Here is a 57,671-nt window from a genome sequence, read left to right on the forward strand (position 1 = left end):
CGAATGGGTACACAGAATATTCGATAAGAGGACTACCTACGGATTCCAGCCGAAATGAGGTGACCATAATGGCAGCAGATATTTTCTCTAAATTTAAGAAGTCAATGGAAGTCAAGTTCACACAGGAATTTGGTTCAAACCAGCAGTCCACCACGGACATCACCGGCAAGACCGAGAAGTTCCTGAGACTTGGGCCTGAGCAGGACGCAAGAAAGGCCGAAATGATTAAGGCCGGAAAGGAGATCGCAGAGAAGAGAGGCATTGCATTCTACAACCCGATGATGCACACAGGTGCACCCCTCGGTCAGCGTGCAATTACCCCTTACGTCATTTCTGGAACTGACATTGTTGCAGAACCAGACGACCTGCACTACGTGAACAACGCTGCAATGCAGCAGATGTGGGACGACATCAGGAGAACCTGTATTGTCGGTCTTGACATGGCTCACGAGACCCTCGAGAAGAGGCTGGGTAAGGAAGTTACCCCTGAAACCATCAACCACTACCTTGAGACCCTCAACCACGCAATGCCCGGTGCAGCAGTGGTTCAGGAAATGATGGTCGAAACCCACCCCGCTCTTGTCGACGACTGCTACGTCAAAATCTTTACAGGTGACGACGAGCTTGCAGATGAAATCGACAAGCAGTTCCTCATTAACATCAACAAGATGTTCACTGAGGAACAGGCAGCCCAGCTTAAAGCCTCCATCGGCAAGACTACCTGGCAGGCAATTCACATCCCAACAATTGTCTCAAGGACAACTGACGGTGCCCAGACCTCCAGGTGGGCTGCAATGCAGATCGGTATGTCCTTCATCTCCGCATACGCAATGTGTGCCGGTGAAGCAGCAGTCGCTGACCTGTCTTTCGCTGCAAAGCACGCAGCTCTGGTCTCCATGGGTGAAATGCTCCCCGCAAGGCGTGCACGTGGACCCAACGAGCCCGGTGGACTTTCCTTCGGTCACCTCTCTGACATCGTCCAGACAAGCCGCACAGTAACTGACGATCCCGCAAAGGTCGCCCTTGAAGTCGTAGGTGCAGGCTGCATGCTTTACGACCAGATCTGGCTCGGATCCTACATGTCCGGTGGTGTCGGGTTCACACAGTATGCAACAGCTGCATACACTGATGACATCCTCGACAACAACGTGTACTATGACGTAGACTACATCAACGACAAGTACAACGGTGCTGCAAACATCGGCAAGGACAACAAGATAAAGGCAACTCTCGAAGTCGTAAAGGACATCGCAACTGAGTCCACACTCTACGGTATCGAGACATACGAGAAGTTCCCGACTGCCCTTGAAGACCACTTCGGTGGGTCCCAGAGAGCAACCGTGCTCGCAGCTGCAGCTGGTGTTGCATGCTCCCTCGGAACTGCAAACGCAAACGCTGGTCTGTCCGGCTGGTACCTCTCCATGTACCTGCACAAGGAAGCATGGGGCCGTCTCGGCTTCTTCGGATACGACCTGCAGGACCAGTGCGGTGCCACAAACGTTCTGTCCTACCAGGGCGACGAAGGTCTCCCAGACGAACTCCGTGGTCCAAACTACCCCAACTATGCAATGAACGTCGGTCACCAGGGTGGATACGCAGGTATCGCTCAGGCAGCTCACGCAGGCCGCGGCGACGCATTCACCGTCAACCCGCTCATCAAGCTCTGCTTCGCTGACGATCTCATGCCGTTCAACTTTGCAGAACCCAGGAGAGAGTTCGGCCGCGGTGCCATCAGAGAGTTCGTGCCTGCTGGTGAGAGATCCCTCATCATCCCGGCAAAATAAACTCTATAAATTAAACACTTTAAAACAGAGTAGGCCTTCTGGCCTGCTTTTTTCTCTTTTTCCCGAATTGCGCCTCGCCCGAATTGCGCCTCGCCCGAATTGCGCCTCGCCCGAATTGCGCCTCGCCCGAATTGCGCCTCGCCCGAATTGCGCCTCGGGAGTACGCGGTCCTTTTCGCTTCGCTCAAGAGGACTAATTTTACGTGAAATTGCTTCTTTTCGCTCATTCAAAAAATGTAGATGTGTTAACAGTATTCCTTCCATTCCAAATTTATATAATTTCCTTCAAATCACGACAACTTTTTTGCCTAGTTTGTCTGCGGCTTCTACAAATTCTGTTGTATCTACACCAGGAAATGTATCTATAATACAAATGTCAAATTTTTCATCTAAACAATTCGTTAATTCTCTTATATCCATATTATAAACTTCAAATTTGCCTCCAGATGCTATTAATTCTTCTTTACTGCCTGGAAGTTTGACTGGAAATCCATTAGTTTCTAAATTAAGCAAAGTAGTTTCTATTGCAGGATTCCATATATCATTAAAAACAACTTTTTGCGCGCCGGCTTTAAGGCATGCGATTCCTAAAGTCCCAGGACCACACGTACAATCAAGAACAGTAGGCTCATCATTATCTTTTAAAGCTTTTTCAAGTATCTCTATTTTCGGCGATTTCACCGTCGGAAACTCTATATGAATTTCATGCTGATATTTGTATATTCCTAAAGCACCGTAAGGAGTCTGTATAATATCACATCTCGAATCGCATCCAGCAAGAAGTTCATATACGTGAGGATTAGAATCGGAATCTTTTATACCCACAGTTTTTCTTATATCTCCCTTTAAAACCCCTTTAACTTCCTCAACTTCCTTTACAATGGTCTCAGCACATTTTTTATCCACTTCATCAGATAATATTACTAAAGAATCTTCAGGCAAATAGGGAACAGAATTAGCTGGATAGCCAGGAGTCACAAGAGGAACACACGCATTCCTTAAATTAGCTTTTTTATCTTTTATTCCTTCATCCATCATTATTTTTAGCACGTGAGATATTACAGTATCAAGTTGTCTCTTACCACATTTACAACTTCCAAAATGGCTATCTATTTCATCTAAGTTAATCTGTTCTGCTAGAGGAGAGAATTTTTTTATTTTTTCTGTTTTGCAATCGTTGCAAGGTTTGTAGAATAATTCAATGTCTTTTAGTGCTTCTGAAACAGGCCTTATGCACGTATTTCCACACCTACATCTTATTTCCATGAACTTAAATATGGATATTCCCTGTAAAAGTACTATTCCATTTTTTATTATTCCTGAACTTTGGTTCAGATTCATTTAGAATATAGATAATTTCTTTGACTTATTGGAGGTTAATTCAAAAAAGAAAATACTGAAAATTTGAGGATCCTTCTGATGATCAGTTATCAAAATTAAGTGAACTACTCCTCCCTTTCGCTTACGCTCCGAGAAAGGAGTCATCTCGCTTTATCGAGATAGAACCCGTATTCAGTCTGCATCTAATCTGCTTAGAAATTTAGATTTTAGTTTCAACTTATTCTTCTGAAACTTCCTCAATTTTTGCTCCAAGGTTGCGCATATCTTTAAAAAAATCAGGATAAGATATCGATACCGATTCAGTGGTGTCAATTGTCGTGTTTCCTGCAACCATCCCTGCTATTGAAAGAGCCATAACAATCCTGTGGTCATCCCAGCCGTGGACTTCGGCTCCTTTAAGGGTTCCTCCGGTAATTGTCAGGCTGTCCTTTTCTTCTTTGAGGCAAACTCCCAGTTTCGGAAGTTCGGTTGCAAGGGCTCGAAGCCGGTCAGTTTCCTTGTAGCGCACATGTTCGGCATTTTCTATCCTGCTAGTTCCTTCGGCAACAGCTGCCAGGACGGCAACAGTCGGGACAAGGTCAGGAGTTGCTCCGGCATCAAACGTAATGGCTTTTAATTTTCTTCCTCCTCTGACGGTCACAGTACCGGCTTCTCTGTTCCATATGATGTCTGCTCCCATTTGTTTCAGAGTTTCAATAATTGCCCTATCTCCCTGTTTTGAGGGGAAAAGGTTTTTAACCGTTATTTCGGCTCCTTCGAGCATGGCTGCAGCTGCAAGCAGGTAAGATGCAGACGAGAAGTCTCCTGGAATGGTATATTCTTTAAGGTCATATTTCTGTTTTCCAGGAATGATGAACTTGGTGCCATTTTTATCGTCCGTATGTATTTTGACTCCTGCCAGTTCAAGCATCTCAATGGTTACATCCACGTAAGGTCTTGATTTCAGTTTTCCTATAATGGAGAGCGTGGTGCTGTTTTCTGCAAGAGGGCAGGCTATAAGGAGAGCAGAAATAAACTGAGAACTGATTGAGCCATTAATTTCTACTTCAGATCCTTCAAGCCCGCCTTTGACAACAATAGGAGCTTTTTCGTTTCCTCGTGTAGAGCAGGCTTTTACTCCCAGTCTGTTGAGGGCTTCAAGAAGAGGCCCGTTTGGCCGCGTTCGAAGGGAAGCGTCTCCTGTAAGCACCGTGATTCCGTCAGTGAGAGCTGCAATTGCTGTCATGAAGCGGAGAGTTGTCCCTGAGTTTGCGGCATCAATTACATCGTCCGGAACACCGGGTTTTCCATTCATACCGTGGATGATGAGATTCTCTTCCTCTCTTTTAACCGAGGCTCCGAACATCTCAGAAGCTCTGATTGTAGCAAAGGTATCGGCAGAGAGCAGGGGACGGCGAACGATCGATTCTTTTGAGAGAGCTGCCAGGGTTATAGCCCGGTGGGTGTAACTCTTTGAAGGGGGGGCAAAAACTTCCCCTGTAACTGAGGATTTGCTGATAGAGATGCGCATGTGTATCAGAGCTCTTCGATTTTTTATTCCTGACTTTTTCCTGAGATTCAACTGCTTGCTTTTGGCTTTCTGAATACGGTTATTCTGAATACGGTTATTCTGAGTTTGATTAAAAACTCTCAGTTTATGCCTTTCACGATATTTTCTACCATATCCCAGTCGTGGTCGTAAACATGGGCTGAAATGCTGACCGTAGTAATTGTTCCCGGTTCGACTCCTACCCTTTCGGCAACATATTCAAGTAACCTGGAGAGCCCGTAAAGGTTTGCAGGGTAGGCTCCTCCGAAATCGTGGCTCCTGAATAGAGTAGTAAGGTGGACCTTCCCATTCCTGATTTTGAAGTCATCGAGTATCATGCAGGGAACTTCATTGACTTTAGTATCCACAGGCGGTATCCAGGTAACAGCTGTAGCTCGTCTGGAAGTGGGGCTCTCCTGCAGCTTTTCGATTACATATTCGATCTGATCCACTTCTCCATTCCAGTTCCTGAGGCGCTGACCGTAGGTGTATTCAAAGTCCTGCACGTTTTCGCCCGAGATCAGCTGTTTTGCATATTCTTCGAGCCGTTCTTCATTCCAGGCAGTATCTTCGGGAATTCTATCCGTATAGGGGTCTTCGATTACCACCATCAAGTCCATGAATTCCCTGATCTGGCTCCCCCTTTCGTCGGTAATCACCTGCCCGTGATTCCAGATGATATTAAGCCCGCGGTACCATGCATCAGAGATGTTCTTTGCCCTGATAATCCTGCCAATCTCAAACTTGTCTTCCATAGAAAATTCCCCATTCAGGTTAAGGTAGGGTGTGGATAATCAACGTAATAATTTATTATTGAGAAAGTGCTTTTCAGCCCGATTTATTAATTTGCCTTTTCGAACGTTTTCTACAAATGGTAAGTAAAAACTCTAAATAAGAGCCAGTAAATATGCTGTTTTGGCGGGCTGGGTTCTTACCTTCTTGTCAGTAAGTTCGTCATAAACTGATTCGTTTACTGACTTTTATTGTCTTTTATTAACAATTTGTCCTTCCTATTTTATCTATCACTTTCTTTTATAAGTGTTTTTTCTCCTGCAAAGTCCGGTATTTCTCTATGCAATTTGATAACATATAACATGCAAAATTTAAAAGAATACCGGATAAACTTTCAGAGAGAAAGTAAAGCGAGAGAAATGAGTACAATCGTTGCGGAGAATGAAAATAATCGTGAAACGTTAAAGAAGTAAAGAAAAAAACGAAAAACAGAGAACAAATACATCAGTAAATAAAGGTTGAAAATAAGAATAAAAAGAAAAAAATACAAAAAGGAAAGTTAAAATTAAAGGAAAAAATGTTTTTTCAGAGAGCTTTAGAATCTCATTGCTCTCAGGCGCTTTACACGTTCATCGGTTACAGGGTGAGTCCTGAAAAGGGACTGAATAGTTCCGCCTTTGAGAGGGTTGACGATAAACATGTGGGCTGTGGTCTCTTTTGCCTGTACGTCCCTGATGCTTGGCTGGAAGTGGGAGTTTCCATATTCCAGTTTTTCCAGGGCATTTGCAAGTGCCCAGGGCTTTTTGCACATCCTGGCGCCTTCGTAATCCGCAGCGAACTCCCTTGAACGGGAGATTGCGAGCTGGATAAGGGTTGCAGCCAGCGGGGCAAGCACAGCCATTACGATAAAGCCTACGATTCCACCGTTATCATCGTCCCTGCCACCAAAGCCGCCAAAGATTGCAGCCCAGCGGGCCCAGGTAGCCAGCATGGTGATAACACCTGCAATGGTTGCAGCCACCGCACTGATAAGGGTATCACGGTTTTTGACATGAGCCAGCTCGTGTGCCAGCACCCCTTCGATCTCCTCACTCGAAAGCAGGTTGAGAATCCCGGTTGTAACCGCTACAGCTGCATGTTTTGGGTTCCTGCCTGTTGCAAACGCATTTGGCATCCCGGACTCAACAATATAAACTTTAGGTTTCGGAAGTCCTCCTTTCATTGCAAGGTCACTCACGATCCTGTGCAGGTTCGGAGACTCTGCCGGGGTAACTTCCCTTGCTCTGTACATTTTCAGCACGAGCTTATCGCTGTACCAGTAACTCCCAAAGTTTAGGATGACCGCAAATAAGAATGCGATTATCATTCCGCCCGTCCCACCGAAGTAGTTTCCGATAAGGACCAGAAGCCCTGTAAGGGAAGCGAGTAGAATTGTGGTTTTAAACATGTTCTTCATGACTTCTCACATGACATCCTCCCAGGCTAACGTCTGGGTTTTCAGTCTTTGATTTCTATATTCTGGACTTATTTTATTAAGTTCAATCAAGTAGAATCAATAATAAGTATTCTGATTACAGATATATATTTCTTATCTAGCATAAGGTGGACTTTCCGTTTTGTGTCATTTTTGTTTCCCTGATTATCCAAATAATACTCTCAAATTCTATAAAATGGAGAGTTTATTCCCCAAACCGGAAATTTCAATTTTTACACAAAAAGTTCTATCCTGTCTTCTGCTGCAATCCTCAGATTTTAAATTCACAGCATTCATTAAAATATCGGTTTAGATATATTTATATTTAATATGTCTTTGGATGCCGACATTAGTTTGATTTCAAACTATTATATGGGGACTTCAAGTATATATTTTTTATTGAAAGAAGGCTTTTGTGGGATTTCCAATTCTCAAACTACCTCTTCTTCAAAATAATCCGTATCCATTTTTTTAACATCGTAAGATTTTACTTTTGAAACTCCCACTCCATACTCGATCATCAGCCTTGCAAGCATTTCCCCATCGACCAGGACAATGTTCCCTGTAAGATCGGCATATTCAATAGCCTCTTTTGAAAAGACAGAAGTTGTTATGAAAACGCCCTTTTTCGCTTTTTTCCCGATCAGGGCTCCGGCAAACTTCTGGATTTCAGGTCTTGTGACCGTGCCTTCCCATCTTTTTGCCTGTATGTAGATGACATCAAGCCCTAGCCTGTCTTCCTTTATGATGCCGTCAATACCTCCGTCATGACTTTTGCCAACTGCTTTTCCGGCATCGGCTCTTGAACCTCCATAACCCATTTTTGTCAGGACATCAACAACCAACGACTCGAAAAAACCGGCTGAGCATTTCTTTATGATAGAAAGAACTTCGGAAACGAGTTCGTTATGGAGTTTCTGATACGCGATCTCAAGGAACTCTTCGGGATCGAGGGCTTTTGTTCCTTCTATTTCAGGAATATCTGGTTTATCGATTAAAGTCGGTTTGTCCTTATTGTAAAACTCATTAAATTCTTTATATTGTTTCAAAAAATTGACATCAATGGAGGCAGGTTTTTCTTTAATGACATCCGATCCTCTTTGGGTGATGGAAAAATATCCTTTTTTTCTGGAATCCAGTAATCCGGCTTTTTTCAGGTAAGTACACGCCCATCCAGCCCGGTTATTAAAAATAGCCTGCCGCCCGCTCGGTAACAGCTCTTTTCTTTCTTCTTCACTTAGCCTGAATTCTTCGGCTAGTTCTTCTACTGCACCGCGGATGTGGTGCTCTTTGCCATCTCTTGCATATTTTAACAAAGGGAGCATTACAGATTGATAATCTGGAATTACCATTGGATCACTCGAAAGCTGGATTAATTTTGTTAAGAACTTTGAGCGATCTTCTTTTTATGGTTTGCTATTTTTTCTTATGTCACCCTCTAATTATATACTCCAACCTTACCAACCCACTCTTATATCTCTCTGTATTAATTATCCTGAGCCTAATTTCTTTACCGATCCGGTCAAATAATGGGATTCCACTCCCTAAAATGATCGGAACCACAAAAACAATCATATCGTCCACAAGGTTTTCTTCGAGAAATACCTTAATTAACTGTGAGCCGCCTACGAGCCAGATATCCTCATCAGTATTTTCCTTCAGCCGGCGCACAAATTCCCCGATGTCCCCTGAAACAAATTCTACGTTTTTTTCGTGGCGCAGGGGCTCTTTTTGTCTTGTAAAAACGTATGACTTTTTCTCTCCGTAAGGCCAGTCTCCGAAACCCAGGACCTGCTCGTAGGTTTTCCTGCCCATGAGGACTGTACCTATTGATTCATAGAATTCGGAATAGCCGTAGTCGGTTTCGGGATTGTTTTCGTATTTGGTTAACCAGTCTATGCTGCCGTCTTCTCGAGCTATGAAGCCATCGAGGCTGCAGGCGATATAGAGTTTTATTCTGGGATTGTTTTCTTTCATTACTCCTTCTCCTTTTAGTGATTATTATCTGATTTTATGTATTTTGCTTCTTATTTATTGTTTCATTTCAGCTGTTTTATGGTTCAGACCGCATCGCTTCGAGAGCGGACAAGACAGACTGGGATAGACTATTCACGCAGCTTGGGTGAAGTATTTCTTTGTTTTTTTCTTTGTTTTTTTCTCTGTTTTTTTCTGTTTTTTTGCTTGCCTTTTACCAGGTTAAGCCGTTAAATACAGGATCCTTCTAATAATGGTCTTGTATAGAAGACCAGAATGTGATAAAACTGGTCTTCTATACAAGACCAAATTTTAAGTAAAATGGTCTCTTATAGAAGACCATGGAAAAAAAGGAGCTTTTCAAATACCTCATAAAGGAGTTCCACGAAAGGAAGCTTCCTGAAATTTATCCCCGTGCCCTTGAAATTCCGGAGACCAGGAAGATTGTAAGTCTGATAGGAGCGAGGCGGATAGGGAAGACTTCTTACTTTTTCCAGATGATAGGGGAGCTTGAAGCGAGTGTTGGAAGAGAACGGATTCTTTACATCAACTTCGAGGACGAGAGGATCCTGCCGCTAGATGTTAAGGATCTGAACTCAATCCTTGAGGCGTATTATGAACTCTACCCTGAAAACGTGGACCGGGAGCTGTATCTCTTTTTTGATGAGGTGCAGAATGTTCCGGGCTGGGAAGTCTATGTGCGCAGGCTCTATGATAGGGGGGATTTGAAGCTCTTTCTTACGGGGTCGAGTTCGAAGATGCTCTCAAAGGAGCTTGCAACAAGCCTTAGAGGCCGGACTCTTTCTTTTTACCTCTATCCCCTGAATTTTCGGGAGTACCTTGCTTTCCGGGGAGTTGAGCCTGTTCGAGATTTCGAGTATTCGAAGCAGCGGTTTGAACTCAAGAAGCTTTTTGAGGAATATCTCTATGAAGGGGGCTTTCCCGAAGTCGTGCTCGAAGCTCCGGAGCTCCGGAAGAAGATTCTTCAGGATTACTTTGAAATGATGATCTACAGGGATCTTGTGGAACGTTTCTCCATCCGGAATACCACCCTGCTCAAAGCTCTCACAAAATACCTGGTCACAAACATCGGGAATCCTTTCAGTGTAACCTCCTACTACAAAACGATAAAGCAGGATCAGGAGGTCTCAAAAAGTACTCTCCTGGAATACCTCTCTTACCTTGAGGACATCTCTCTTGTCTATTTCCTATCACTCTTCAGCTATTCTTTAAAGGCACAGGCAATAAATCCGAAAAAGGTTTATTGTCTCGATAACGGACTTCGGAATGCCGTATCTTTCATCTTCTCAAAAGACGAAGGCAGGCTTGCCGAAAACCTGGTTTTCCTCGAACTTATGCGCCGGGAAAAAGAGGTCTATTACTGGAAAAATGGGGGTGAAGTTGATTTCATAGTGAAGGAAGAGAACAATTCGCTGACTGCAATCAATGTCACGTACAGCAACAGTATCGCTGAAAGAGAGGTTAGTGCCCTCAAGAAGTTCTCTGAAGAGGAGGAATTTGCTTCTCGCATAAAAGAACTCATCCTGCTGACAAAAGACACTGAAAAGACAGAAAACGGGATCACATACATTCCGCTCTGGAAGTGGATGCTTGAGAAGTAAAATAGGCATTTGAGAGGCAAACATAACCTTTTTACCTTTTCTTCCCAAAAACTCCTCTATGTCTCCCCTGAATTCCGGTGTCCCCCTCAAAACAGAACATTCCTCCAGAGATCGCCTTTACTGGAACTTCTTCAACACGATCCCCTTCCTCATCGGCTCCATAGCAATTGCCAGGGATTCGCTCAAATGGGTTGCAGTTTACATCGGAATATCTCTCTTTTTCTTTTTGGTAATCGAATTCCGGTTTGCCTGCACTCACTGCTTTTACTACATCAGGAGCAAGGGTTGCGTAAAGTGCATGATGCTTTCGGGAGTGCCAAAGATTTTCAAAGCCCGTCCTGGTTCTCACAGCCCTTTTGAAAAGGTGATGACTGTGCTTGGAGCCCTACCCATGTTTTTCTTTCCGGTTTACTGGTTGGTCAGGGACCCTCTGCTGCTGGGAGCCTATATCGTTGCCTGGACGCTTTTCTTTTTGACCGCCAGGCGGTACGAATGCGTAAGGTGCCTTAACTTCGAGTGCCCTATGAACCGGGTTCCTGCAGGTGTCAAAAACGAATTTGAGAAAATGGATGACCTTTCCGAGAATATTAAGCTTTCAGGAGAGGAACTTCGGATATCAGGTTCAGGCAGCTGTGCTTCCCTTAAATTGGAGCATGAATTTGAGGATTTTCTTTACTAGAACTTCGTAACCCTGATTATTCTATTTTCGGCTGGGCTTGTCATTGGCATCAGTTCAACCGGGTGGCTGCTTGCCTATATTTTCACAGTCTTTTTCCACTTTAATATTCTGGAGCAGCATTTTTTCTGTACTCACTGCCCCTATTATCCCACGGAAGGAAAAAAATTGAGGTGCATGATGAACTGGGGCTGGCCGAAGCATTTCAGGCCCAGGCCGTGCCTCCCGGGCAAATTCGATCTTGCCATTACATCTCTGGGATTCATAATCGTGAATCTCTTTCCGCTTCCTTGGCTTTTAAAAGTGCCATTTCTGCTAGGGGCTTATCTGGTCTCTATATTGATTTTTTTACTGACAATATGGCGGTATGAGTGTTCCCGTTGTGTTTATTTTGGGTGCCCTTTTAACAGAGTACTGGCTGAAGTGAAGAAAGATTATCTGAAATGATTTCAATTCCCGGCTGAGCTTTAGGATTTATCCTTCACATTCCCTATTCATTACATCCCTCGCGATCGATCCTGACAGTTGCGGCTTCGCTGCGTCTGACTATGGGCTGTCTATAAGTTTTATTCTTAATTTTTATGTCATAATACTTTTGTTGATTGAGCGTTTTCCCATAAATGAAAAACGCTATTGATGTCGATTACTTTTCCATTCTTATACTGGATTTGAGCTTTTTTCCATAGAGCTGATCCCAAAACTCAAAATTCGAGATTCAGAGAATCAATTTTGAGTTTTGGGATCAGCTCATAATGTAAGGCAATCTATAATCTTTCTCCTATCTTGTAGAAACTTATTTATAGAATAACTAGGAAATAGGTTACCGTATTCCGGCAAATGTTGTCAAAACCCAAAAAACAATCATTTAATGCGTCAATTCACTGAAAACCATCGGTATGCTGTAAAAACGCAAAAAGCCTTTAAAAAACGTGTTCTTCTTCGTTTTCCATTCTCTTAAAGAATGGAATATATTTTTATATCATTATGTTTATTCGAACATAACCATTAAGCCATCAAAAGTCTGTAGGGATTTCTATGCGTGGAAAAATAGGTACAATATTGATACTCTCTCTGTTGGTTCTGGCTGTTGCATCCTGCGGCTGTGCAGAAACTACGAACTCGCAGGCTGTGCAGAACTCAAGCACTGTTCAGATCACCGACATGCTGGGCAGGCAGCTAACTGTGCCGGCGGAAGTCTCCTCGATAGTAGCCACTTCTCCCCCGTCCACTATTCTCGTTTATATGCTTGCGCCGGACAAACTTGCAGGCTGGAATTTCAAAAATAATTTTACACAACCTTTCATGAATGAAAATTACACAAATCTGCCCGTAATAGGAGGCTGGTTCGGGGCACAGACCGGGAACTATGAAACTATAATCAGCATGGACCCTGACATTGTAATTGAAGGGTACACCACGGATGGAGAAATCAATGAAGCCATAGAACGCAGGCAGGAAAGTTTCGGCAGCATTCCGGTGGTTGCCGTTGATGATTCCATTATCTTTGTGACGCAATCTGATCCTACTATCGAATACGTGGGTAAGCTGCTTGATTGTGAAGACCAGGCTGAAAAACTGATTGAGTTCCGCAGTTCAATCCTCAATGAGATCAACAATACTGTAAAAGACATTCCTGAAGATGAAAAAGTACTTGTTTACTATGCCGAAGGTCCAAAAGGACTGATGACCGACCCTTCAGGTTCTCAGCACTCCCAGGTCATTGATATCTGCGGCGGCGTCAACGTTGCGGACTGCCAGCTTACGCCAGGGAACGGCATGACGCAGGTTTCAATAGAACAGGTCATGGACTGGAACCCCGAAGTAATTATCACGTCAAATCCTCAGTTCTACGCAACCGTATACTCTGATTCACTCTGGGCAAGCGTAGATGCTGTTCAGAACAAACGGGTATATCTTGCTCCTCAGAATCCTTTCTGCTGGATTGACAGACCCCAGGGCCCTCACCTTATCATAGGGACTGCCTGGACTGCAAAAATGCTATATCCGGACCTTTTCACAAATATGGATCTCCCCCAGTTGACCCGTGAGTTCTACTCGGAATTTTTCCACTATGAGCTCACTGATGAAGAACTGAATACGCTACTTAACCCTTCAGCAGAGGCTTGAACGTGAGCGAGAAGGGCAAATCTCCGGGTTTCCCCTATATTGCCGAGCACATCTTTGCTCCCATCTACCCTGTAATAGCGGCTCATATCGTCGAACAAAGCGGGATAAAACAGGGCATATGCCTGGACATGGGATGCGGTATAGCGTCCCTAGGGATCGCTGTTGCGGAAATTACGGAGATGCATGTCTATGGTGTTGATTTTTCAACGGATATGTGCAGGCTTTCAAAGGACAAAGCTCACCACCACTGCCTCTCAGGTAAAGTTGTTCCTGTGCAGGCTGATGTGCATCTGCTCCCCTTCAGGGATAACTGTGCAGACCTGATAGTAAGCCGCGGCTCCGTATTTTTCTGGAAAGACCTGCCTGTGGCTTTCACGGAAATTTCCCGCGTCCTTACTCCGGGCGGGCAGGCCTGGATAGGGGGCGGTTTTGGTACAAAGGAATTGAAAGCTCAGATCTCTGAAAAAATGGTCGAAATAGACCCGGACTGGCATGCCGCCTCAAAAAAACGTCTCAGTCCGGAAAACCTTCAGGCTATGCAGGAAGCCGGGAAGCAGACCGAAATTTCCTGCCGTGTAGTTCAGGATGATTCGGGCTTCTGGGTGGTATTAAGTAAGGGAGGTTAAAAAAATGCAGTGCAATGTGTGCGAATTCGGGTGTGAAATCAATGAATACAGCAGGGGCAGGTGCGGGACTTATGTCTGTACTGGCGGTACCATAGTCCAGGACCCTGGTCTGGGATACATGGGAGCATATCCTGTTTCCATAGAAACGATTCCTTTGCTTCATTATCATCCCTCAGGTAAGTTCCTCCAGGTCTTCGGTACGGGCTGCAATTTCCGGTGTTCCGGGTGCGTAGCTCGATTAGTGGCATCGGGCCAACCTCTTTCCCGCTCCACTTTAACTTCCTCTCAGGTAGTGGAGAGAGCCCTGCAGCAGGATTGTCTTGGTGTGGTTTCTACCCTGAATGAGCCTGCTGCAAATTATTATCTGTTCAGGGACCTTGCAGTGCAGGCAAAAGAAAAGGGTTTACTTGCAGGTTGTTCCACCAACTGCTATTTCACAGGTGAGACTTTAGAAGAGCTTGGGCAGCTTGTGGATTTCATGAATGTTGGAATTAAAGGTTATTCTGACCGGAGTTACATAAGTTGCGGAGTTCCTTCATCGGCTCCTGTTTTCCGCAATATTTCCCGACTTTTTGATATGGGGGTGCATGTTGAAACTTCAGTTGTTTATTCCAGGGGAAATGAAGAAGACGTGATAAAGGTTGCAGAAGCAGTGTCTGATATCTCCCCAACCATTCCGGTTCAGGTCATGAGATTCATTCCCTTCGGGGACACACCGATTGAGCTTGAACCTTCTGCAGGAGAGGCGGAGAGCCTGTGTACCTCTCTGCGCAAGTACGTAGATTATGTCTATCTCTTCAATTCTCCGGGTACGGAATTATTGAATACGTACTGTCCTGAATGCGGGAGTCTCCTGACAGAGCGGGAGTTCTACGGGCCCATGGGTTCCAGGCCTGTAAAACCCTGGATAAGTTACGCCTGTGATTGCGGGAAGACTGTGCCCGTTAAAGGGAAAACTGCAACCGAAAGCTTCAATGAAGAAGGTTTCATGGGCGGGTACAGGATAAGCCGGGCTTTCGGGATGGTCCATGCAGTGCTTACGTGTCTGGGAATACTGGACGATTCCAGGTTAATAGACATCTGGAGGAAGGTCTCCGATTCCGGGACCCTTATGCAGGTGCACCATATGATACAGCAGCCGTACGCTTATCTTGAGTTTGTCAGGATAATTGCTGAAAAGGCAAATGTACCGGAAAAGGGAGAAGAACTTATTTCCTTTATCCGTACACGCCTGGAGCTTGTCCATTCCCTTGCAGCAGAAAATAGCGGTCATAAGGTGTATTACTGCATGGGCTCTCCTCTCTTTGCCCTGAACGGCGGGAGAATGGAAAACAACCTTGTAACATTTTCCGGGGGCGTGAGCATAAATAAGCAGCTTCAAAAAGAAGGCAAACCGGGTGTAAATATTTCTCCTTCCTTTATCAATGAACATAATCCGGAGACTATTTTCATTTCCGGTTTCCTTTCTCGTCCCCTCGATGAGTTCTATGCCCTGTGCCGGCAATACGACATACATGCGGATGCTGTAAAACAGCAGCGGATTTATGCAGTCCCACCTTCCTGGGATTTCGGAAGCCCTCGCTGGATACTGGGGCTAATGTACATAGCAGATAGGCTGCATCCCGGAAACTCCGGAATTGACCTGAAAAAGGAAGCAGATGAGTTCTACCTGCAGTTTTATGGTATGCCGTTTGAGGAAGCCACGCCTAACAGGTCTTTTCACAGGCCCTCCTCAGGGATCTGGCCCAGGCATGTGATGAGGTATAACGATGCCTGATTACAGGTATTCCCGCACTGCTCTGGTGTACCTGTTGCCCGTCGCATTACTCATAGGCTCCCTTTTTGTTGGGAGATATCAGACTCCTGTATCGGCGGTTGTGGACGAGAGTATGAAAGCTTTTTCATCTCTCTTTTTTGGTACTCCTGCCTCGGTTTCCACTCAACACACGGTCCTATTCAATGTAAGGCTGCCCAGGATACTTGCAGCTTTGCTGGTAGGAGCGGCTCTTTCTACAGCCGGGGTCTCTTTTCAGGGGATCTTTCGCAATCCTCTCGTTTCTCCCTATATCCTGGGAGTGGGCGCAGGTGCGGGTTTCGGAGCATGCCTGGCAATACTTCTGTGGGATAGTTATCTGCTTATACAGCTGATGGCTTTTGCTTTCGGATTGCTGGCGATGTTTGCTGCCATAAGTATGGGTAAAGCCAGTAAAGGCGCGGGAACTCTGGTATTCGTGCTTTCCGGAATAATTGTGAGCTCTATGTTTACAGCTCTCACATCACTGGTAAAATATATTGCAGATCCTTATGATGAACTTCCCGCGATAGTATTCTGGCTCATGGGAAGCCTTGCTACTGTCAGGTACGGTGATCTGTTCTACATAGCATTGCCCATGTTTATTGGGGCTCTGGTGCTTTTTCTTCTCAGGTGGCGTATCAACATCCTTTCACTGGGAGATGAGGAAGCTAAAGCCCTGGGGATGAACGTAGAAAAAATGCGCCTGATTATCATTGTTTGTGCAACTCTTATGACTTCAGCAGCAGTCAGCGTCAGCGGTGTGATTGGTTGGGTCGGGCTGGTCGTGCCTCATATCTCAAGGATGATTGTTGGTCCCAACTACAGCCGCTTGCTGCCCATGAGTATGGTTATCGGAGCCTCGTTCATGCTGCTTGTAGATGATCTCTCAAGGACTATTGCCGCTACGGAGATCCCTCTGGGAATCCTCACTTCCCTGGTAGGCGCTCCTTTGTTTGCATATCTTATTCGAAGGGGGCGTATGGGATGGAATTGATGCTGGAAGTGAACTCACTTGCCTTCTCCTATGGAAACGGGCCGGTCTTTGAGAACATTTCTTTCTCGCTAAAAAAAGGAGAGGTTATGTGCATCCTGGGCCCGAACGGGGCAGGAAAATCCACACTGGTCAAATGCATTGCAGGGATTCTCAAGCCGTCTGCCGGATCTGTCCGCATCCTGGGAGAAAATACGGCTTCGCTCGGGGTAAGGGGCATTGCCCGGCGTATAGGTTACGTACCCCAGCAGAATGAAGTGGTGTTTCCTTTTTCCGTGCTGGATTTTGTGGTAATGGGCCGGGCCCCTCATCTTTCCATGTTTGCATCCCCAGGTGCAGAGGATATGGAGATTGCAAGGGAATCGCTCGCAGTGGTGGGGCTTTCTGACCTTGCGGAAAGGCCGGTTGCCAGTCTCAGCGGTGGACAGGGTCAAATGGTACTGATAGCCCGGGCTCTTGTCCAGAAGCCTTCTCTTCTTTTGCTGGACGAGCCGACTTCTCACCTTGATTTTGGCAATCAGGTTCTTGTGCTGGAGACTGTGCAGAGACTGGCTTCCCTGGGGATGTCTATTGTGATGAACACCCACATGCCGGACCATGCTTTCCTGGTGGGCAGCAGAGCTGCAGCCCTGACGGGAGGCAGGCTGGTTGCTCTGGGAGAAGTTGAAACGGTTGTAACCAGCAAGATGATGTCTTCGGTCTATGGTGTAAAGGTAGCTGTCCGGGAAATCGAAGATATGAAAAGGAAAGTGTGTCTGCCCTTACGGGGAAATAATACACTGAAACTAAATTAAAATATTGAGAATAAATTAATCCACCAATATAAAATTTTAAATAAAAGAAAAGGGCGCATTCGCCTGAATTTTGCTTTCACGATAAAAGTCTGAACATAGAAAAACAAAAATTAAAAGCTAGTGGAGAATTTTTATGAACTTAAAGAGATTTAACGCTGTAGCTCTGGCTATCCTTGTGCTAACGTTTATTCTGGCGTTGGCAGGAACGTGTACGGCTGTGTCGGTTGAAATAAGGGGCACTCCCTTTGATACCGGAAGCACGGATGCCCAGAATATTTCGTGGGATTTCAGAAACTTCGGAGCTTTTTCCTTCAATGCAAACAAGTACAGTAATTTCATTAACGGGTCTGGCGAGCATCTTTATTTTGAGGACAAAGGAAACAGCCCTTCCCTCGGGAAAGATAGTCCTTCAGCCAGCGTAATCGATGAAGGTGAACTCTTTTATACTACCAAACAGTTCCCTTCGAAGTATAAGGTATTCTCTGAAGAAGAAAATGTAACAAAGGTATCTTTCTTTTATATGATTCATCTGTTTGGTAAATCCTACTGTGCTATTGACAATGATGCAACAAATCTCGCGAAAATGCTGTACCAGCAGGATGAGAGCGAAAAGAAAACACTCAGGGCAGGAGAGACCTGGGATATTGCCGGCGGGTACAGCCTTACTCTAAACGGGATTGACGTTGAAGGGAACAAATGCTATTTTTCGCTTTACAAGAATAATACGGAGCTGGATACTGCGGTAATCTCCACGGATGGCACTATAGATGACAGAATATTTACTGCAGAAGATGAATTCGGAGACAATTCCTCACATATTTATTTCATTACCCTTGTAGACTCAATTTTTGCAAGTGCGGATACCGATTTTACAGTTTTCAAATATACCTGGCTGATAGATAAGGACAAGCCTCTTTCCATTGAATTCGGGGATGAGTTTGGCAGTTTCGAAGTAAACCAGGCTCTTGGAAACCAGATAGTAATGTCAAATACCGACGCAATAACAATTAATGTCGATGCTGACAGCAAGACCAACATTACAGACGAGTGGTATTTCAAGACATCTGATGAGGGAAAAGGAAGCAATGGAGGATACGTAATCTACCCCGCAAAAACAGTCATTTCCGAAGAACAAAATCCTGCAGCCGCAGGAACTGGAACCGCAGGAACCAACACTTCAGCCAGCACATCCGGCAACGTTCAGATGCAGGGGGAAAATAACACTCAGACAAAAGCAATAACAGAAAACTCCAGTGAGAAGAGTAAAGAGATGTACGGAGCTTCACCTGAAACCCCGGCCGAAGCAGAAACACCCGCAGCTGCCAGCAGTGACGTTCCAGCAAGTTCTGGTTTCGGAGGATTTCTGGCTGTTTTTTCCCTGGTCAGTATGGTTTATTGTTTTAAAAGAAGTTGAAGTTAAAAGAGGGAAGTAGGCCTCAAAGCCCTGACTAATTTCCTCCATTTTTTATTTTTTTGAATAGATCTTTTGATAGGGTCTTAAGTCGGTTTTCAAGTCGAATGCTAACTCTCCGTGAAATGAAACCTTTTGATTTGTGTATGTAATTCAAATTTTTATGTTCGTCTTTCTGAACCCGGAAAGTTTCGGCCTGTTTTTATGGACGTTTTGTCTGATTTGGCTGTTCGCTCAATTTACTGGAAAACTATTTATACTAGAATACGGTAATAGGATTCCGTATTCCTGCAAATGGGCAGGAAGCTGTAAAACCAGAAACGGAGATCCAGACTATGAAAGAAAAAGTAGAGATAAAGGCTCCAAAACCCGTTTTGCATGGGTTTTTGTTCGGCAATGGTACGTTTATCACCCCGGCGGAAATGAGAATCATGGAAAGCCTTGGGGTAATTCCGGCAACAAGGGCATGAACTCGAAAAGTTAACCGGGAAAAGCACATTGTAAATGGGTCAGGGAATTTGTTAATAAACAATCTATAATCATTCTACAAAATATCTAGCTATTTATTGAGCCAACCTCCAAAAATCCAACAAACCAACCTCCTAAGTGTTAAATCGACCTTCCCACTACCAGTGATTTGCTCCAGCTCCTTCTTAAGCTCAAAAGATGGCGATGGAAGTCAAATCACCTGAAAAATGAAAATTTACAGAAAGTTATCTCTTAACCCATAAGCTCTGTGCTTTTCCTGAGTTTCAATTCTTTCATTTTCTCTTTTATTTTTTTTGTCTTTAGATCCCCAGGTACACGCCTGCACCTGAATCAACTCCCGTCTTTTTTAAAGGAATATGTCCTTTTGCCTTTCTTTTTCAGCTTGAATAACCTCTTCCGGGTTGCACTTTCCATGATTTCTTCCTCTTTCATGTGATGGTCGCTAAAAGAAAGGGTTCCTTCGGGTTTCAGGATCCTGTGCAACTCTTTCATGACAAGTTCCGGCTTATTCAGGGTGTGATAGGTATCATAGAAGAGAACAACATCCAGGCTCGCGCTGGGCAGGCCCGTATCGTAGTCAGAAAGGATAGTCTCTATGTTTTTTAGTTGTTTTATAGTAGTCAGGTGCCGAACCATCTCAATAGCAACAGGGTTGATATCCAGGGCATAGACTTTTCCTGAGGGGCCCACCATTTCGGAAGCATCACGAATATAAGAACCTGATCCGCAGCCGTAATCCAGAATTTTGAAACCGGGTTTTATTCCGGCTTCTTCCAGGATTTTCCTGCGGGGGAAAAAGAAGTCCCGGAACTTGAAGATAAGTGTCGTTGCGTGGAATCGAAAATCAGAAACTGGTTCTTCCGTGGTGTTTTCCTCCTCTATGGTCGGTCTTCTGGTTAGTAATGGTTCAGGCCTTTCTCTTGCAGGCAGCTTTTTCCTTCAAGCTATTTTGAGATTCACATATCTTATATTTTGCCTGCAGCAGGTTTTCACGACTTTTATTTTTTTATACTTGAATATTCGGATACATATGTAATCAAAGTGCTGCCTGAAGCAACTATCCATACTTCGGACCAGCACTGTACCACTACCCAACAGTGTGCCTAACACCGTACCACCAGTGTTATACTGCAGCGCAAAACCTTAATCTTAAATCAGAAAGTAGAATAACCTTATAAAGTATCTAAGTAAAGTAATCATATTTTGTGAATGGAAGGAATAAAAGTGACAAGCATAATAGCTGCCTGCATCCAGATGAATATCTCACTTTGCTCGAAACATGAAAATCTTGAGCGCGCCCTCTCCCTGGCAGAAGAAGCGGTTTCAAAAGAAGCTGAGATTCTCGTCTTTCCGGAAGTTTTCTCGACCGGTTTTTGTTATGACCATATAGAGGAAGTAGCTGAAACTGTTTCCGGTCCCACGCTTGAAGCTCTCCGTGCCTTTTCCAGAGAATATGACTGTATTCTTGCAGGCTCAATGATAGAAAAGATAGAAAGAAGTAAAGAGGATACAGTAAGTTCAGAAAAGAAGGCTCCTTCCCAGTATAACCTCGGTTTCTGCATCGAGTCCGGAAAGCTGGCAGGCATCCGCCGAAAAGTCCAGCTTTATGGCCCGGAAAAAGAGTATTTTGCATCTGGAGATAGCATAGCTCCTATCAGGTTGCAAAAGTACGGGCTCTCCATAGGACTCATAGTTTGCAATGAGCTCCGATATCCGGAAGTTGCCAGAAAACTGGCCCTTGAGGGAGCAGATTTGCTGGTTTCAGCTGCCGATATCCCGGATTTTTATATATACCCCTGGCGAATTATGTCCCTTTCCCGTGCAATTGAAAACCAGTTGCCTCATATTGCCTGCACCAGAGTGGGAAAAGATAGGTATTCGACTTATCCTGGTGGCTCTTTTATTGCCGACGGATGGGGCCGCGTTCTGGCAGAAGCCGAAAAGAAAGAGTGTGTCCTCATTGGGAAAATTGATCTTGACGAGGCAAAGGAAATCAGGCAAACTGGCTCTATTTTCGAAGGTCGCAGACCTGATCTCTACTAAACCATACTTCCTCATAAGGTGATATTCAAGGCTGCGTTGAGGCGCTGGATCGAAAAAATCCTGCATTTATCCTGCAATCCCTACAAGATTTTCACCTGAATAAAGCTGCGGCTTCTCTCTGGTAGATAAAGCACTTCCTTACCGCTCCAAAACAGAAGAGAAGGAATCCAGAATCTCAGAATTCCACAAGTTCAATAAAAAGTAGTTGAAAAGGTAAGCCCTACCGGGTTACCCTTTAAGTTCCTTCACAATTAATTCGCGGGCAGTTTTTGCATCTGCTGTGCCCTTTGTCTTTTTCATGACCTGTCCTACAAGGAAGTTCAGGGATTTTTCTGCTCCTCCAATGTAGTCCTGTACTGCGGCTGTGTTCTCGGCAATTGTTTCTGCAACAGCCCTGGTGACCAGGTCATCTTCAGCTTTGAATAGGCCTTTTTCTTCAATAATCTGAGAGGGAGTCTTTTCTTCAGTGCCGTCCAAAATTATACGGATGACCTCAACTGCAGCCCTATCACTTACTTTGCCTTCGGCAAAAAGGGTGACCAGTTCTACCATATCCGAGACCTTGAAGGAATTCTCTACTGCAGGATCTTTTGCGTGGATAAAGCCAATCGTTTTGCCGTCATAAGAAGAGATTGCAAGGTCGCGATAGTTTAGCTCCCCAAGGAAGACATCGGCTGCCCAGGTGGCGGCAGTTTTCGGGTCCACACCTTTCGCACAGACTCCTTCGTAGAAGTCGGCGAGCATGATCTTTGAGGTAAGAGCTCTTGCATGCATATCTGTTATGCCGTACTGCTCTATGAAGCGTGCACGTTTGGCGTCAGGAAGTTCAGGCAGGGTTTCTTTAATTGCAGGAATCCAGCCAGTAACCCGCATTGGCATAAGGTCAGGCTCACGGAAGTAGCGGTAGTCTTCTGCCTCTTCTTTTGTCCTCATGGAAATGGTTACGCCTCTTCCTTCATCGAAGTGGCGGGTTTCCTGAGTAATTTTTCCTCCGCGGCGGATAACGTTCTTCTGGCGCATGATCTCGTACAGAAGAGCCCTTTCAACTCCTTTATGGGAAGAGATATTTTTGACCTCAACACGTGTACCCCAGTAGACCGAGACGTTTGCATCGACACGCATAGCTCCTTCAAGGTTTCCATCAAAGACATCCAGGTACTCAAGGATATTTCTGAACTTGTCAAGGAAACGCCGTGCCTCCTTGGGGCTTCTCATATCCGGCTCGGTAACGGTTTCGATCAGGGGCATACCTGATCTGTTGTAGTCGATAAGGACACCTTTGGATTTCTCAATGCTCCCTATATGCACAAGCTTTCCAGGGTCTTCTTCCATGTGAGCTCGTGTAATTCCGACTACATGCTCCCCGTCCTCTCCTTCGATCACGACTTTTCCTTTGCCAACAATGGGGTAGTCGTACTGGGTTACCTGGAAACCTTTGGGAAGGTCAGGGTAGAAGTAGTTCTTCCTGTGGAACTGGGTTTCTTCTGCAATCTCCCCTTCAAGGGCAAGCCCCACCTTAATTGCGGCTTCCACAGCTTTTTTGTTCAGGACAGGAAGCGCACCTGGAAGACCAAGACATACCGGGCAGGTGTGGGTATTGGGGGCTGCATTGTGGTAATCGGTAGAGCAGCCGCAGAACATTTTGGTCTTCAGTTTGTTAAGCTGGACATGTATTTCAAGTCCTATCCTTATGCCGTCAGGGTTTTCGTAGGCCATCACGCCACCTCCGGAGGTCTCTTTGTGTGGTAATCGGTATTCTGCTCGAAAGTGTAGGCTGCACGCAGGACTGTGGGCTCGTCAAAGGGTTTGCCCATTATCTGAAGCCCTATAGGCAATCCGTCAGTAAAGCCGCAAGGGACGGAAATTGAAGGTACGCCTGCAAGGTTGATCGGGCAGGTGTTTACGTCCGAAAGGTAGAGGGTGAGCGGATCTTCAATCTTTTCTCCTATCCTGAAAGCGGGGTTCGGCATCGTAGGTGCCATAAGCAGGTCAACTGCCGAGAGAGCCTTGTCAAAGTCCTGCTTCACAAGAGTCCTTACCTTCAGGGCTTTGAGGTAGTATTTGTCGTGATAGCCTGCAGAAAGTGCATAGGTGCCCAGGAGAATCCTTCTTTTGACTTCGGTTCCGAAACCCTCTGCTCTCGTCTTTGAAACCATTGTGTGCCAGTTTTCGCCGCTTTCTCTGAACCCGTAACGTGTTCCATCGAAACGGGCAAGGTTTGAGGATGCTTCACTCATTGCAATGATATAGTATGAGGCAAGAGCATACTTTATATTAGGCATTGAGACTTCTTTCCAGGTTGCTCCGAGGCTCTCATATTTGTGAATAGCATTCCATACAGCTTTTTCTACATCAGGATGGATGCCTTCTCCGAAAAATTCCTGCGGAATCCCTATTTTCAGACCCTTGACATCGTCAACAAGTGCTTTCCGGTATTCGGTTTTACTGTCAATGGAAGTAGAATCTTTTCGGTCATAGCCGGCTATAACATCCATCAAGACCGCGATATCTTTCACATTGTTTGCAAGAGGTCCGACCTGTTCAAGGGAATTCGCGTAAGCCACAACTCCGTATCTTGAAACTGCCCCATAGGTCGGCTTAAGCCCCACAACCCCGCAGAAAGCCGCAGGACAGCGTACGGACCCGCCTGTGTCAGAACCAAGGGCGAAAGGAGCTTCTCCTGCTGCAACAACCGCTGCACTTCCTCCGGAAGATCCGCCAGGTACTCTTTCAAGGTCCCATGGGTTTGCAGTCGGCCCGAAATGGCTGGTTTCCGTGGAAGACCCCATTGCAAACTCATCCATATTGGTTTTTCCAAGGACTACGGCTCCGGCAGCAAGGAGTTTCTCGATAACATGTGCATTGAAAGGAGGAACGTAACCTTCAAGGATTTTCGAGCCGCAGCTGTTTGGCAGCCCGACGACGGAGATATTATCCTTTATTGCGATTGGCACGCCTGCAAGGGGTCCATCGTGCCCTTCTACGTCGATCTTTTTTGCCTGCTCAAGGGCTTTATCGGAAACCGTTACGTAACCGTTGATTTTGCTCTTTCCGATAATTTCAAGGTAGCTGGCTGTCACTTCTTCGGCTGAGCTTTCTCCGATCTTCTCTTTAATCTGTGCAACACTCATCCATTTTGCCATTAAAACATCTCCTCAGCCGATCTTCGGGACTCTGAAAGCCCCGTCCTGTTTGTGTTCGGTGTTTGTAAGAACAGTTTCCTGCGGGAGGCATTCTTCAACCATGTCTTCCCTGAATACGTTATAGATCTCAGCAACATGGTATGTGGGAGCAACATCTTCGGTCGGCAGTTCATCAATCTGCCCAAAGTACTCCAAAACTGAGTTAAGTTTTTCCATGTATTCGACTGTTTCCTGCTCATTAATTTCAATACGGGCAAGCCAGCCGATGTGTTCTACATCTTCTTTTGTAATCATAAAAATTCCTCAAAAATAGAATGATTTTGAATAGAATGCCGTTGGTAATGCATAATAGAAACAGTTTATGAAATAAATATATATTCTTCCTATTCTCAATTCGCAGGGTAAACAGGAAAGTGTTTTCAATACAATTTAGCGTAAGTATTCTTTTCTCAGATAGATTAAGAGTTCATAATTATTCAGCTAACATTACTCCGAATTTATTCTTCTGCTATACTCAATGCGGGTAATTTTCATATTGGTTATAAATATACTTCGACGGCGATATTCCCTAAACTTATACCTGCAAATTTTATTGATTCTTTCATCTATCTCAATCGATTTAGGAAATTTCCTGGAATCACTCTGAAATCCAAGATCCCAAAAATTCTCTGGAATGAGGTGAGAAATTGATAATAAATAGAATAGCAGTAGATAAATTCAGTGAAACTCTTCAAAAAGTAAAAGATGATCCTTCTAAAACTAAAAAAGTGATTGAGTTTGAAGGGAACTGGGAGATTGGCAGGACAGGACCTCAATTTTCTACAAAGATAAATTCCGAGAGGGGAGGAGAGTTCCTGATTCAATCAGATGAACCGGTAGCTCTCGGAGGCGGAGGAACTGCTCCCAATCCCGTTCAGTATGGCCTGTATGGAATAGCATCCTGTTTTGCAGCTAGCTTTGCTAAATGGACTGCAATGGAAGGTATAGTGCTCAATCAGTTTAAGATTAAAGTTAGGGCTGATATGGATCTAAGTGTAAGCTTTGGAATTTCCCACGAACCTGCAATCCCTATTTATGAGTCTATTAAATTCGAAATCATAGTTGATTCTGGAATGAGCATGGAAGAAATCCAGAAATTTAATGAGATTGCAAAGCAACGCTGTCCCTGTTATTACTGTTTAACCACTGAAATTATCCCTGAAATTGTGTTCAAAAAGGAAGATTAGTAACGTTTAGCAAGGTGCCTTATATTCAGATCTGCAGTTATCCAATTTATGAGTAGCGTTTGAAACACCAACCAATCGAGACTCTGGCTCAAGAGGACTGACTTACACGCATTAACATTAAGCTTCTATCACGCGGGCTAAAAAAAATGAGCAAGCTGTTCTTTTCAGTATTTTTAGCCTGCTCAGGAAGAATTTTTTTTCTTGATTTTAAGATTTCACGCTTTCTGTCTCATATGCAGGGCGTACATCTGGACTTTTTTTCATCTCCCGAATTGCGCCTCGGGAGTACGCGGTCCTTTTCGCTTTGCTCAAGAAGACTAATTTATCTGAATTTCCGCAGATGTTCTCTATAAAGTAACATGTTTCTTGCTATCTTTTTTGGATAATTTCTCAAAAATCCACAATTATTATCTCAGCTGAATCTTCGGAAAATGGAAATTGGAATCTTTGAATGAAGGCACAAGGTCGAAAAGTGTGAGATATTTCAAAAACACGCGTTTAAATAATTAAGGCCGTTTTCCTAAAAACAATATCAGAAAATTGTGAAAGTTGATAAGACATCTGCGGAAAGTAGGATTTATAGGAATAAACTCCAACCTTCAATCAGAAAAATGCTAAAAAAATGAGCAAGCTGTTCCTTTCAGTATTTTTAGCCTGCTCAGGAAGAATTTTTTTCTTCATTTTAAGATTTTACGCTTTCTGTCTCATATGCAGGGCGTACATCTGGACTTTTTTCATCTTTGCCAGGTTGAGTACTTTTTCGAGTTCTTCGTCGGTGAGGTGCCGGGCTTCGATATAGCCGTTATCTACGGCTTCGTTGAAGATTTCGTAGCCTATGGCTGAACGGGCCAGGACTGTGGTGCAACCTTTTGGGCTGCCGACTCCGCCAAAGGAGATATCTGAGTTTTCGGCAGTCAGGTCTGTGCAGAAACGGCAGGAGGTGCTTCGGTATTCATCAAAGTCACTGAGTTCGAAGACATGCTCTTTTCCATCTTTTAGAGTAATTTCGAACTTTCCTCTTCGGATTTTCATGGCATCGACATTCTCAAGCGTGATTCCATAATTTTCCAGTACGGTTTTGATTCCCTCATAGGAAAAGGTATCCATACAAAAAAGTCCCAGTTTGAGAACCTTTGCCCTCATAAAGAGGTGCAGAAAACCGTAAGAGCTTTTTTGCATTTTTGTGACGGCATCAATGTTACAGCTTGTCCCTACAAAGGCAACACTATTCATCCCCTGCTTGACTGCGCTCATAAGGGCTTCAAGTGTCATCGAATGGGAGTAGATACTGCCGCTGCTCTCCAGGATTTCTTCCCTGGTTTTTGCAACTATGGGTATTGGCTTCCAGGGCTCTTCTTTTGAACGGGTTGTAACTACTGCACAGTCGATAAGTCCCTCGTCCAGAGCGTACAGAAGAAGAGAAGTCACAACTCCTCCGTCCTGTCCCTGTATTTCCGGCAAGGCAGACTTTGCAGCATAGGCATATCTGAAACTTCCTATTAGCCCTTCTTCTGTAGTAATAGTTCTTGGGCACTGGTAGTAGCAGACCCCACAGGCTTTGCAGGGACCTACCAGTTCGGGTTTTCCGTCTTTGATAGTTATGTATTCACAGCTTGCTGCACAGGCTCCGCAAAGAGTGCAGATACCGGGTTTTATTATATCCCGCTTTAACTTTCCAAAAGATATTTTTTCCTTTTCACTCAGGCTCCGCTTGAGACGGATAACGCTTTTTTCAAGTGCATCGAATTTATGCTTGCACTCAGTACTGCAGAAATAGTAATGTTTTCCCCCGTAATCCGAAAAGTATTCACTATCGTCAGATATAATTTTCTTGCAAATAGGGTCTAGTGGCATTAAAGGCCTCCAATGAACATTTATTCGAAAATTTCAGGAACATCATATTGCTATTCCCGGGAAAGATCTAGATCAGTTCTTCAGCATATAATTATTATATTTAATGAGTATATATTAATCATACGTGGTATTATAATTATGCTCTTTATAATTATGTGCTGTAATTTATTCTTATGGGTGAATAATTTAAGCTCGATTAAAAGCATTGCTTTGAAATCGAAATATTTTTTAAGAAATGCTGTTGAGATATGAGTTAAAAGATGTCACACTAAGAGAGATTAATGGTAAAGTAGACATAACAAGAATGATACTAAAAATATTACTCGAATACAACAAAAAGACCGATACAAAAATCAGGTGATCAGGATGGATGAGCAGAGATAATAAAAAGCCAGGGTCGTGAATCCGCTATAGATGGATAGTTATGATAGGACTTAACTGAAATAAACCAGCATTTTGAAGTGTTTTAGCAAAGATTATTATAGGCTTTGGTTAATACCTTCTTTAAACTTAAGATAAATTGTGTTCTTGTCATATCTCTTTATCAAATCCCGGAGATAAATATCTCCGGAATGTCCCGATGTTCAAAATATCCGGTTTCTAATTGTTGTACCCAACACATTCATATTAGATTCAACCAGGTTTAAGCAGTCTATATTGATTTAAATCAGCTTCAAATCAGTCTGGATTACGTTTGATTAAACTGCAAAAAGCAATCCGTCTTAAAATGAAATTCATTATTACATTCTATAGTACAAGTTCAATTGAATTCGACATTGGCAGTTCAACCTTACAGGACGTAGATTCAATTGAAACTATGTACAGATCCTCAGGAAGGGAAAAAATGGCTCTGAAACCCAGAATTGCAGAATCTCCTCAGGTTCGCTATATTGACCTTAAATCAAAACCATTCTTTATCGTAGCTTCAGTAGAAGTAGGAAATACCACAACCAAATCTATCCTTACAGCCACCAATATGGACACTGGAAGGACGCATATCGTAAACAAGGTCCTCCGCATGACCAGGGATGTCCGTCCTCCAAAACCCGGGGAAGCCGTGTTCGGAAAGACACTTACGGGAGTGGAACTCACGCGCGAGGCTGTTGCAGAACTGGTGAAAAGCACTCTTACCGAGTCCATGGAAAAAGCCAGTCTGGATATAAAGACTGACCTTAACTTTGTGGTACGCTCTACAGGTGTTGTTGCAGGTTTCGATTCTCCGGAAGAAGTTGGCGAATTTATCAAAGCCCTTGCTGACGGGTGTCTGATGGCAGGAGTTCCTCCAAAGAACATGACTCCGCCAATGTCCATCTCGAATATTTCTAAAAAACTCCAGAAATACAGCAAACTGGAAAAAGTCATTTTTGATGGGGCCGTAGCTGGCGTTGTGCCTCCGATAGGTTCTACTGGCGTTGAAATTGTTGCAAACGAGATGGAGGGAGAGCTCGCAACGGCAGGAATAAAGGAAGCTGCTAAACTAACGGATGTGGATTTCAGGAATCCATGTATCTCAATTGACTTCGGGACAACCCTTGATGGCAGGATAACAAGCCCTGACCAGCCGTATGCAAAAACAATTGGAAACTTCTGCGGATATGCAGGTGCAATTCCTGATGCCATTATTCGGGGCTCGAAGATTGTTGACTCAAAAGTGGGTACTGCTCTGGAAGTTTTTGAGAAACAGAAACCACCTTCTTTCCTCACTTTGAAAATGAAAGCTAAAGTTATCGAAGATTATTCAAGGCGCATTCATGAGCTTATAATTATTGAGAAAGTCCCTTCGGATCGAAAGAGGTATGGCAGTGTCCCTGTCAGGCCGGATGCAGCCGAAGAGATAGGTGTAACACTTATAGGTTGCGATGTGGGGGAAAATGGCTCAAATATGGGAAAACTGAGTGCAATAGGCGTGGAGATATGCAAAAGCCATGGGTTACCTATTGTTTATGCTGTTATTGACGAGGTAATGGCCGGAGTGGTGTGCAGGCTCATAGAAGTTGCAAAAAAAGAAGGTCTAATCTTTGAAGACACAACTTTCGGAATTACAGGCAGGGCAGGAATTACCGGGAACAAACCTAAATTAATTCTGAGCTGCCTGGAGAAAATGAACCTTGCCCCTAAAATCGATGAGAGAGTGGTCTTTGTGGATGACGGGCTTGCCAGAGGTGCAGCTGTTATGGCACGCTGCATGAACTCCCTGGGTTCACCTCAAAACCCACTTGGTGGCAGGCATGGCGGAAAATGCATTCTTGCACAGCGGATGAAAATGCAGGAAAGATGAAATGGTAAATTGAGCGAAATGATAGATAAAGTAAAACGGTGAATATTTCTTATAATGAACAAAGAAATGTTTAGAAAGTATATCGCAAAAACTGAAAAAAAGCCGGGTAATGGGGTAAAAGCAGGGTGATTTATCCTCCTGCTCCTCCTCCGCCTGCTTTTCCAAGATCGAAGCCCTGCATTGTTTCTCTTTCTTTTCTAAATCTTTCTTCCAGTTCCTTGGCAGTAAACTCCCTTTCCTCTCTCTTTTCTGCGGGTCTGATATCTGTAAGCTCCATAGTTTCTTCTCTGTACCAGAGATCGGTGCTTTCGAGCAGGACCCAAACTTTTCCCTGTTCGTCCTTTTTGATCTCGGTCACATAACTTACAGTATCGCTATTTACATACTTGGCAGCATCTCCCACTCTGATGGTCTTTTTGTTGCGCCCTACCGCTGTGATTTCTTCAGCATCAGCCATGCTTTCACCTCAAGGGCTTCCAGGACTGACATTACAGGCCCTGCAAGTCCATTTCTTCTTAAAATAACTGTTTTCCTTTTTTAATAACTATTTATAGGTTATTCAGACCCTTTAGCGAACTACTCTCACCTGCCTCTTCAAAGTCGAGGAAAGGGCTTTCTGCTTCATGGATTATTTTTGAAATTCCCACAAGTTTAATTCGGGCATTCCATGCCCTACTTATTTTTCGTCTCTATCTCGATCCGGCTTTACATAGTTTCAAGCAAAGAAGAGGCGTTTTTCCATGACTTTGTGAGCCTGAATGTGAACATTATTTACATTGGTTTCCAGGTCCTTGAATCCAGTGTCTAAATTATATTGATTTGAGGGTATATAATGATTAGGGGTAGCGAAAAGGTTATCGGTACAGTTGACGGTTTTCATCCCCTACCTGTCTTCTTTGGGATTGAAGAAAGGTATCCCGCTTTGAGGCAAGTTGTGGTTTTACCTGTAGCAGCCTCTAAAAAGCTCTGACAGATTTAATAGAGACTTCACAGTTTGAAAAGTGAACTACCCCTCCCTAAAGCTCTGGCCTAATGGCTCAAGCTTTTGAGGGAGGTGCTTCCTGCTTCATTCTCCAGAGCAACCTCTGCGAGTCCACAGGCTCTACCTCTTGTCCCAGGAGTGCAAATTTTTTGATGTTAATAGCGGCATTAATGTCTCGATCGTGGTTAGTTCCGCAATCGGGACACTGCCACTCTCTTATTTCTTCAGTTAGATCTTGATATTTGTATCCACAAACGTTACAGGTCTTTGATGAAGGTTCCCATTGTCCTATCTTCAATATAGTTTTTCCTAACCATTCTGCTTTATACTGTAATTTCAGGACAAAACTATACCAACCTGCATCTCCGGTTGATTGAGCACGATTGTGGTTTTTCATTATTCCCTTGATATTCAATGTCTCAATAGCTATTGCTTGGTTATCGCTTATGAACTTTTTTGAGACATTGTGCTGGAAGTCATGTCTTTGAGTTGAGATTAGTTCGTGCAGTTTTGCAAGCTTATGTACTGCTTTTCTTCTGTTTTTAGAGCCGATTACTTTTCCCGAAACTCTCCTCTGCAAACAATTCAGCCTTTCAAGAGAATTCTTCAGGAATTTAGGATTATCAATTTTCTCTCCTGTTGATAGTGCAGCAAATGTTTTGAGTCCTACGTCTACTCCGATGAGAGTAGCATGAGAAAAAGGTTCGGGTTCTGGTAGTTCTATTCCATCATCCGTTAAGACGCTTATATAGTATTTTCCAGTAGGAGTTCTCGATACTGTTAATGTTTTCATCTTTCCTTGAAAAATGTCTCTGTGCATCTTAACTTTTATCCAACCGAATTTAGGCAACTTAATTTCTAACTTTTCTACATTAAGATCATAATGTTGTGGAAGCTGGAAAGAAAAATGATGATCCTTTTTGCTTTTTCTTTGAGGATAACCGAATCCGAAATTGAAAAAGTTTGTGAAAGCTTTATTAAGATTTCGGCCTGCTTGCTGAAGTGCCCCGGCGTTAATCTCTTTTAGCCAGGGATATATTTCTTTTAGAACTAACAAGTGATTATTAAGATCAAATTCAGAAATACTTATTCTACACTTTCTATATAATGTAGATTTAATATTTAGAAGTTTGTTATAGACGAACCGAGTACTACCGAAGTGTTTTTCCATAAGAACTTTTTGTTCTTTGTTAGGGTAAATCCTGTATCGGTTTCCTCGTTTCATTAGCATTATATATGTTTTGAAACTATGTTAAAATTAACAGATTTACTATCTGTAGAATGTCGGGAAGTTGACGGCTTCCATCCCCCACCTGTTCGATCCGGTAAACCGGATCTCCTGAGGAGGGGGTCTTCTCGCCTTAAGAGATAAAAAGAGAATTTAAAGTTTGCTAATTTTTCAGTAATCGATTACTTTCTCTCACTATGGGTAATTTTCTTTTATTGGGTAACCTCTTTACTGGTTAATCTCATTTCTGAGTTCTCCCATGAGAGCTACCCTTTCGGCAAATGCGTTGTGCCTGTGTATGCTTTCCTCATTAATCTGTTTGATAGTGATTACTGCATTATCTGGAAGTTTCGGGAATTCTTTTACAATATTATCTGCCATTGCCCTTACACAGTCTTCCACAAACTTGGGGTTCATGTGTGCAGTTTCCACAACAACTTTCTCGTCTGAGCGCTTCAGGATCTCATAAACGCTTGAACTCATGGAGCGTTCGATTATCTTGATTATGCTTTCCAGGGAAACATCAAAATCATGAGCTACTTTAATTGAGACAATACCTATTCCGCGCTGATTGTGGGTAGCCATAGGAACCTTTTCAAGGAATTTTATGATTGTATCCCTGTCAACCCCAAGATCAGCAAGCTCATTTGCAGCCTTATCTCTCATTATCTCCTGAGCGCAGGGGCACGCAGTCATTCCCACAACTTCAGCTCCTATGAGCTTTTTCACATCAAAGTAGCCTTTGTTTCCGTCGCCTCTTACAGCCGAAGCTTCAGCAAAGATATTAACGACTTCCTGACACTTGATCCCTGTCGAAGGGGAAGTACGCCTTATCATATATTCGCTTTTCATCCTTACTTCAGCCTGATTTGCATATTCGTGGCGGCCAAGCAGGTTATGTGCAATATCACTACACAGCTGTTCTATTTCGTACACCGGTGTGCTGAGGACCTTTTCCAGTACTTCGTCTACAGCTTCGAAGTTCCTTGAAAGGTTTGCTCCCTTACGATCTGAGGGCAGGTCAACAAAGACATCAAAAGTTGAAATCAGCACTATCGGACGTTTGTCCTTTCGTTTGATTTCAACCAGCTTTTTCATGTTTGTTACCCCAACACGGGTGAGGTTGATGGCTATGCTTGGTCTGCTGGCCTGGACGTCCGGGAGGTTGAAAGTACAGTGTTCCATATTTAACCAGATCCGTGAAAAGATGAGTATGTGCTTGATTGATAGAATAAAACCTTAACAAATACATAATTTTTATTATATGCATTTGGAAAAATATAGTGACCATAAGAAGTTATAGCATGTAAAGTTTGTGCTTTCCAGGCTCTTTTCCAAAAGTACAATAAAATCTATTTTGTAAGAATATCTAAAAACCCTTTACTGAATCATATTTTAAACCATATTTTTAACAAAGGATAAATATTTAAATATTTCCCATTTTGACCACAATATATAAAAATTTAGTTTATATCTCCTGTACAGATTAAGAGCCTTTTTGTATAAACCAATAACTATAGGCAACATCCTGAAGAAAGATTTTATATACTTTAAAAATTAATCAGTGTCTAGCAATACAATTTGCGAGGTGACCTTTATGTCCAACACAAGAAATTTTGTTTTACGAGACGAAGAAGGCAATGAGCATGGAGTTTTCACTGGAAAACAGCCTCGTCAGGCTGCTTTGAAAGCTGCAAACCGGGGCGACGGTACTAAATCCAAACCGGACGTCATCCGCCTCAGAGAACGCGGGACAAAGAAGGTGCACGTTTTCAAGGCATGGAAAGAACTTGTCGCAGCCCCCAAAAATAGGCCTGACTGGATGCCTGAGAAAATCAGCAAGCCCTTTGTCAAGAAAGAAAAGATCGAAAAAATCGAGTAAAACTCTATCCCTCACATGCCCTGGAAATCGGGGTTCTTTCTTTTTCTTTTTGATATTCAGGTACGGAATTAGCCTGGACAGGCCTTTGATTTCTACTATCCGGGCTGGTTTATTTCTCTAACCACTATACATTTTTAAATTTATAAGAGAGTTTGCATCTATTTGCTTTTTATTCAATCCCTTCTCAGCTTTTACCTGTGGTATTTAACGATAAGTTTAAAAAGAGATTTTCTGATTCCTAAATCATGGAACTCAAAAGAGAGAATGTGCTTATCGAAGCCCTGCCTTATATGCAGGAGTTCTATGGTTCGATCATGGTTGTCAAAGTAGGTGGAAACGCCATGGTCAGCGCCCAGATCATGGAGGATATCATAAAAGATATCGTCCTCCTGCGTTATGTAGGAATCAAACCTGTTATTGTACACGGGGGTGGGCCTGAAATTACTGAAAAAATGGAACGCATGGGCAAAAAGGCTGAGTTCTTCCAGGGACTTCGTATTACAGATGACGAAACTATGGAAATTGCAAGAATGGTTTTGGTAGGGAACATAAACACAAAGATTGTGTCCCTGATCGGGATATTCGGCGGCAAAGGTGTCGGATTTACTGGCTATGACGGAAGAATGATCCTTGGCCACAAACAGGCTGCAAAACGTGTACTTATTGACGGCGTGGAAACTGAAGTAGATATAGGCTGGGTCGGGGAAAGTGAAGTCATAAATCCGGAAATTCTCCTTATTATGCTTGAAAAAGGCTATATTCCTGTTATCTCTCCGGTTGCTGTGGATGCAAAAGGCAATGCCCTGAATATCAATGCTGATACAGTTGCAGGAGACATTGCAGCGGCTTTGCATGCTAAAAAGCTTATCCTTATGACCGACGTTTCCGGTCTCCTTAGAGACATGAAAGATCCTGGTAGTCGTATCTCCCGTGTAAACCTGGATGAGATTGATCCTCTTATTGGGGAAGGAGTTATCAGGGGTGGTATGATTCCTAAACTCAAAGGCGCTGCTGTTGCAGTTAAAAGCGGGGTAGAGAAAGCGCATATCATAAACGGAAGCGTTTCTCATTCCATGCTTCTTGAACTTTTTACTGACGGCGGAGTCGGAACAATGATTTACGGGCCGGATCACCCACCTGAATAATTACAGGCAGCTGATTCGTCACCTTCTGGCAAAAAATCCAAAGCTCAAAGAATCTAAGGCAAAGAATCTAAGGCAAAGAATCTAAGGCAAAGAATCTAAGGCTCAAGAATCCAGGACTATAGGTAAAAGGCATCCACGGATTTACTTATCAGGCCTGTCAGGTTAAACCACTCTGAGGACATCAATTAATCAAATAAGAAGGGGAGAAGGTGTCAGGGCGAATACACTTCCCCTGGCAACTGAAACCACAACCTTTACCGAAGGGTTACTGAAGAACATGGGACGCGATGACCGTGTACTGGCAGCAGAACTAGATGGAAAAATCGTAGAGATTATGGGGTTCCATCTATTCAAAAGTGCCAGGTAAAGGCATGATATTAAGAGCCGAATACCAGGGTCAGGGTATTGGAAAAAGGCTGCTGGAAAACATTCTAGACCCTGCAGATAACTGGTTCATGCTTGTAAAGGTTAAGCTTGATATTGACCTGCCCGAGTTGAGATTTGGGGTTATAGGAAATGGAGATTCCCTGGGAGTTTCACTGTAAGTGCAACAACCTGCTGCCCTTTTCTCTTTGCTCAAGAGGGTTTTTTATAAGCTCTGATACAGCACTTCGCTCAAAGGACTAATTTATAAGTGGACTCATTATTGGCTTTGGCACTTATATTTTTCAAGCGAAGTGTTTTTCAGCAGTCTTAGTCTAAAATGGGCGTCCCATAAGTGAAGTCTTCGATTTCCAGGACTTTTTTCCAGAGTTCCTTACATTCACAGTCTGTTGTACTGAGGTCCGCAGGGTTCTGGGTGATTGAGAAAGTCCTGAGGGAATCGGCAACGTCTGAGCTGCAGATTTTACAGTTATGGGGGCCGCGTTTTGAGCCTGCGCCGACGGGGTCGGACATCAGGGGGAGGTCAGGGTGGGCGGCTTTTGCTTTCTGGAGAATTTCAATGATGCTCCAGAGCCAGGGTGGGCGGTACTGGCCTTTTTCCCAGAGCGCTTCGACAAGGGTACCTTTCTGGACATTGCATAGATTAATGGATATAGTGTCCGCATATGGAGCCGCATCGTCTATGGAGCGTGTGATATCTTCCATTGCCTGTTTTTCGGAGAGGAAGAGAGGCTTGAGCATAAGGTAAGCTTTTATGGTTACACCATGCTTTTTTGCGATTTCTGTTGCGCGGACAAAGTCCTGGAACGTAAAACCCTTGTTAATGGAGTCTCTTCGGATTATGTCCGAACTTGTTTCAAGCCCGAACGCGAGTTCGAAGGGTTTATCTTTCAGGATATTCAGACAGGCCTGTATATTCTCCTCGGTTACGAAGTTAGGGCGTGTTTCAACAAGCACCTTGATGACTCTGAGATCCTCTGCAAGGGTTTTGAGAATTTCATCTCTGGCTTCAGGAGGGACCTCCTGCTCGTCAAGGAAACTGCCTGAGGTAAAGATCTTGACCATGAATTCAGGGAATTTTTCAGCTTTCCTCATCGCTTTTACAAGCTGGACTCTATAGTCTTCGAGGGAAGGGGGCTCATTTGCACAGTCATAGACATAGCCGCACATTGTACAGCCTCCGGCTTTTCCCCAGCGGCAGCCTGCGCTTTTGAAGATGATAGTGAGGGTCTTTGTTTGAACCCCATTTACAAGGTCCGTTCCGGTCCAGCTTGCCGCAGGTTCGTTCGTAGGTGAGGGCTTTACTTTAATCCGCTGCCGGATATCCAGTACTGCTTTATTAAGGGACATGGGCTTAAAACTCGCTTTGTAAATTAGTATTTGTTAATTAGTATTTGTGAATTTGTACCTGTGGATAATATCTCACTTTATGACTTTCACTTTATGACTTACTGTCCAATTTGTAAAAAAGCCGATTGAAGCCTTTCAAGGCTTCACTTTTATCTTATATTTTTATGATATCTTTATTTTCCGGTTCCAGTATTCTCCGGGTTTTACTCAAACTCGATTGTTGCAGGCGGCTTGGGCGTGATATCATAGACTACCCTGGCCACTTTCGGGATTTCAGAGGTGATCCTGGCTTCCAGATGTTTGAGCACATCCCACGGGAGTTCAAGCGCTTCCGCAGTCATCCCATCTCTCGACCCAACAGCTCTTACAGCTACTATCCAGCCATAAGCCCTTATATCTCCTTTTACTCCTGTTCCCTTGCCGAGTACGGCAGCAAAAGTCTGCCAGGGACAGAATCTGTCAAGGAGCTCTTCTTCGACTATGAAGTTGGCTTCACGTACTACCTCGAGCTTCTCCTCAGTAACTTCTCCGAGAATCCGCACAGCCAGCCCGGGTCCAGGGAAAGGCATCCTTTCACAAATCTCATCAGGCAGCTGGAGAGCCCAGGCAACTTCCCTTACCTCATCTTTGTAAAGGTCTTCTATGGGCTCAACTATTTTCTTGAAATCCATTACGCTCGGCAGCCCTCCAACATTATGGTGGGACTTGATTCCGCCTTCTGACTCAATTCTGTCAGGATAGATCGTGCCCTGGATCAGGTAATCGGCTGCAAGCTTCTTTGCCTCGTCTTCAAAAACGCGGATAAAAGTCTCGCCTATAGCCTTCCGTTTCTCTTCAGGGTCAGTAACACCTTCCAGGGCTGCAAGGAACCTGTCCTTTGCATAAACAATATCCAGGTTCATATGGGAGAAGATGTGCTTTATCCTCTCTGTTTCTCCTTTCCTCATAAGCCCTGTGTCGATGTAGATTGGCTGCAGCCTGTCCCCAATTGCCCTGTAGGCCAGCTCCGCACAAACAGAACTGTCCACACCGCCGGAAAGTGCAATAATTGCCTTCCCATCCTTTATTTCCTGGCTGATCTTCTCAACTGCTTTTGGAATGAATTTTTCAGGTTTTACCATTAAAGTGCTCCTTCGAGTGAATCTTTCCTTTGAAGAAATGATAGTGATTGGTGAATGTATGAAAATTATTAAGATTTGATTATATTTTATTGTGATATATGAGTCAGTGCATGGGGTTTTTGATATTTAAAGGTATAGTCGGAGAATTCGTTGATTTCCTTCTTTAATTCAGCTAATTTTTAAGTTATTCCCGTTATCCTGAAGGCCAGATGCTTGCCTGTTTTTACAATTTCCGTAAAGCCCAAATTTTCTCAAAAATCTCTTGAAAATATTTTTATTGTATCTTACTGTCCAGTACCTTACTCGCTGGTAAGATTTCAGTGGATGACGTATCTTTATTCCTTCAAGAGATGCATGAAAAATGCGGGTAATGACTTGAAATAAAAAGACCCGAGAGAAAATTAGGCAAAAAAATCAATGGGAGAAACTTATATGAGCATTTTTTAATCCTTAAGTTACTTTCCAACTCCCTCCAGAAAACCAGAAATTACAGTTATATATTAAGCTTTTCCAAAATATTGCTAGTAAAAAGGTCAGACCGGAGTTAGTGATAGTTATGGGTAATGAAAACTATGAAATGATTGATAAGCTTGAGAGTATTGCAAAGTCCCTGGAGAGCATGGCAGAGTCTCAGAAAAGAATAGTTGACATTCTGGAATTGCTAGCGCAGGAAAAGGGCATTATGGATTTGGAAACATAAGGATTTATCGATAGTAAAAAGCAAAATTAAATGAAAAAAAACATAAGGACTATATGTGTTGATTTTATCTACTGAAGGACTTTTGCTTTCAGCAGCCAAGAGGTTTCCGGGGGTAAATATGTTACCAAGTATCAGTTTTTTCAGGATTGAAAAGACCTGATAATCTCAAAAAAGTAGAAGTAAGTACCAGATTTATTTTTTTCGAGTACCTGTTTGATACCCCTCAACTTCCTCTGGAAATTTATTCAGAGAAGTCTGTTTTAGTTTTGTGGATTAAAAGCTTAATTTCACTTCCAGGCTTGATTTCATTTCCAGTATAATTTCATCTATTTCTCGTGAAATACAGGTCTTTAGAAGAGATATAGTTCCATGGAACGTTTTTCCGGACATGTTATGTGATTGCATTGTTAGATATATACCAGATATATTCTTCTTTCTTATATCATAGAGAGCGTGAAAAAATTCTATAATTTAATCCAAAAAATTAAAAGGTAATATCTAAAAAAGGATGTATAATATAAAGGTGGCAATATAAAAGCTGACAATATAATAAACAACCTGACATGAAATACCCCTGTTTCTGAATATTTATTCTTGCATTTATATATCAGTACAGTTCAAATTAAGAAGAGGGGAATTGGAACTTTGAATACAGAAAAAGCGTTAAAGTTATGGATGATTCTGATGTTTATATTGATGCTCGGAGTGCTGTTTATTCTAACTATGGTCATTGCTGCTGGTTAATAAAACACATCCTCGGACAAAAAAGCTCTTGTTGTTCCAAGAGGAAACCTTTAGCGAAATTTTTATCCCATTCATTAATATGAAGTTTTACAGACCAATTTCTTTGAACAATTTACGTTAGTTTGTTCCCGGGCGATTGTGTTCCTGGAACCAGCATATATGAACTTAACTGAGAGTTGAGATCTGCTGAATATAAAATCGGCTGGATGTAATCTGCCAGTCGGATATTTAAAGCTCGAAATTAAAAAAGGTATTTTGCAAATGATGGAAGTAAAGATTGACGTGCGGCCATACTTCTTCCCCCTCCTTCTCTCACCCCTCACCAGGCACTAACTTCCCAGGCGCTGAGGATGCCCGGTTTAGAGGTTTAGAGCCGCTCCATTCCCCCTTCTTTACTTCCATATTTGCTTTTCCGCCTTAGCGGCCTCACCTTTTCTTCTTAAGTCCTATCATCTCATGAAGAAAAGGCACCATCATCGTTACTAAGAAGTTTTCCTCTTCAGTGCGGGGCTTTAATTGTCACGGCACTGGAACAGGAGTACTTTGCATATCTAGGGAATTACTCTGTTAAATATTCTGGATGAACTAACCACTTAATCTACAGCTACTTTATAGTTACTTCCAGATTATCTCTATAAAGTTCACCGGTCTTGAATTTAAGCTGCTCTCTTTACACATTCTACTTACCAATAAAGTTAAACGTTATCATTGCATAAATTTCTTTCTAGAGTATGTGTTAAGATTTCTTTTTAGAGTATGCGTTAAGTTATCTCCTCTAAAGGATCTCTCCATTTGCTAAGTTACCTGAGTAAGGCAGGTCCGCATTTCTATTTCTCTGATTTTAAAAAGAAGCTTATCTCTCATTTTTTGAAAATAACTAAATGTCTTTCCGATCTCCGGATGCGTAATACTTTCACCCTGCATACCTGCAACTTAAATAAGATGAGTCCAAAACATCACAGCATTGCGGATTCACAAATAAGTATAGTTGTTGTGCAAGTGTTATAATCGATTTCATGAGTATATTTATCTCATAAATTGACTCCATTGGTCATCGGTTAAGGAAAAATCGTTATCACTTGCATTGATTTTCATAAAATTTGTTAAATTATTCATCAAATGCAAAACTGGAATCTGATATCGATTTCAATTTAAACACTAAACATTTGGGTTTGAGTTTTTCCGTCGAAATCGAGATCCGCAGCTCAAAATCCTTAACCGAATACAAATGAAATTGACTCTATTTATCTCATAAATTGACTCTCAAGGATCTTCTCGATAACTATAATGGTATGGTACGAATTCTGCAAACTCAGGGATGAAACAATGGGCATTGATTACGGAGTATTAAGGGATAGTAAAAATGAGCTTGAGTCCATAGTATTGATGTCTGCCAGAATGCACTCTGTACTCCGCCAGTACTTCGGGTATACTGCTTTTCGCCCTCTGCAGGAGGAAATTATCAGGGATGTCCTGGACCGAAAAGATGTCTTCGTGCTCATGCCTACAGGAGGGGGCAAGTCAATTTGCTACCAATTGCCCTCTCTTCTTATGGACGGGGTTACTGTCGTGGTTTCTCCCCTTATTTCCCTGATGAAAGACCAGGTGGACGGGCTTGAAGCAAATGGAATTGCTGCGGCATGCCTGAACAGTACCCAGAATGCCAGAGAGACCCGGGATGTTAAAACAGCTTTTCTGGAAAATAGGTTGAAGATATTATATGTTGCGCCAGAAAGGCTTATGATGCCCGGGACTTTTGCTTTTCTGAAGAAAGGTAAGGTCAGCCTCTTTGCAATTGATGAGGCTCACTGTATTTCGGAATGGGGGCATGACTTCCGGCCTGAGTACCGGAAACTGAAACTCCTGAGGGACTCAAAGACCGGCTTTCCTGATGTACCGGTTATTGCGCTTACGGCTACAGCTACCGGTAGGGTCAGAAAAGATATTATCTCCCAGCTTGGGCTTGGTATCGATCCTGAGAAAGGTACTTATGTTGCCAGCTTTAACCGGAGCAACCTTTACTATGAGGTCAGGCCAAAGAAAGACACCTTTTCAGAGATAACTGACTACCTGCTCAGGCACAGGGGTGAAGCCGGAATCATTTATTGCCAGAGCCGGAATAACGTGGAAACCCTTACAAAAAAGTTGAACGTCGCCGGATTCAGGGCTCTTCCCTATCATGCCGGACTTTCAGATACCGAGCGTGCCCGAAACCAGGATATGTTCATAAAAGATGATGTGGACATAATAGTTGCTACAATCGCTTTCGGGATGGGAATCAACAAGTCCAATGTCCGGTTTGTGATACATTATGACCTTCCCCGGAACCTTGAGAGCTATTACCAGGAAACCGGAAGAGGAGGCAGGGACGGCAGCCCATGCGAATGCATCCTTTTTTTTAGCAGGGGAGACCGCTTTAAGATTGAGTATTTTATCGCGCAAAAAACAAATGAGAAAGAAAAGGACATTTCCCTTGTACAGTTAAGGCAGATGGTGGCATACTGTGAAGGAAATAAGTGCAGGCGTCAGACCCTTATGGAATATTTCGGGGAGGAGCTTTCAGCCTCATGCGGGAACTGTGATACCTGCCTCAGACCTAAAGATACCTTTGACGGGACCGGAGCTGCCATAAAACTGATTGCCTGTATTCAGGAATTGAACCAGCGTTTTGGAACGAACTATGTTATTGATGTGCTCACAGGCTCAAAGAATAAAAAGATCAAGCAAAACCGCCATGAAAAGCTGAAAGCCCATGGCAGCGGCAAGGAATTTACTAAGGAACAGTGGAGGTCGCTTGCCTCTGAAATGCTGAATACCGGACTTCTTGAAGTAAGCGGAGCGCAGTACCCTGTCCTGAAACTGAATGCCATGAGCAGGAAAATTTTAAAGGGATCAGAGAGTGTTGAACTTGTCTGTCCTGAAGGTTTCATTCCCGGAACTGAAGAGAGTTTTATGCCGCCAGCGCCTGCAGGCAAAACTTCAGGAATGGATGAAGACGATATACAGCTTCCTGCCGGCGGATATTCAACTGCTACTGATATTCTTAAAAAAGCAAAGCTCAGAGGGCTTCAGAGATCGGGGACAGAACACGACCCCATCCTTTTTGAGCGGTTAAAAGCCCTGAGAAAGCAGATTGCTTTAAAGAAAAATCTTCCTCCATACATCATTTTTTCCGATACAAGCCTCAAAGAAATGGCTGCAAGGTTTCCGCGCACCCCTGAGGAGTTCCATTCAATCACAGGGGTAGGAGACCATAAACTCCGGAAATACGGAGACGATTTCCTCAAAGAGATCAACGATTATTGCAGGGACTACGACTTGATACCTGCGGAGAAAGCCGGAAGTTCCGGAGATAACTGGACTGAACCTGAAAAAAAGAGGAAAGCCTTAAAAAGCTCAGTGCATACGAGCCCAGTTCAAGAACTCAAAGTCGAAACTGAGGCTCTAGGAAGTGAAACTCCTATCCCGGAAACCGGCGATGAGAACACATTAGAAACTTCCTCCGACAAATCCTCCGAAAGACCTTTAGAAACACGCAGGTTACCGGTTAAGAGAGCAAGGTATTTAGATATGAGTATCCAGGACTGGTCAGAAGAAGAATCTGCTTCTGATAACCTTAATGATATAGACTTTGAAGGAAGTTTCCCTGAATCAGTTGGCAATATCCCTGAAGCGGATAGTCTTGAAAATCATTCCGAAAATGGCTATCTTGAGATGGAACCTGTCGAAGAAGAGCCTTTCACGGCAGGTTCTTTTAAACCTGATAGCCTTGAAGCAAGTTCCCTTGAAACGGGTTCTCCTGAAGTGAATTCTCCTGAAGTGAATTCTTCTGAAACGATTTCTGACGAAATAGGTTTTTCTGGGCTCGAATCTTCTGATATAGATCTCTTCAAAAAGGCTTCTCTTGAGAATACTTATTCGCTCTATTTGCAGGGGTTCGATATTGGTGAAATTGCAGAAATCGAAGGCTTGAGTGTGAAAAACGTCTACAGGCAGTTTGAGAAATTAATACTTGCTGGAAATGTCAGAAAAATTGAAGGGCTTGTGCCTTCGGAAAGACAGAAGCAAATATCGGAGACACTGGAAGTACTGGAGATTGAACTTGACTCCCTGATCAGGGCAAGGGTTGGAGAAGGAAGCCAGGAAGAGGAACTGAAGCTTATAAGAGCTCTCCTCCTGTCAAAAATGCTCTCATCAATCTGAAGAACCTGAAAGAAGTTCTTTTCTATAAATTATTTTGTTTTTTCGTAACAATTCAGGTGGCCTTTGAAAGGCTACAATTTTTCCTCTTTTCGAGGAAAAATTGCATATAAATTAAATCCTATTTTGTTTCGTTATTATGCTTACACGTGAAGAGATCCTCGTTATCTATGAAGCTGGTCCTGAAGCTGTAATTTCTGTAATCCAGAGACTTGAAACTATCATAGAAGAACAAGCTATTCGAATTGCTGAACTAGAAGAACGTGTAAGGATTTTAGAATCTCGCTTAAATCAAAATAGCAGAAACAGCAGTAAACCTCCTTCTACTGACTTTTTAGTCAAAGAAAAACCTAATCCCAAGAGTCTCCGGAAAAAGAGTGGGAAGAAACCTGGAGGTCAAGAAGGTCATCCAGGCACAACTCTTGATATGGTTAATGGTCCTGATTAGGTAATTGAACATTCTTTGACCTGCTGCAAAGAATGTGGACATACTCTTGAGGATGTTGAAGTTGAAGCTTATGAGAGAAGACAAATTTTTGATATTCCTCCTGTAAATCTAATTGTTACGGAACATCGAAGTCAGATTAAGACCTGTACTCACTGTGGAAAATCAAATAAAGCTTCTTTTCCAGAATCTGTGAAATATCCCGTCCAGTATGGTCCTAATATTTTAGCTTCAGCAATTTACTGTAAAAACTACCAGTTTATTCCCTATAAAAGGATTTTAGAGTTTTTTGATGACGTTATGGGGATAAAAATCTGTTCTGCTACGATAATCAGAGCAGAAAAAGAATGCTTCCGGAATTTAGAGGAGTTTGAAAATATGAGTAAGGAGAAGTTAATAACTTCTCCTGTTATCCATTGTGATGAAACTGGGATGAAAATTGAAGGAAAAAGGCATTGGCTTCATGTAGCTTCTAATGACAAATACACCTGTTATTTTGCTCACTCAAAAAGAGGATCAAAAGCAATTAATGCCATGGGAATTCTTCCAGAGTTTAAAGGAATAGCAGTTCATGACGGATGGAAACCCTATAACAGTTATGAATGTGATCATGCTCTTTGCAACGCTCATCTCCAGAGAGAACTTACTGGAATTGAGGAGAACTATAAACAGCAATGGGCTAAAGAGATGAATGAACTGTTAACAGAAATGAAAAAGTATACTGATGAATGCAAAGAGCAAGTCAAAGATCTGGATTTTGAACAAATTAAAGCGTTGGAAGAGAGGTTCAATGCTATCGTCATGAAAGGGATTGAAGAAAATCCACCTTCTCTAAACCCTGAAAAACATGGAAAACGTGGTAAAAATCCAAAAACAAAAGCAAGGAACCTACTTGACAGGTTTATAGAAAACAAAGAACAGATCCTGAGATTCCTCAATGATTTGAGAGTTCCATTTGAAAATAACCAGGCAGAAAGAGACATAAGGATGATGAAATTACAGCAGAAAATATCAGGAACTTTCAGAACTATACAAGGAGCGGAAGCTTTCTGCAGAATTAGAGCTTATATTTCGACCATTAAAAAGAACGATTTACCTGTTATAGAAGGTATTCTCGCGGCGCTCAGCGGAGCACCGCTAACTATACCCTGAGTAGTTACGTTTTTTCTTTCATTTTTTACCATGATAATAGCCGAATCTCCATCTTTCAGTTCAACTTCCTCAGGCAGGGATATTTTTATACTGTTTGCTACTTCCAGAACAACAGGAGGATCAGGGCTAATTTCATACTCAATACTGTTATGCTGGAGATAAACGCCGGTGCTTTCCCCTAAGTTAACTGGCTCTCCTCCTTCATGTTCTATTTTCAAGTTCTTTGAATCGAGTATCTGGACATCCAATTGTGTAAAAGTTCCTGATTTCAGGGCTCTTTCCGTACTCTCTCCGAGCACAGCTCCCCCATGAGAGCAAGGAGTCCCATACACGTCATTGCGAGGGCAACGACTACAATGCGGTTTACGGCTTTCTCATCACATCTTAATCTACTTGAGGGCCTTCTTAAGGATTTACTTAAGGACCTGGTTATAAATCCATTAATGAACCCTGAACCCGAAATAGCTTCACCCCCATGTGGAAGCAATTTGAATTCTTCATATTAATTTATTAGCATTGCTATTTATTAACATTGTTATTTATTAACATTGTTATGCATTTTTATGTATAAAAAAGTTTCAAGACTCTCTCAGTCCTGAATCAGTCCCTATATTATGGGATTACTTACTACGTTTATATTAGATGATAAAGCCATGCAAGAATTTTCGTCATGAGATAATAAATGGGGTCTCCTAATATAACTGCCAGAATAAAACTTGCTGTTATAGGAATCATAAACGGAAGTCCTGGAGTTACCCAGACAATACTGTCAAGGAGTCCTTTTTCTTGATGTGCCTCAAGTCGGGAGAGAATATTATGATTTACATTAATTCCTCTGCCTGCAAAAAAGTGAAGTAGCTTCCCGTTATTCAGCTCAAAACGTTCAGCTAGCCGGATATGTCTGCCATTTTCTAGAAGTTCTCGCAGGTCCTTAATTTCTATTCTGTATGCAAAAAACATATAAAATGGCTTTTTGAGCATCTCAGGAGTAAAATGTAGAAGGTTATAACAGAGAATTCCTAACGGTACGGCAACGGTAAGTAGGAAGGCATTTTCAAGGATAGTAAACGCAAAGATCCCTGCAGGAGGCACTCCAAGTAGAGGAAAATCATAGCCGTAAAATTCCAGGGTAGGGTAAACCGGAAAAAGAGTGCCTATCACTATCAGGGCTTTTGCATCCGCACCTCCGAAAATTCTTATCTTGAAAAACAGATAAGCCAGAAAAAAGCTGGAAAAAAAAGAAAAAACTAACCGGAAAAGAAAGAACATTCCCTCATCCAAAGTCTCATAGAGTAAGAAGCCTGAAAGCGAAAAGAGCATAAGTTTCCATACATGGTCTGGAACCCTGCGGGTTTTCAGGTCAAGGTAAGATGAGTAAAGGAGAAAAGGCAGACAGGCTGCCAGCTTCAAAACTTCTATCATGTGTATGTTTCTGCTCTGTTATTTTCTGTGTTTCTCCGTTTACAACCTTTTTTTCGTACTGGTTTTTATTATTTTCTATAGCTTTGTTAGTGCAGTTTTTTATTTCGGGTTTTGACTCCCGGTTCTCATCTATGTTTTTATTCCTTTGTCAATCCCGGTTTTTCCGGTTTTCTGTTTTTCCGGTTTTCAAAAGTTTGCCAGATAATTGCTTTTCTCAAAACTTTTCCCATTTCTTGAGTTCCAGAATCTCTGATAGGGTCCCACCTCTCCGGATCTCATCAAAAAGCCTCTTTTCTGTTTTATTTACTTCCTTTGCCCTTCTTGCGAGTTCGTAGGCGCGTTCCTTTGGAACAACCACAACTCCGCTTTCATCGCCTATTATATAATCACCGGGTTTTACAATCTGGCCTCCACAGGTGATTTCAGCATTTATTTCTCCAAAACCTTTCGGGTCTCCGGCATTTGGCACTGTATTGCTGGTATAAATCGGAAGCCCGAGATTCTCCACTTCGTCAATATCTCTTACAGCCCCTTCTATTACCACACCTGCAATTCCCTTATTCAGGCTGCTCAGTGTCGCAAGCCCTCCCCAGCAAGCAATATCCTTGCTTTCGTTATAGATTACTATTACATTTCCTTCTTTTGCGATATCAATGGCTTCGACTGTTTTTGCCCAGTCCCCGGCAAAAGACTGTACCGTAATTGCAGTTCCTACCATTTTTCCTCTTACCAGGGGATGGATGCCTTTCATTGCCCCTTTTCTGTGCATGGCATCCGAGATATTTGAGGTGGAAACTTCCTTGAAGATCTCTCTTATTTCATGATCTACAGTTCCCCTGCCCCGAATGTCTACAGACTCCGGAGAGTCCACACTCTGCCTGACTTTTCTTGCAGCTTCTGTTACATTGTCAGAACGGGTTATGTTACCTCCCACTATCACAATCCTGGCACCTGCCCTGATTGCCTGAGCTGCACTTTCGGCATCAAGTCCTCCGGCAACTGCAAGCTGTACGCTCACCTTCTCTGAGATTTCCATTAAAATGGATATAGGGTCCTTTCCAATCATCTGCTGGTCTATGCCTACGTGAACATTCACATAGTCTACACCCAGAGCCTCGAGTTCTACTGCCCTTTTTACAGGATCAGGAGCCGATATCAGGTCTGCCATCAGCCTGACCCCATATTTGTGAGCTGAACGGAGCGCGTCAAGAATTGTAGAATCATCTGCACTACCGAGAACAATAACTACATCTGCCCCGGCTTTTGCTGCCATCTCTACTTCCATGGCTCCGGTATCTACGGTTTTCATATCGGCAAGAATTGTCCTTTCCGGAAAAGCTTTCCTCATGGTACGGATTGCATTCATGCCTTCGCTTTTGATCAGGGGAGTCCCTATTTCAATCCAATCCGCACCTCCTGCGACTGCTTCCTTTGCAATCTCAACTGAGCGGTCAAGTTCCAGAAGATCAAGTGCAACCTGAATTATGGGAATAATATCACCTCTATGGGAAACCAGAAAATTGGGAGTTAGTTTTTTATACGGTTTCCATCATGTTTTCATTTTTCAATTTTATTATGTCTTATTTTTACTGCGCACTTTTATTGTCTTTCTGATTCAGTTAGTCTCTCTATTTTATTTGTTACTGCCCATTTTTAGTATGTGAGTCCCTCATTATCTATATTACTTTTTATTCCGAATTCTCTCATTTGAACGCTTTTACCTCCAAAGTTTCATCTTCACAGCAAAAAATCCGGCATTAAACATGGCTGCCACAAAAATTTTTTGATCAGGGAGGACAATTTAGTTGTTGGGGATAGATCATGGAAAAGAACCTTAAAACAAATGAAAAAGAAGAGTGCTCAAAAAAATTTATAACTGATGCGGAACGCAAACAACTTCTATCCGCTTTACATTCCCGCCTCTTCTGGGTAGGGCAGCATATCCCGGATTATGTGGAATTTGAGGGAGAAACATATCCGCTTCATAATTATGTATGGGAATTAATTCAGAAAGACAGCCTTACTGCAGGTGAGAAATCCAGAATAGATAAATGCATCGATATTATTTCGGCAAAAGAAAAGAAGGACGAAAAAGAGCTTGAAGAGAAGCCTCTTACCCAGGAGCAAGCAAACTCTCTCTACCATGAGACTGCAGGCCTGCTGCGTGCAATAATGGACCTTAAAGAAATTGAGAGTGGTGCTCTTAAAGAGAGTACAAAACGCTTTCAAGAGCAGTTTGTCAACCAGAGGGTTAGGGATGCCAAGCTCTGGCTTGAATTCATAAAGAACGTATCAAAGTAAAATGGCATAACCCTTGTACGGATCAGGGCTTGATTGTTGCGGCACTGATCTGGAAAACGTCCGGAGCAAAGGTTATATCTCTGAGGATCATTTATGAAAAACGGATGTCATTCAAGAACCGTCACGTCATCTCAATGAAAGATTTTTCGCGGGAAGAAATCGATTATGTTCTGGACACCGCAGAAAAACTTGAACCTGTAGCCAGGGGCGAGGAAATGTCCCGGCTGCTGGAAGGAAAAATTGTTTCTCTTCTTTTCTTTGAACCAAGCACAAGAACAAGGCTGTCTTTTGAGGTTGCTACGCAGAGGCTCGGAGGACAGGTCCTGAATCTGGGCTCAGTTGAGGCGAGCTCCGTTATGAAAGGGGAAAACCTTGCTGATACTATCCGTGTAATCGGTAAATATGCAGACCTTATCGTACTGCGTCACCCGCTTGATGGGTCGGCGCGAATGGCTGCGGAGTTTGCAAGTGTCCCTGTGATCAATGGAGGAGATGGCTCTGTCCATCACCCTACCCAGACTTTTCTTGATCTCTATACAATCCGCAGAGAAAGCCATCTTGAAGGCTTGAAAATTGCTATGGCAGGAGATCTTAAATATGGGAGGACCGTCCATTCTCTTTGCCATGCCCTGTCCCTTTACGGAGCGGAAATGACCTTTGTTTCGCCTCCAGAGCTCCAGATGCCCTCCGAAATTGTCCGGGATCTTCGGAAGCAAAAGATCCGCATAAAGGAAACAGATTCTCTTGAGGAGATAATAGGAGATATCGAAGTCCTGTACATGACAAGAGTTCAGAGAGAACGTTTTCCCGACCCTGAAGAATACGAGAAGGTTAAAAACAGGTTGAAGGTCACAGGTGAAATTTTGAAGGCGGCAGACCCTGACCTCAAAATCCTTCATCCTCTTCCGAGAGTAAATGAAATTTCTCCTGAGGTGGATGCAACCCCCCACGCATGCTATTTCGAGCAGGCTTTCTACGGAGTACCGATAAGGATGGCACTGCTTGCCCTGGCAATGGGGGTGATTGAGTGAAAGAAAAAAGGGACCTGAAGATCCAGGCAATTGAGAACGGGACTGTGATCGATCACATAAAAGCCGGACAGGCTCTGAATGTCCTGCGCATCCTGGGGATTTCCAGTGCCTTTAGGGCAACTATCAGTTTCGTGATGAATGCTCCAGGGGCGGGAGGAAAAAAAGATGTTGTTAAGATCGAGGGCAAGGAACTCAGTGTTGAGGAACTTAACAGAATAGCCCTTATTTCTCCTAAAGCTACAATCAATATCATAAGGGATTTTGAAGTGGTTCAGAAAAATAATGTTGTGCTCCCGTCTTATGTGGAAGGCGTTGTCCGCTGTACGAATTCCAACTGTATCTCAAATAGCAGTGAACCTATAAAATCCAAATTTTCAGTATTGCAATCAGAAGAAGAAGGAGTTTCCCTTCACTGCCTGTACTGTGAACACGTCATTTCCGAAGAGATTGCGGAAAATTTGCTGTAAAGGTTTTTGAAAACTTTGGCTTAAAGATTTTTAATGAAAAAAGGAGTGCAGGTCCTGAAAAAACACAAAAATTTACTGTAACCGGAGGGAGAACCTGGATCCGGTTAGAAAAATAGTTTTTGTTCCGTTTTTTCTCCTGAAACCCACCGGGAAGCCGGTGGGTAAGGATGTGTATGATTTATTGCAGTCTAATCTCACTAAATTTCACTAGTGCAGTTTTTTTTAGAGCAGACCATTGTTATAAGCATCAAGCTTCTGATACAGATATTCTCCGGATGGAATCGAGCACTTTCCTACCTGTGTGCGCTTCTGCCATGCGTCACTGTTTGCCTTTACACCACTGCCAGCCGGACCAAAGTAAGGGACTGCACCCATCCACTGGTCTGCATCTGCGATTGTATTCTTTATCTGACATGATGGGCATCCATTAGCTACATTCAGTTTGGCTGCAACAAGTGCATCGAACATTGTATAAGTTTTGTCCCCTTTAACAGGCATTTGCATGGTTTCTATTGCCTGTGCCTTGGTATACTCTATATTACCTATTTTTATGCATTGAACGGGCCATGCTTCCGGATGGTTTTTCCAATAACCAGGGCTTTTGCATTCGTTAGTTCCACAGTCGCATGCTGCTGCAACTCCACTCAATGCGATCAGGCAAGCTGCCATTAATAAGATTTTAGTCAAATACCTCAAGTTTTTCACTCCCATTTTTATGTATAGAGAAAAAAGATTTCACATGCTCAGATAAGGAAATATTATTTTTACAACTTCTACCTCTTCCCCAGGTTTCCTATCTGATTGCCAGTTAGTCTAAATTCCCTGACAACTAATATAATCTTAAATATTTAATACTTTTCTGTATAATATTAATACTTCTGTTTTAGATGGATTTTCATAATAAATTATATGGCTGTCAGGAAAAAATGGTTTTCTTTTCTTCTTAAAGGCACAATGTAGTTGTTTTTTAGATTGAGATAAGAAATATTATACTAACAGGACTTCGGACTCTTTGGTTTATTTTGCAATTATTAATAAAAAATTAAAATTGATAAATGGAAATTGAGCAAAAAAATGTATATAGAAAAATTCAAACGTAGCTAACTTGCTTGAGAATACAATAAACTGAAGTCTCCCAGTATTCTGTTCAGATTGGCACTTTATCCGGGCTGGAGCCCTTTTTAATGAAGAGGAGATGGGAGAAAGAGCAAATCCTGGTATTGCCGGATATCGGGAGAAGGACCCCTTAACTGAATCAAATTACAGTAATATGGTTTGAGGTAAGCTTCCTTTAGATTGTTTTCCTAGCCAGAATAGAAAAGAATATGAGACCGGGAGAGGAAATCATAAAAGTATACTGGATCTGAGGAAAAAGTTATGCTGAAAGATGAGAAAAAAACAAACAAAACCGAAATAGGATGGCCTGGTTATCAGGAGCGCAATAAACTCCTTTGGAGCCTCAGGAGCGGCTTTGCCTGGGCAGGAAAGAAAATCCCTGAAAGCGTGGAGATAGATGGTGAGGAGTACAGGCTGCACGACATGGTCCGGGAACTTGGAGAAAAAGAAATCCTCAATCCGGAAGAAACTGCCGAAATCAGGGCTCTTATCCCTAAACTGAAGGAAAAGGCAAAAGCAGATGAAGAGCTGCTTGAAACCGGGGAACTTACAAAGGCAGAAGCAGAAGCTCTCTATGAAGAGGCAGCCGGTCTTTTGCGGGCGACGATGGAGCTGAAGGGTAAATTTGAGGGGAAAGGTGGGGAAAAAGGTGCCGATGAATTTAAGAAGATGCTCAATACCCAGAGGGTTGTGGATGAAAAGGGCTTTCAACAACTCTTAAAAAGCCTGAAATAATGAGTTTGTTTTGTGCTTTTCCCGGGGAATCTTCAGAGGGAGCTTTTCATCGGGCACCATCCCATCAGTTTTCTGAAATATTATCACGAAAATCACTTCTACACCTTCACAAATGCTTTTCGATAATTGATTTAAGCTCTGCAGCCGAGGCTTCATCCGTGATCAGGGAATAATAAGGAGTCCATTCAAACCATCTTTTGTGTCTGGTCTTGATATACAGCTGCGTATTCAGGTCCCCAAATCGAGTCTTTTGTTTCCTCTCTGCAAACAGCAGGAGAGGGATCAAGGAAATAAATAGCAGAAATATATTCCATTCTCCTTCTACTGCAGCCATATAGTAAATTATGAATCCACAAAGGGCAATTCCTCCAATTACTAGAAGCAGGGACATTTTCTTTGAACGCTTTTCAAGCTTGTGCGAAGTCACACTTTCAATCTCTTCATAAGGAATTTCAAACTTCTTCAGTCTGAATGCCTGCAGGCGTATCTCCGATCTGTTTACCTGAACTGCTGCCTCGAAGGTTTTGAGAATTAACAGATAGCTAGAAATATTAAGCAGGAGAAGGCCGGCCAAAAACAGGTAAATGTCTTTTGGATACCTCAGGAGCACGTTGATACCTATCGCAAAAAGTAAAACAACCAGAGTTGTATTTGCAGGAAAAATCACATTTGAAGTTCGAAACTCCGGGAGGTTTCCTGTTTTTCCAGAGACCTGGGCTGTATCTACAAAGTTACAGGACTGTTCCGTTTGCAATGTCATTTTCCTGCAAGCGGGGCACCATCCCAGAAACTTTTTGATCTGATCAAAAGCAAAAACCTTAATGGGCATTTATTTTCTCTCCCTAAGAAGGTACGATTTCTTCCATATGCCGTAGCTCTTATCAAAAAAGACTATTTTATGATTCTTTTTTTCCCAGTAGAGAAGCTGGAAATATTCACGCCACATGATGGGCAGTGAACCTCCAATGAATGAAACCATTGCTTGAAGGGCGGATTCCCAACCCTTAATATTGAAGTAATATAGTGCAATATACACAGACGCATAGAGAATGAAATGCAGTATTTTCTTATCAGAGCGGTCCACCACTGGTTGTTTTACCAGAGCGTTATACCTTTGCATCTGAGCCTTCCAGTCAAATATGATTACAAGCAGGGCAATTAAAAATCCGATCAATAAAAAGATAGGATTTATGCCCAGCTGGTTAATTATCAGAATATATGCGAGCGTAAAAAAGGTCTCAATCAGAAGAATTCTGTTGCTCAATTTCCGGAACCAGCCCGGATTTTTCAGATCATCATTTTCTCCCTCTGCTCTTTCCGGGACATCGGAATCAAAAATCTCAAGGTTAACATGCTGTCTGACTTCAGATGATCTGGCATTCGGGCACCAGCCCATAAGCTTTTTGATCCGGTCAAAAGCAAAAACCTTGATGGGCATTTATTTTTTCTCCTGAATAATGTATGATTTCTTCCATGTCCCGTAACTTTTGTTGAAATAAATCGTTTTGTGGTTTTTCTTTTCCCAATATATTAGTTGGAAATAACTAAGCCACATACCAATCAGGAGACCTCCTCCAAATGAAAAGGCTACATGTAAGGAATAATTCCTTTCTACATCTCCTGAAAAAATCCAATAAAAAATCCAATAAAAAAACAATACATAGAAAATTATATTCATTATTTGAAACAGTTCTTTCTTGCTAGAATAAAGTTTTTTCTTGCTAGAATAGTCGAGAACGAGTTTTTGTGCGAGAATATCGTATGTTTGCATCTGCTTCTTCCAGTCAAAGACAATAAGCGTTACAGAAATGAAAAATCCGGCAAGCAAAGCAGATATATTCACATCCAAACGGGTCATTACTAGGTATATAAGTGTAAGAAAAGAATCAACTAGGAGAACTCTGTTACTCACTTTCCGGAACCAGCTTAGATTTTCCGAGTTTTCTGTATTATCGCCTTTGGTAGGGATATTCGCGTCAAAATATTTGGAATGAATGGAATATTGAGTTTCATGTGCTCTGGCATTCGGGCACCATCCCATCAGTTTTTTTATCTGCTCAAATGCAGCAGTTTTGGCAGACATTTATTTTCTCTCCCGAATGATATACGACTTCTTCCATGTCCCGTAGCTTTTATCGAAATAAATTGTTTCGTGGTTCTTTTTCTCCCAATATATTAGCTGAAAGTAGCTAAGCCACATGCCGATCAGGAGACCTCCCACAAATGAAAACATTGATTGCAGAGCAAGTTCTTGGCCTTTAAAATAAAGATGATATATCAAAATAAAAAATGCAGATGCAAGTATGTAATACAGTTTTTTCTTATCTGAATATTCAATTACTGGATGTTTTATTAGAGCGTCATATCTCTGCATTTGAGCCTTCCAGTCAAATATAACTAAAAACAGGGCAATGAAAAATCCGGTAAGTAAAAGGATCAGATTTACACCCAGAGCTAGATTTATACCTAGCTGATTGATTACCAGAAAATATGCAAGTGCAAAAAAAGTGTTAATCAGGAGAATATAAGTACTTGTTTTCCGTAGCCATCCGGGATTTTTCAGGTCTCCGTTTTCTCCTCCTGCTCTTTCCGGAATATCAGAATCAAAATTCTCAAAACTAACATTCCTTCTGGCTTCAGCTGCTCCGGCATTAGGGCACCAGCCCATCAATTTTTTAATGTATCTGGCTTCCCGGTTCATAGTTCCCCCTCTTTCTCTCCAAGTGCATACATCTTCTGAAACCCCTTTCCACTCTTTATATAAATTTTCATGTGGTTTTTCCGTTCCCAGTAAATGAGCTGAATATAACTTCCCCACATCAGGATCAAAGCCCCTGCAATAAAAGAATACATCGACTGAGCGTTAAGAAAATAGGCTGTATGAGACAGGATATAAGGCAGTAAAACCATAAACAAAATCAAGCCCAAAATTATGACTGAGAAAACCCATAAGAATGTTTTTTTAAAGGAAGAAACAATAGCAGGTTTTTTTGCCAGGGTATCGTACTTATTCATCTGCTTTTTCCAGCCAAGCAAATAGATAAGTAGAGAAGGTAAAAGACCTAGAAAAAAAGCCTCTGTGTTTATACCCTGTTGGGATAGCAAATTTATGAGATAAAAAGTAAAGAATAGTGTTGGTAGAAGAATTCTAACGTCAAACCTGGAGAAGAGCTTGGAGAATCGGCTCAGAGCCTCAGGCTCACTGGCTTTTTCTCCTCCGGATTGAGTATATGCTTCAAAATTAGCGGGGCTAATTCGAGATCCGGTTTCGAATGTTTTTGCATAGAGGCACCATCCCATAAGCTTTTTTATGTATCTGGATTCCCGGCTCATAGTTCTCCCCCCTTTTCTCCAAGGACATACAGCTTTTGCTGTCCCTTTTCTCTTTTTATATACATTTTCATATGGTTCCTCTTCTCCCAGTAAATTAGCTGGAAATAGAAACCCCACATTAGAATCAGAGTTCCTGAAACAAAAGAGTCCAGTGTCTGATATTTAAGAAGATAAGCTACATGAGACGAGATATAAGGCAAGAAAGCCAGAAGCAAAGTAAAACCCAAAAATAGGAATAAGACCACACAGGCTAATGTCTTTCTAAAGGAAGGGTGAATTACAGGTTTCTCTTTCGCGGTATCGTATTGATGCATCTGCTTTTTCCAGCCGAGCAGATAGATCGGCAAAGAAAGTGAAAGGCCAAGAAGGAAAGCTTCCGTATTTATACCTTTTTGGAATAGGTTTATATAAATAGGAGTAAAGAAAAATGGTAACAGGAAGAGCTGGATATCAAGTCTGGAATGCTTGTCTGAAGCCTTCGAAACGTTTGATTTTTCTTTTCCCGATTGGTCATATGCTTCAAAATTAGAAAAGCTATTTTGATTTACGGCTTCAAGCTTTTTTGCATTTGGACACCATCCCATTAGTTTTTTTATGTATTCCAGGGTCATGGTCGTTACTCCGCTCCCTTATTTACAATGTAGATCTCTGGTGTGTAATACCCTTCCAGAATAATGATTTTTTTATTCCTCTTTTCCCAGTATACATCTGTGAGATAATACAGAAACGCTGTCAAACAAAAGCCGGAAGCACAAGTTAAACTGAAAGTTAATACGAACTTCCATCCTAGCGATGAAGAATTTATGAGCAGTGATGTCAGGCCCAGTATTCCAGCCATAGTTATCAATTTATTTTTCATCTGAACTTTTTTGTTAGAGTTTTTAATTTTATCCAGAAAACGCCAATTCCAGATACAAAGAAGCGGGTTAAAAATAATTCCGATAATTAACCCCGGTATGAAAGCTTCATTTCTGAAATATTCTCCCTGAAATCCAATCCAATATATGGAAAAGATGGTAAGCACAGAGGACACTATTAATAACCTGTTATGGCGTTTGTTCCACCAGCCGGGAGATGAAACCGGAGAATTTCCTTCATCTCTTCCCCTGGATTGGTTATCAGCTTCCAAATATTCAGGGCAGATGGAATGCTTGGTTTCAAGTGCTTTAGCATTAGGACACCAGCCAATTAGTTTTTTTATATATTCAGTATTCAAGTTCACATTTTTCCCTCCTTTTCCCCAATAGCATACATCTTTTCGAGGCTATTTTCAAATATTATGTAAATTTTCATATGATTTTTCTTCTCCCAGTATGCATCCGTAAGGTAATACAGAAAAGCTGTCAAACAAGTGCCAAATATAAACGCCATAACTGCCATGTTGAATGAACCGAAGTAAAGAAGAAACACTAGGGGAGCTGAATTAAAATTAAAGTAGTACAGCAAAACTATCAAACAAAAAGCAGAGATTAAAAACAAAACGAATCCCCAGTTAAATTCTGAAAATAAGAGATACAGTAATCCCAGGGATAGTATTAGATTTATAACTCTCCATTTTGACGATACAGTTATAATTTTTATTTTTCTGCTTGAGTTCTTTATATCGTCCAGATAATTCCAGTTCAAGATACAAAAGAGCAAGTTACAAATAATTCCGAAAATTAACCCCGGTCTAAAAGCTTCATTTTTGAGAGATTCTCCCTGGAATGCGATCCAATATAAGGAAAAGGCAGTAAGCACGGAGGAAAATATTAATGACCTGTTACGGCGTTTGTTCCACCAACCAGAGGGTAAAATCGGGGTATTTCCGGCATCTTTTCCCCTGGATTGGTTATCAGCTTCCAAATATACAGGGCAGATGGAATGCTTGGTTTCAAGTGCTTTAGCATTAGGACACCATCCTATCAGTTTCCTTATACTCTCTGTGAATACATCCATCGTTTACCCTTCCTTCAGTTTCACCTGCCTTAAGTCAGGCCTGTTCCACCATTTCTTTCAATTTTCCAAATAATTCATCAGCTATTTT

The 57,671-nt window shown here is 42.6% G+C and carries 55 protein-coding genes and 1 pseudogene (2 of these 56 cut by a window edge); 26 read left to right on the forward strand and 30 right to left on the reverse strand.

Translation table 11 applies throughout. From position 1 onward, the window contains the following. Positions 1-58 carry the 3' end of a coenzyme-B sulfoethylthiotransferase subunit gamma gene (gene mcrG, locus ACZ5A8_RS00260; protein WP_464531583.1) on the forward strand. Its footprint begins 689 nt before the window's first position, so the window shows 58 of its 747 coding nt (coding positions 690-747); its start codon lies off the left edge, out of view; the stop codon is at positions 56-58. 10 nt (positions 59-68) lie between these two features. Next, on the forward strand, positions 69-1,784 hold the full coding sequence (gene mcrA / locus ACZ5A8_RS00265; RefSeq protein ID WP_464531585.1) for a coenzyme-B sulfoethylthiotransferase subunit alpha: 1,716 nt from the start codon (positions 69-71) through the stop codon (positions 1,782-1,784). 284 nt (positions 1,785-2,068) lie between these two features. Here the strand turns inward: mcrA and ACZ5A8_RS00270 are convergent, their stop codons facing one another. From ACZ5A8_RS00270 to ACZ5A8_RS00295, 6 genes are all read right to left on the reverse strand, one after another. Then, positions 2,069-3,124, reverse strand: coding sequence for a 50S ribosomal protein L11 methyltransferase (locus tag ACZ5A8_RS00270; protein WP_464531586.1), 1,056 nt, complete (start codon positions 3,122-3,124; stop codon positions 2,069-2,071). 217 nt (positions 3,125-3,341) lie between these two features. Next, positions 3,342-4,634, reverse strand: coding sequence for a 3-phosphoshikimate 1-carboxyvinyltransferase (gene aroA / locus ACZ5A8_RS00275; protein WP_464531588.1), 1,293 nt, complete (start codon positions 4,632-4,634; stop codon positions 3,342-3,344). Positions 4,635-4,753: 119 nt separating this feature from the next. Continuing rightward, positions 4,754-5,407 carry a thymidylate synthase gene (locus ACZ5A8_RS00280; protein WP_229390552.1) on the reverse strand — a complete coding sequence of 218 codons (654 nt, stop codon included), beginning with the start codon at positions 5,405-5,407 and terminating at the stop codon, positions 4,754-4,756. A 572-nt stretch (positions 5,408-5,979) separates the two neighbouring features. Continuing rightward, positions 5,980-6,840, reverse strand: a complete 861-nt coding sequence (gene htpX / locus ACZ5A8_RS00285) for a zinc metalloprotease HtpX (RefSeq protein WP_229390554.1) — start codon at positions 6,838-6,840, stop codon at positions 5,980-5,982. A gap of 449 nt (positions 6,841-7,289) precedes the next feature. Further along, positions 7,290-8,210, reverse strand: a complete 921-nt coding sequence (locus tag ACZ5A8_RS00290; RefSeq protein ID WP_464531589.1) for a restriction endonuclease — start codon at positions 8,208-8,210, stop codon at positions 7,290-7,292. 79 nt (positions 8,211-8,289) lie between these two features. Further along, positions 8,290-8,835, reverse strand: a complete 546-nt coding sequence (locus ACZ5A8_RS00295) for a dihydrofolate reductase family protein (protein WP_464531591.1) — start codon at positions 8,833-8,835, stop codon at positions 8,290-8,292. Positions 8,836-9,173: 338 nt separating this feature from the next. On the opposite strand from ACZ5A8_RS00295, the gene ACZ5A8_RS00300 reads away from it, so the two are divergent. From ACZ5A8_RS00300 to ACZ5A8_RS00340, 9 genes are all read left to right on the forward strand, one after another. Next, a complete protein-coding gene (locus tag ACZ5A8_RS00300) occupies positions 9,174-10,454 on the forward strand; it encodes an ATP-binding protein (RefSeq protein WP_464531592.1) in 1,281 nt (426 codons plus the stop codon). A gap of 58 nt (positions 10,455-10,512) precedes the next feature. Beyond that, entirely contained in the window at positions 10,513-11,133 is a 621-nt protein-coding gene (locus ACZ5A8_RS00305; protein WP_464531594.1) for a hypothetical protein, read from the forward strand. 1,032 nt (positions 11,134-12,165) lie between these two features. Then, positions 12,166-13,257, forward strand: a complete 1,092-nt coding sequence (locus tag ACZ5A8_RS00310; RefSeq protein WP_464531595.1) for an iron ABC transporter substrate-binding protein — start codon at positions 12,166-12,168, stop codon at positions 13,255-13,257. A gap of 2 nt (positions 13,258-13,259) precedes the next feature. After that, positions 13,260-13,883, forward strand: a complete 624-nt coding sequence (locus ACZ5A8_RS00315) for a class I SAM-dependent methyltransferase (RefSeq protein WP_464531597.1) — start codon at positions 13,260-13,262, stop codon at positions 13,881-13,883. Between the two features lie 4 nt (positions 13,884-13,887). Further along, positions 13,888-15,660, forward strand: a complete 1,773-nt coding sequence (locus ACZ5A8_RS00320; protein ID WP_464531598.1) for a radical SAM protein — start codon at positions 13,888-13,890, stop codon at positions 15,658-15,660. Then, positions 15,653-16,672, forward strand: a complete 1,020-nt coding sequence (locus ACZ5A8_RS00325) for a FecCD family ABC transporter permease (protein ID WP_464531600.1) — start codon at positions 15,653-15,655, stop codon at positions 16,670-16,672. Before ACZ5A8_RS00320 ends, ACZ5A8_RS00325 begins: the two co-directional genes overlap by 8 nt. Beyond that, positions 16,663-17,463, forward strand: a complete 801-nt coding sequence (locus ACZ5A8_RS00330) for an ABC transporter ATP-binding protein (RefSeq protein ID WP_464531601.1) — start codon at positions 16,663-16,665, stop codon at positions 17,461-17,463. The genes ACZ5A8_RS00325 and ACZ5A8_RS00330 overlap by 10 nt, the downstream gene beginning before the upstream one ends. A gap of 133 nt (positions 17,464-17,596) precedes the next feature. Then, positions 17,597-18,877, forward strand: coding sequence for an S-layer protein domain-containing protein (locus ACZ5A8_RS00335; protein ID WP_464531602.1), 1,281 nt, complete (start codon positions 17,597-17,599; stop codon positions 18,875-18,877). A 332-nt stretch (positions 18,878-19,209) separates the two neighbouring features. Further along, positions 19,210-19,344: a hypothetical protein gene (locus ACZ5A8_RS00340; protein ID WP_255680188.1), complete on the forward strand. Its 135-nt coding sequence runs from the start codon at positions 19,210-19,212 to the stop codon at positions 19,342-19,344. Between the two features lie 349 nt (positions 19,345-19,693). On the opposite strand, the gene ACZ5A8_RS00345 is transcribed toward ACZ5A8_RS00340, so the two are convergent. Next, the gene (locus ACZ5A8_RS00345; protein ID WP_464533964.1) at positions 19,694-20,293 is read right to left on the reverse strand and encodes a class I SAM-dependent methyltransferase; all 600 of its coding nucleotides are present in this window, start codon (positions 20,291-20,293) and stop codon (positions 19,694-19,696) included. A 294-nt stretch (positions 20,294-20,587) separates the two neighbouring features. On the opposite strand from ACZ5A8_RS00345, the gene ACZ5A8_RS00350 reads away from it, so the two are divergent. Continuing rightward, the gene (locus ACZ5A8_RS00350) at positions 20,588-21,406 is read left to right on the forward strand and encodes a carbon-nitrogen hydrolase family protein (RefSeq protein ID WP_464531604.1); all 819 of its coding nucleotides are present in this window, start codon (positions 20,588-20,590) and stop codon (positions 21,404-21,406) included. A gap of 228 nt (positions 21,407-21,634) precedes the next feature. On the opposite strand, the gene gatB is transcribed toward ACZ5A8_RS00350, so the two are convergent. From gatB to gatC, 3 genes are read right to left on the reverse strand one after another with little or no spacing between them, the layout of a single operon-like run. Further along, positions 21,635-23,122, reverse strand: coding sequence for an Asp-tRNA(Asn)/Glu-tRNA(Gln) amidotransferase subunit GatB (gene gatB / locus ACZ5A8_RS00355; protein WP_464531605.1), 1,488 nt, complete (start codon positions 23,120-23,122; stop codon positions 21,635-21,637). Continuing rightward, positions 23,122-24,549, reverse strand: coding sequence for an Asp-tRNA(Asn)/Glu-tRNA(Gln) amidotransferase subunit GatA (gene gatA / locus ACZ5A8_RS00360; RefSeq protein ID WP_464531607.1), 1,428 nt, complete (start codon positions 24,547-24,549; stop codon positions 23,122-23,124). Before gatA ends, gatB begins: the two co-directional genes overlap by 1 nt. Before the next feature lie 12 nt (positions 24,550-24,561). Further along, positions 24,562-24,843 carry an Asp-tRNA(Asn)/Glu-tRNA(Gln) amidotransferase subunit GatC gene (gene gatC, locus ACZ5A8_RS00365; protein WP_322221913.1) on the reverse strand — a complete coding sequence of 94 codons (282 nt, stop codon included), beginning with the start codon at positions 24,841-24,843 and terminating at the stop codon, positions 24,562-24,564. Between the two features lie 392 nt (positions 24,844-25,235). On the opposite strand from gatC, the gene ACZ5A8_RS00370 reads away from it, so the two are divergent. After that, positions 25,236-25,775 (forward strand): OsmC family protein, encoded by a 540-nt coding sequence (locus ACZ5A8_RS00370; RefSeq protein ID WP_322221911.1) that lies wholly within the window; start codon positions 25,236-25,238, stop codon positions 25,773-25,775. A 690-nt stretch (positions 25,776-26,465) separates the two neighbouring features. Here ACZ5A8_RS00370 and ACZ5A8_RS00375 read toward each other — a convergent pair. Then, complete coding sequence (locus ACZ5A8_RS00375; protein ID WP_464531608.1) at positions 26,466-27,629, reverse strand: Coenzyme F420 hydrogenase/dehydrogenase, beta subunit C-terminal domain; 1,164 nt, start codon at positions 27,627-27,629, stop codon at positions 26,466-26,468. An 844-nt stretch (positions 27,630-28,473) separates the two neighbouring features. On the opposite strand from ACZ5A8_RS00375, the gene ACZ5A8_RS00380 reads away from it, so the two are divergent. After that, complete coding sequence (locus ACZ5A8_RS00380) at positions 28,474-29,907, forward strand: methanogenesis marker 14 protein (RefSeq protein ID WP_464533965.1); 1,434 nt, start codon at positions 28,474-28,476, stop codon at positions 29,905-29,907. A gap of 130 nt (positions 29,908-30,037) precedes the next feature. Here ACZ5A8_RS00380 and ACZ5A8_RS00385 read toward each other — a convergent pair whose 3' ends face one another. Beyond that, positions 30,038-30,364: a DUF2098 domain-containing protein gene (locus ACZ5A8_RS00385; protein ID WP_464531610.1), complete on the reverse strand. Its 327-nt coding sequence runs from the start codon at positions 30,362-30,364 to the stop codon at positions 30,038-30,040. Between the two features lie 210 nt (positions 30,365-30,574). On the opposite strand from ACZ5A8_RS00385, the gene ACZ5A8_RS00390 reads away from it, so the two are divergent. Continuing rightward, positions 30,575-30,715, forward strand: coding sequence for a hypothetical protein (locus ACZ5A8_RS00390; protein WP_464531611.1), 141 nt, complete (start codon positions 30,575-30,577; stop codon positions 30,713-30,715). 24 nt (positions 30,716-30,739) lie between these two features. Then, complete coding sequence (locus tag ACZ5A8_RS00395; protein WP_464531612.1) at positions 30,740-30,877, forward strand: hypothetical protein; 138 nt, start codon at positions 30,740-30,742, stop codon at positions 30,875-30,877. A 67-nt stretch (positions 30,878-30,944) separates the two neighbouring features. Here the strand turns inward: ACZ5A8_RS00395 and ACZ5A8_RS00400 are convergent, their stop codons facing one another. Together ACZ5A8_RS00400 and mptA are read right to left on the reverse strand one after the other, a co-directional pair. After that, positions 30,945-32,060 carry an RNA-guided endonuclease TnpB family protein gene (locus ACZ5A8_RS00400; RefSeq protein WP_464531614.1) on the reverse strand — a complete coding sequence of 372 codons (1,116 nt, stop codon included), beginning with the start codon at positions 32,058-32,060 and terminating at the stop codon, positions 30,945-30,947. Between the two features lie 285 nt (positions 32,061-32,345). Further along, complete coding sequence (mptA, locus tag ACZ5A8_RS00405) at positions 32,346-33,302, reverse strand: GTP cyclohydrolase MptA (protein ID WP_229390577.1); 957 nt, start codon at positions 33,300-33,302, stop codon at positions 32,346-32,348. A gap of 412 nt (positions 33,303-33,714) precedes the next feature. Here mptA and ACZ5A8_RS00410 point away from each other — a divergent pair, with 412 nt between their 5' ends. From ACZ5A8_RS00410 to ACZ5A8_RS00420, 3 genes are all read left to right on the forward strand, one after another. Next, complete coding sequence (locus ACZ5A8_RS00410) at positions 33,715-33,999, forward strand: non-histone chromosomal MC1 family protein (protein WP_229390578.1); 285 nt, start codon at positions 33,715-33,717, stop codon at positions 33,997-33,999. Between the two features lie 245 nt (positions 34,000-34,244). Next, positions 34,245-35,144, forward strand: coding sequence for an acetylglutamate kinase (gene argB, locus ACZ5A8_RS00415; protein ID WP_464531615.1), 900 nt, complete (start codon positions 34,245-34,247; stop codon positions 35,142-35,144). A 371-nt stretch (positions 35,145-35,515) separates the two neighbouring features. Next, positions 35,516-35,689 (forward strand): hypothetical protein, encoded by a 174-nt coding sequence (locus tag ACZ5A8_RS00420; protein WP_464531616.1) that lies wholly within the window; start codon positions 35,516-35,518, stop codon positions 35,687-35,689. 148 nt (positions 35,690-35,837) lie between these two features. Here the strand turns inward: ACZ5A8_RS00420 and ACZ5A8_RS00425 are convergent, their stop codons facing one another. Both ACZ5A8_RS00425 and guaA read right to left on the reverse strand, forming a co-directional pair. Further along, a complete protein-coding gene (locus ACZ5A8_RS00425; protein ID WP_464531618.1) occupies positions 35,838-36,878 on the reverse strand; it encodes an archaeosine biosynthesis radical SAM protein RaSEA in 1,041 nt (346 codons plus the stop codon). A 203-nt stretch (positions 36,879-37,081) separates the two neighbouring features. Then, entirely contained in the window at positions 37,082-37,999 is a 918-nt protein-coding gene (gene guaA / locus ACZ5A8_RS00430) for a glutamine-hydrolyzing GMP synthase (protein ID WP_229390581.1), read from the reverse strand. A 556-nt stretch (positions 38,000-38,555) separates the two neighbouring features. On the opposite strand from guaA, the gene ACZ5A8_RS00435 reads away from it, so the two are divergent. The 3 genes and pseudogenes from ACZ5A8_RS00435 to tnpC all read left to right on the forward strand — a co-directional run bounded on the left by ACZ5A8_RS00435 (position 38,556) and on the right by tnpC (position 45,240). Further along, complete coding sequence (locus tag ACZ5A8_RS00435; protein WP_229390582.1) at positions 38,556-38,699, forward strand: hypothetical protein; 144 nt, start codon at positions 38,556-38,558, stop codon at positions 38,697-38,699. Between the two features lie 2,130 nt (positions 38,700-40,829). After that, positions 40,830-43,646 (forward strand): DNA helicase RecQ, encoded by a 2,817-nt coding sequence (gene recQ, locus ACZ5A8_RS00440; RefSeq protein ID WP_464533966.1) that lies wholly within the window; start codon positions 40,830-40,832, stop codon positions 43,644-43,646. Positions 43,647-43,782: 136 nt separating this feature from the next. Beyond that, positions 43,783-45,240: pseudogene (gene tnpC, locus ACZ5A8_RS00445) on the forward strand (IS66 family transposase). Here the strand turns inward: tnpC and ACZ5A8_RS00450 are convergent. From ACZ5A8_RS00450 to hxlA, 4 genes are all read right to left on the reverse strand, one after another. Next, positions 45,153-45,539 carry a hypothetical protein gene (locus tag ACZ5A8_RS00450; protein ID WP_464531619.1) on the reverse strand — a complete coding sequence of 129 codons (387 nt, stop codon included), beginning with the start codon at positions 45,537-45,539 and terminating at the stop codon, positions 45,153-45,155. The pseudogene tnpC and the gene ACZ5A8_RS00450 overlap by 88 nt on opposite strands. After that, complete coding sequence (locus ACZ5A8_RS00455; RefSeq protein ID WP_464531620.1) at positions 45,509-45,727, reverse strand: hypothetical protein; 219 nt, start codon at positions 45,725-45,727, stop codon at positions 45,509-45,511. The genes ACZ5A8_RS00450 and ACZ5A8_RS00455 overlap by 31 nt, the downstream gene beginning before the upstream one ends. A 146-nt stretch (positions 45,728-45,873) precedes the next feature. After that, positions 45,874-46,662 (reverse strand): A24 family peptidase C-terminal domain-containing protein, encoded by a 789-nt coding sequence (locus ACZ5A8_RS00460; protein WP_464531622.1) that lies wholly within the window; start codon positions 46,660-46,662, stop codon positions 45,874-45,876. Between the two features lie 214 nt (positions 46,663-46,876). Next, complete coding sequence (gene hxlA, locus ACZ5A8_RS00465) at positions 46,877-48,148, reverse strand: 3-hexulose-6-phosphate synthase (RefSeq protein WP_464533967.1); 1,272 nt, start codon at positions 48,146-48,148, stop codon at positions 46,877-46,879. 335 nt (positions 48,149-48,483) lie between these two features. On the opposite strand from hxlA, the gene ACZ5A8_RS00470 reads away from it, so the two are divergent. From ACZ5A8_RS00470 to pyrI, 3 genes are all read left to right on the forward strand, one after another. Then, positions 48,484-48,963 carry a DUF5788 family protein gene (locus ACZ5A8_RS00470; protein WP_322225946.1) on the forward strand — a complete coding sequence of 160 codons (480 nt, stop codon included), beginning with the start codon at positions 48,484-48,486 and terminating at the stop codon, positions 48,961-48,963. Between the two features lie 104 nt (positions 48,964-49,067). Continuing rightward, positions 49,068-49,994, forward strand: coding sequence for an aspartate carbamoyltransferase (pyrB, locus tag ACZ5A8_RS00475; protein ID WP_322225945.1), 927 nt, complete (start codon positions 49,068-49,070; stop codon positions 49,992-49,994). Further along, positions 49,991-50,461 (forward strand): aspartate carbamoyltransferase regulatory subunit, encoded by a 471-nt coding sequence (pyrI, locus tag ACZ5A8_RS00480; protein WP_464531623.1) that lies wholly within the window; start codon positions 49,991-49,993, stop codon positions 50,459-50,461. Before pyrB ends, pyrI begins: the two co-directional genes overlap by 4 nt. A gap of 222 nt (positions 50,462-50,683) precedes the next feature. Here the strand turns inward: pyrI and ACZ5A8_RS00485 are convergent, their stop codons facing one another. Then, positions 50,684-51,130, reverse strand: coding sequence for a hypothetical protein (locus tag ACZ5A8_RS00485; RefSeq protein ID WP_464531624.1), 447 nt, complete (start codon positions 51,128-51,130; stop codon positions 50,684-50,686). Positions 51,131-51,838: 708 nt separating this feature from the next. On the opposite strand from ACZ5A8_RS00485, the gene ACZ5A8_RS00490 reads away from it, so the two are divergent. After that, positions 51,839-52,312 carry a DUF5788 family protein gene (locus tag ACZ5A8_RS00490; protein WP_464531626.1) on the forward strand — a complete coding sequence of 158 codons (474 nt, stop codon included), beginning with the start codon at positions 51,839-51,841 and terminating at the stop codon, positions 52,310-52,312. Positions 52,313-52,418: 106 nt separating this feature from the next. On the opposite strand, the gene ACZ5A8_RS00495 is transcribed toward ACZ5A8_RS00490, so the two are convergent. The 9 genes in view from ACZ5A8_RS00495 to ACZ5A8_RS00535 are tightly spaced (at most 34 nt apart) and all read right to left on the reverse strand, a layout consistent with a single transcriptional unit that may run on beyond the window. Continuing rightward, a complete protein-coding gene (locus ACZ5A8_RS00495; RefSeq protein ID WP_464531627.1) occupies positions 52,419-53,141 on the reverse strand; it encodes a DUF1673 family protein in 723 nt (240 codons plus the stop codon). Beyond that, positions 53,142-53,750, reverse strand: coding sequence for a DUF1673 domain-containing protein (locus ACZ5A8_RS00500; RefSeq protein WP_464531628.1), 609 nt, complete (start codon positions 53,748-53,750; stop codon positions 53,142-53,144). It lies immediately after the preceding gene. Beyond that, a complete protein-coding gene (locus ACZ5A8_RS00505; RefSeq protein WP_464531629.1) occupies positions 53,751-54,395 on the reverse strand; it encodes a DUF1673 domain-containing protein in 645 nt (214 codons plus the stop codon). Further along, the gene (locus ACZ5A8_RS00510; protein ID WP_464531631.1) at positions 54,396-55,013 is read right to left on the reverse strand and encodes a DUF1673 domain-containing protein; all 618 of its coding nucleotides are present in this window, start codon (positions 55,011-55,013) and stop codon (positions 54,396-54,398) included. It lies immediately after the preceding gene. After that, positions 55,010-55,645, reverse strand: coding sequence for a DUF1673 domain-containing protein (locus tag ACZ5A8_RS00515; protein WP_464531632.1), 636 nt, complete (start codon positions 55,643-55,645; stop codon positions 55,010-55,012). Before ACZ5A8_RS00515 ends, ACZ5A8_RS00510 begins: the two co-directional genes overlap by 4 nt. Then, positions 55,642-56,256: a DUF1673 domain-containing protein gene (locus ACZ5A8_RS00520; protein ID WP_464531633.1), complete on the reverse strand. Its 615-nt coding sequence runs from the start codon at positions 56,254-56,256 to the stop codon at positions 55,642-55,644. Before ACZ5A8_RS00520 ends, ACZ5A8_RS00515 begins: the two co-directional genes overlap by 4 nt. 5 nt (positions 56,257-56,261) lie before the next feature. Further along, a complete protein-coding gene (locus ACZ5A8_RS00525) occupies positions 56,262-56,867 on the reverse strand; it encodes a DUF1673 domain-containing protein (RefSeq protein WP_464531634.1) in 606 nt (201 codons plus the stop codon). Further along, on the reverse strand, positions 56,864-57,583 hold the full coding sequence (locus tag ACZ5A8_RS00530; protein WP_464531636.1) for a DUF1673 domain-containing protein: 720 nt from the start codon (positions 57,581-57,583) through the stop codon (positions 56,864-56,866). Before ACZ5A8_RS00530 ends, ACZ5A8_RS00525 begins: the two co-directional genes overlap by 4 nt. Positions 57,584-57,617: 34 nt before the next feature. Beyond that, positions 57,618-57,671: the 3' end of a hypothetical protein gene (locus ACZ5A8_RS00535; protein ID WP_464531637.1), read on the reverse strand. Its footprint extends 402 nt past the window's final position; the window shows 54 of its 456 coding nt (coding positions 403-456); the start codon falls outside the window, past its right edge; it ends in the stop codon at positions 57,618-57,620.

It is taken from the genome of Methanosarcina subterranea, assembly GCF_055385895.1.

Excerpts from the sequence above, each read along its gene's own strand:
- ACZ5A8_RS00495 (WP_464531627.1), bottom strand. The coding sequence starts at position 53,141 with ATGCCCATTAAGGTTTTTGCTTTTGATCAGATCAAAAAGTTTCTGGGA.
- ACZ5A8_RS00290 (WP_464531589.1), bottom strand. The coding sequence starts at position 8,210 with ATGGTAATTCCAGATTATCAATCTGTAATGCTCCCTTTGTTAAAATAT.
- ACZ5A8_RS00500 (WP_464531628.1), bottom strand. The coding sequence starts at position 53,750 with ATGCCCATCAAGGTTTTTGCTTTTGACCGGATCAAAAAGCTTATGGGC.
- ACZ5A8_RS00340 (WP_255680188.1), top strand. The coding sequence starts at position 19,210 with ATGAAAGAAAAAGTAGAGATAAAGGCTCCAAAACCCGTTTTGCATGGG.
- ACZ5A8_RS00460 (WP_464531622.1), bottom strand. The coding sequence starts at position 46,662 with ATGATAGAAGTTTTGAAGCTGGCAGCCTGTCTGCCTTTTCTCCTTTAC.
- ACZ5A8_RS00485 (WP_464531624.1), bottom strand. The coding sequence starts at position 51,130 with ATGGCAGCTTGCCTGATCGCATTGAGTGGAGTTGCAGCAGCATGCGAC.
- ACZ5A8_RS00505 (WP_464531629.1), bottom strand. The coding sequence starts at position 54,395 with ATGTCTGCCAAAACTGCTGCATTTGAGCAGATAAAAAAACTGATGGGA.
- mptA (WP_229390577.1), bottom strand. The coding sequence starts at position 33,302 with ATGGAACACTGTACTTTCAACCTCCCGGACGTCCAGGCCAGCAGACCA.
- ACZ5A8_RS00470 (WP_322225946.1), top strand. The coding sequence starts at position 48,484 with ATGGAAAAGAACCTTAAAACAAATGAAAAAGAAGAGTGCTCAAAAAAA.
- ACZ5A8_RS00300 (WP_464531592.1), top strand. The coding sequence starts at position 9,174 with ATGGAAAAAAAGGAGCTTTTCAAATACCTCATAAAGGAGTTCCACGAA.
- ACZ5A8_RS00335 (WP_464531602.1), top strand. The coding sequence starts at position 17,597 with ATGAACTTAAAGAGATTTAACGCTGTAGCTCTGGCTATCCTTGTGCTA.
- ACZ5A8_RS00515 (WP_464531632.1), bottom strand. The coding sequence starts at position 55,645 with ATGAGCCGGGAATCCAGATACATAAAAAAGCTTATGGGATGGTGCCTC.
- ACZ5A8_RS00390 (WP_464531611.1), top strand. The coding sequence starts at position 30,575 with ATGCCCTACTTATTTTTCGTCTCTATCTCGATCCGGCTTTACATAGTT.
- pyrB (WP_322225945.1), top strand. The coding sequence starts at position 49,068 with ATGTCATTCAAGAACCGTCACGTCATCTCAATGAAAGATTTTTCGCGG.
- ACZ5A8_RS00490 (WP_464531626.1), top strand. The coding sequence starts at position 51,839 with ATGCTGAAAGATGAGAAAAAAACAAACAAAACCGAAATAGGATGGCCT.
- aroA (WP_464531588.1), bottom strand. The coding sequence starts at position 4,634 with ATGCGCATCTCTATCAGCAAATCCTCAGTTACAGGGGAAGTTTTTGCC.
- ACZ5A8_RS00295 (WP_464531591.1), bottom strand. The coding sequence starts at position 8,835 with ATGAAAGAAAACAATCCCAGAATAAAACTCTATATCGCCTGCAGCCTC.
- ACZ5A8_RS00510 (WP_464531631.1), bottom strand. The coding sequence starts at position 55,013 with ATGAACCGGGAAGCCAGATACATTAAAAAATTGATGGGCTGGTGCCCT.
- gatB (WP_464531605.1), bottom strand. The coding sequence starts at position 23,122 with ATGGCCTACGAAAACCCTGACGGCATAAGGATAGGACTTGAAATACAT.
- guaA (WP_229390581.1), bottom strand. The coding sequence starts at position 37,999 with ATGGTAAAACCTGAAAAATTCATTCCAAAAGCAGTTGAGAAGATCAGC.
- gatA (WP_464531607.1), bottom strand. The coding sequence starts at position 24,549 with ATGGCAAAATGGATGAGTGTTGCACAGATTAAAGAGAAGATCGGAGAA.
- ACZ5A8_RS00520 (WP_464531633.1), bottom strand. The coding sequence starts at position 56,256 with ATGACCCTGGAATACATAAAAAAACTAATGGGATGGTGTCCAAATGCA.
- ACZ5A8_RS00435 (WP_229390582.1), top strand. The coding sequence starts at position 38,556 with ATGGGTAATGAAAACTATGAAATGATTGATAAGCTTGAGAGTATTGCA.
- ACZ5A8_RS00330 (WP_464531601.1), top strand. The coding sequence starts at position 16,663 with ATGGAATTGATGCTGGAAGTGAACTCACTTGCCTTCTCCTATGGAAAC.
- ACZ5A8_RS00530 (WP_464531636.1), bottom strand. The coding sequence starts at position 57,583 with ATGGATGTATTCACAGAGAGTATAAGGAAACTGATAGGATGGTGTCCT.
- gatC (WP_322221913.1), bottom strand. The coding sequence starts at position 24,843 with ATGATTACAAAAGAAGATGTAGAACACATCGGCTGGCTTGCCCGTATT.
- ACZ5A8_RS00410 (WP_229390578.1), top strand. The coding sequence starts at position 33,715 with ATGTCCAACACAAGAAATTTTGTTTTACGAGACGAAGAAGGCAATGAG.
- ACZ5A8_RS00320 (WP_464531598.1), top strand. The coding sequence starts at position 13,888 with ATGCAGTGCAATGTGTGCGAATTCGGGTGTGAAATCAATGAATACAGC.
- mcrA (WP_464531585.1), top strand. The coding sequence starts at position 69 with ATGGCAGCAGATATTTTCTCTAAATTTAAGAAGTCAATGGAAGTCAAG.
- ACZ5A8_RS00270 (WP_464531586.1), bottom strand. The coding sequence starts at position 3,124 with ATGAATCTGAACCAAAGTTCAGGAATAATAAAAAATGGAATAGTACTT.
- ACZ5A8_RS00380 (WP_464533965.1), top strand. The coding sequence starts at position 28,474 with ATGGCTCTGAAACCCAGAATTGCAGAATCTCCTCAGGTTCGCTATATT.
- ACZ5A8_RS00400 (WP_464531614.1), bottom strand. The coding sequence starts at position 32,060 with ATGGAAAAACACTTCGGTAGTACTCGGTTCGTCTATAACAAACTTCTA.
- recQ (WP_464533966.1), top strand. The coding sequence starts at position 40,830 with ATGTCTGCCAGAATGCACTCTGTACTCCGCCAGTACTTCGGGTATACT.
- ACZ5A8_RS00280 (WP_229390552.1), bottom strand. The coding sequence starts at position 5,407 with ATGGAAGACAAGTTTGAGATTGGCAGGATTATCAGGGCAAAGAACATC.
- ACZ5A8_RS00420 (WP_464531616.1), top strand. The coding sequence starts at position 35,516 with ATGATATTAAGAGCCGAATACCAGGGTCAGGGTATTGGAAAAAGGCTG.
- ACZ5A8_RS00395 (WP_464531612.1), top strand. The coding sequence starts at position 30,740 with ATGATTAGGGGTAGCGAAAAGGTTATCGGTACAGTTGACGGTTTTCAT.
- htpX (WP_229390554.1), bottom strand. The coding sequence starts at position 6,840 with ATGAAGAACATGTTTAAAACCACAATTCTACTCGCTTCCCTTACAGGG.
- ACZ5A8_RS00310 (WP_464531595.1), top strand. The coding sequence starts at position 12,166 with ATGCGTGGAAAAATAGGTACAATATTGATACTCTCTCTGTTGGTTCTG.
- ACZ5A8_RS00425 (WP_464531618.1), bottom strand. The coding sequence starts at position 36,878 with ATGTCCCTTAATAAAGCAGTACTGGATATCCGGCAGCGGATTAAAGTA.
- ACZ5A8_RS00325 (WP_464531600.1), top strand. The coding sequence starts at position 15,653 with ATGCCTGATTACAGGTATTCCCGCACTGCTCTGGTGTACCTGTTGCCC.
- ACZ5A8_RS00375 (WP_464531608.1), bottom strand. The coding sequence starts at position 27,629 with ATGCCACTAGACCCTATTTGCAAGAAAATTATATCTGACGATAGTGAA.
- ACZ5A8_RS00305 (WP_464531594.1), top strand. The coding sequence starts at position 10,513 with ATGTCTCCCCTGAATTCCGGTGTCCCCCTCAAAACAGAACATTCCTCC.
- argB (WP_464531615.1), top strand. The coding sequence starts at position 34,245 with ATGGAACTCAAAAGAGAGAATGTGCTTATCGAAGCCCTGCCTTATATG.
- ACZ5A8_RS00385 (WP_464531610.1), bottom strand. The coding sequence starts at position 30,364 with ATGGCTGATGCTGAAGAAATCACAGCGGTAGGGCGCAACAAAAAGACC.